Here is a 56717-nt window from a genome sequence, read left to right as displayed (position 1 = left end):
CTGACGATGCCCCCTTGGGGGAAGAGCGAGCCTAAAGGTTTAGAATGCGATGAGTTTAAGCTGGCTGGACTTTGAGTAGATGGTTTATTGCTGATGGGAAATCATTTTGTTTTACGATTTAAAAAGAGGAGAGTGAGGGTCTCATGGGCGTAAGTGAGACAAGAAAACTGTTAGCTTGGCAATGCGGAAACAGTTTGGAGAACGATGTTGTGGAACCCCTAGAGGTTGCTATGATGGCATGATGCTTTTGTCAAGCATTATTGATAGGGGTGGAACCGGTGTTTAAGGGTGTAACTGTGGTAACTGTACAACCCAGTAGCATTCCGTTTGAGTATTTAGGAGAGGCAGAATCCCTATAGGCTGCGCGTACAATATGTGAAGCATGCTTGTGGGATCAGTGTGTCATTATTGCGTTGTGCACGCAACCCTTTCGCGAGTACTTTATTGGTGAGGCTGTTTTTTGAAGCTGGTTGTCATGATCTGTGTGTTTTTAAAGAGAACGTTAGCGCCGATGGATCGCGTGCAGTGGCATTCTGATAGTAAAACTTCACTCTCATAACCCACAAAAACTCTTCTTACTGTTTTACGCAACATTTCTGTTGCAGCAATATTTCCCCCTACAGCGGTCTAAACACTCTACCCACTTTTTATGCTTTTCTCACGAGATCAAACAGACAAATCTATGCTCCATACTTCATGCCCTACACTGCGTGCTATAAAAAATACGCGCCTTTAAAAAGAAAAGGTTTGTGAAAGGGCAAAACCCACAGTACTGTTGAAAAAGCTTGTGGTCAGTGGAAAAAGAAGAGTGTTTGCCAACTTGTTGTTAGCGGACTTGTGAAGTACAGATTTTTTCATAGAATGAAATGAGCAAAAATTATCAGCAATTTGAGGCGTTTTTTGATTGCGAATGGTATTTTTGCTGGTGTTGTCGAGTTTTTCAACAATTTTGCAACTTATCAGATCGAAAAGTGAATTTTGAGGTCATAAGGGCTGAAAATTTTTGCAGAAAAGTGTCTCCTGTGGGGCGCTTAAAGCGCGTGCTTGAGACAGCTTTAGAAAGAGCGATGGAGACTGTTGACCTTCAAGAAAAGTTGCGTTCTCAATAGAGTACGTCCCCGTGGGAAAGGGACAGGTTATTTTTTCTCAAGGGTGAAGACAAATTGCTGTCTTATGATTTGCGGCATTTGGACATTCTTGCTTTGCTTGGAAATGTGGAAACTTTGCCCTTTTTCAGAAAAAGCTTTCCAGAAGGTGATCAACTTGCCCTGCAGGAAAAAACTTTTGATGCTTCGGTCAAAAAAATTCATCTTGAATCTGCTATGGTGTTAGCGCAAGAAGTGGCAAGGCTTAAGCAACTCAATGATAATTTACTTGAACAGGTCGCAGTAGAATTGTTTCTAGAAGAGACAGGGATCAGCTACCAATATTTTAAAGCTGGTGGTCCGCTGGTGTACAAGAAATAAGAAAGCTTAGCATCAAAAATTCGTTGACAAGAAATAAGAAAGCAGAGAAAAAACAACAACTAAGAGCGCAAGGCTTTATTGTCTGCGAAGAGGAAGCACTTTGTGAGGTCGATGGCAAAATTTATTGCTACGATATCCTTTATATCAAGGATGGGGAACTCAAATTTATGGATATAAACAGTGTTTAAAGCAATCTGTTGTTGAGAAAAACAGCAAGCTGCTTTATATAAAATGCAACAAGAGGGAATTTTAGAACAAAATGAACAAGACAGAGGAGAACGAGGTATTTGGGAAAAAAATACCCGCTTTTCAATTGAGAAAATGGAGCAGTTTTTCATGGCAAAAGAGGAAAATGCTCTCAGACAACTTTCTTATCATGTTTTGCACATTTTTTATTATGATGGCCCTAGAAGCTCCTGCATGTGCAAAGTCTTTGACAGAATTTTTGCAATGGGGAAAATGGGATGGTATGGGGCATGTGATTTTTCTGCTTCCCATTTTGATCTGGCTTTGTCTTCTCACGTCTTTACCTCTTCTTTGCGGGATCCACAGTATTAGAGAGCGTAAATTGAAAAAAACGCAGAAGTTAAAGCAAACAAATGAGTCACAAGATAAATCAGTGAAGACATAAAGCCTCATGGGCTCTAGCGCTCTTGCTCTTGTTATCCCTGCCTTTTTTCACAGTGCTTACAATTGTGGTATTGGCTATTTTACTCAATATGATTAGTGTCGCCCTTTATTATTCTGTTCTTAAACGTTTCAAGTTCTATGCACAGCTTAAACAATATAAAAGCATGATGAAAAAACAGCAGTGGCGTTTTGATGATCTGCAAAATAGTGAAATCAAAAAGCAAAATTTAGCGCTTTCTTCAGAAGAATGTTTCACTTTATACAAAAATGGCTCATCTTTTTACGAAAAGATTATCTTCGCATCTTCTTCATATCTCTCATCATTATGGTTTTCAAAGTGCATGTTTATAGAACCTTTGTATAGGAGATGGATTGTAACGCTCATCATCTTGTAAGCAGGAATTGTCCAGACATCATCTTCAATTTGATCTTCACAAATATGACGCAAAGGATGCGTACGAACCCCTGTAAGGATAAGCAAGCGCAATGCCAGTTTTGTGTTATAGCTGTTTTTTGACAAAGCGTTTTATAAAAAGCAGGGACCTCTTTCCAATCCATGGCTGGAAAATTTTGTGCTTTATGGCGTTGTTTTCCTAAGAGAGCACGCGCTTTTGTTGTTGCTTGTAAATCAACATCCAATCCTAAGGCAGCCGCATGTTTGAGACACATATTGAGACGAATAAGAGCCCTATTAGCTGTTGCAGCTTTTGAATGCCAAATAGAGGAAAGCGCGTTGCGTATCTCTGTTTGTGTAATCTCTGAAACAGGGAGGCAACCTAATTTAGGGAGAATATGAAGTTGTAAAGGCGAAAACCAACGCCCATCTTTACCATCACCTTTTAATTCAGCTTTACGGCTTTCAAAAGTCTCTAAAGCAATATCTTTTAAATAATGGAGATTGCTTATTGCTTCACGCTTTTGTTTCTCACGTTCTTTAATGGGGTCACGACCCTCACGTAAAACAGCACGCCATTGATTTGCACATTCGCGAGCTTGTTTTAAAGAAACATCTCTCAAGGCACCCAAGCCCATTTCGCGACGCCGACTGTGAATGGTATAGCGATAAAGCCATTGAGCACCCCCATCTTTACGCTTATGAAGAAGCAAGCCGGCACCATCATTATATTTGCCAGCCCCCAATGTTGCGACAGATCTTGCATTAAGACGGTTCATAAGGACCATTTTTACTCCTTTCCTATACAGTTTTTACCCACACGCCGGCCCCGCTTGTGACATGCAAAAAAGTGATTTTGATTGATGCAACATAAACAGATTTGAAATGAGAGAATCTTACGTTATTCGCTGTTCTCACTCAATATGAATAACGCTAGATTATCATTATAAATCAATTCTTTGTCAAACATGACAGGTTTAAAGCCTATACTATGCTGTTTATTTTGCTATGTGTTTGTCTTACAGACCCTGTTGTTTTGATATCGTGGGCAATATTACCTTCTTAGATGAAGAAAAAAGATCGATAAATTGGAAGAACTCACCAAGCAACAAGGTAATTCATAAAACAGGGCAATTCATAAAAAAAAGGGAAGAAAAAAATGCTTATAGAAATTGCAAAACTTATGCTTATGATGGGCAATGTATTATGGGGTTAAGTGCGAGATTATTCTTGCTGTTTTGTTCCGTATAGCGATGGTGGTGTTTTCTTATTCTCTCTTAAAGCGGCGATCTACTTTGAGGTTATAGAACAATGCAACAAAGCAATAAAAGAGCCGACGAAGTCGCTGTGTTATGGGAGATAAGATCCCTCAAAACAGGGATTTTTTTATCTGTATGTGTGTATGATCAATGTTATGGGCTGGGTGGCGTGTATGAAACAGCATGCGGCGTGCTTGGGGTATAGAGCAAGAGAGATAAGATCTCAAAGCAAAAGGTTTGTTTCGTGTTTCTTGATGTTTTAGAACAACCTTTATGCGTCTTTTGCATTTCTATAGCTGTAACGTTAGGTGCTGGGGTGGCGTGTGTGAAACAACATGGGGCGTGTTTGGAGTATGCTAGACTTGAAATATAAGCTCTCATGAGAATAGGGAGGACCAATGAAAAAAATGGAAGGCGTGATAAAGAGCTTGGTTCTTTTCCTTTTGAAGGGGCATTTCTTTCTGGGAAGGATTATAAAATCATCTTCTGCATCTGTATCACCATTGTGCTGGGTAAAATGGCTCTTTCTATACCAAACCTCGCCAAATGGCAGTTAACCGTGTGGGAGGATTATACTCTTTTTTCTGTCTTTATTGGACTGGAAGTCCTCATGGTGTGCGTTCTTGCCTTGATACCGGTTATTTTGATACTCTATGCGATTTTGGGGTATTTCTTAAAATAAAATATGCAAAAATTGGCAAAATTAACTAAACAACAAGAAGACAATTCATAAAGAGATGGTAGGGAGAAAAAACGCTTCGGGAAATTGCAATGTTTATATCCTACCTCTCTTAGTGAGGGGCACTTCTTGCTGTATTATTCAGTGTAGAAATTGTGGCGCTCTATCATTCTCTCTTCAAGCAGCTGTTTACTATAATGTTAAAGGAAAATGAAACAGGGGGCATAAAAGAATGCTGTGTTATGGGAGATAAGATCCCTCAAGGAAGCGCGATTTTTTATCTGTATGTGTGTGTGATCAATGTTATGTGTGGGATAGCGTGCATGAAAAAAAACATGGGGTGTGCTTAGAGCGTGGAGAAAGAGAGCCGGCTAGAGAGATAGAGATCCAAATTTGTGACATAAAAAAGTTTTTCATAGAAAAGTCGTTGAGACAAAAAATAAGAATTAACAGAACAAGAATGTCCTGTCAGTGATGAACCAATCATGTGTAAAGCTGCTAGAAGGAAACATTGCCCCCGACATTGTCTACATTAAAAATGGTGAAATCGCCATTATGGATATAAGCATTGATTAGGGCGCATAACTCCTTGGGGAGAAAAAAAGAGACCTCTGTTAAGCAATCGGCAATTTCTCAAAGTTTTTTCAGGAAAAAAAACAATCACTATAGGCTTTTAAAAAGCAAGCTTGATGGGTCTTGGAATATAAGCAAAATGCTTGATGCCAAGTGCACCTCTCTTTCTTCTTTGTGGTCTTTGCTGGGGGGGCTCTCAGATTGCCAACCGCATCTTGCTGTTGGTGAGGGCATTGATGCCGCTTTGTTGATTTGTTATAGGACGCACGTTTACTGCGTTTAGTTATGGGCATGTTCTTATAACCCGTAAAATGATGCTCATGAATTTCCGCCCCTCACAAATTCACTTTCGGGATGATGCGTGTAAAGAAGGCTTTATCCTCGCAGAGACTGCTGCTTTGCTGTTTTTAGGATGAAAACATCTTAAGATAAGAAATTGGAGTGATTTTTTATCACCAAAAACATAACATAAAAATATCTCTTTAAACGAGAATGCTTGGAGCCATTCCTTGGTGATCTGGCATGCCAAAAAATGGTTAGAGGAAAATAAAAAACAGCGGTCTTGATTTGTAACCGATCAAACTTTTCACCCTGTACAAGCTTCTTTAAGCTTAGGAAGCTTCTTCATGGTCAAATATCAACAATCTTCTCTCAATTTTACTGCTGTCACTCTCTCTTGTGGTTTGGTTGCTCTGATGGCAATGGGGGATGTATCGGGAATGCGTATTGCCTTAAAATGGCATGATAAGTGGAAAATTGTGCGTCATCTGTTGCGGTGACTGAAAAAACGAATCACTTTTTGTCAGTGGTATTAAAATATCGGCTTTGAGAACGATAAAACACATTTATGCCTAGAAGAGGTACCTCTGTCTCTCATCACTTTGTCTCTATCCCTTTCAGGGTAAAGGAGCAAAATTCGATGAAATCGTGAGAGCAGAAAAAGACACTCGTGTCCTTTTGTGCCGCCCCCGTAAAACTCTGCCAAGCTTTTGCTCCATCTTTGTCGAGCATTCCAAGCGAACCATACAACTCTATGAGCAAGCAGAATGCTCTCAAAAAAATCAATCCTATGGCAGATTGCCGGGAAGACAAAAATGATTGCTTTTGATGATAAAGTAGGAGATTTTTAAGAATAAAAATAGCATTAATTATAGATTAATATCATAATAATAAAGCAGCAGCATTTTTAATAAAATAAAAATAAAAAAAAGCTCCAATAAAAATGGAGCCTTTATACTCTTTTAATTTATAATATATAACAATTTATTATTACTATACTTTAGAAAAGTTTTATCTATACATTTATATATTTTTCAATCAAAAACATTTTTATCCGATAATCTATAATAGAGTTTATAAATGAAATAATTGCATGTAATAAATTTATACCTTGTTCATAAATATTTTCTATCGCTTTGTATTTTGATATCTTCTTACTTTCATTAAGAAGTATATTCGATGTATCCGATGTACTACTTACTTGTTCAAGAAGCTGTAAACGCGTTTTCTCAACAGTATAAGGAGCAACAATAGGAGAGGGTTTTGTATTTTCTGTACGATCAGATTGTTGAATTGCGAGAGCTAAACCACTTGTTACTGCGCTTGCTATGAAAAAATATCTGATACTCATAATTTTTCTCCTATATTTATTTGTTTATAAATAAATACAAAATGTATTATACATAAATTAATTTTAAATGAATACAGTAAAAATTCAATATTCATAAAAAAGAATAAAGTTTGCCCAGAAATTGACAAAATTTACCCTTAATTGCCTTAATCAATTCTTTCAAACTCTGTTTTATAAAGGAGGGTTTGAGGGTTTTAGGCCACGAACTCATATGATGAAGTGTCAAAAATAGCTGTTAGCAAATTTCTGTTTTGCATTATGGGAAAGAGGGAAGACCCATGAAAGCTAGACACATCCTATGAGGAGCAGAGTGCATCCCTATTGAGGGTTGTGGGGTACACTCTGCACGATTGGGTGCATTCTTTGAGGGTTGGATGCATCCTAAAAGGGGGGTGCATTCTTATTGAGGGTTGGGATGCACCCCTGTAGGATTTGGTGCATTCTTTGAGGGTTGGAATGCACCTTGAGGGGCGGGGTGCACCGTTATTGAGGGCAAGGTGCGCCCCGTGAGATTTGGATGCATTCTTTGAGGGTTGGAATGCATCTTGAGGGGCGGGGTGCATTCTTATTGAGGGTTGGGATGCACCCCTGTAGGATTTGGTGCATTCTTTGAGGGTTGGAATGCACCTTGAGGGGCGGGGTGCACCGTTTTGAGGGTTAGGTGCACCCCGTGAGATTTGGATGCATTCTTTGAGGTTTGGAATGCATCTTCAGATGTGGGGTCCATTCTTTGAGGTTTGAAATGCACCCCATAAGCCTTAAATATATTCGTGAGTAAATAAGATAGTCAAGACAATTTATGTTTTTGTATCTTATCTTGATTGGTTATTGTGTTTTCTATGGCCGTCGATTTTGCGTCTTTAATATTTAAAATAATGGGATAATAAGGTCCCTCTAATTGTAAAAGAAACATAAAAATCTATAGTTATAAGCCGGTTTTGGTAGATGAGGGGCATATTTTATTGCTATTTGATCTCTTCTTAATTTTGTTTCAAAAGCAGGTTTATATCTAACGACTGGCTTGTAAGGCGAAGCGTGCATAAAAGTAAACATAATGAAATATTGCACAGTATTAAAAGAGTTCATTAACTGTTATTTTGTTTCCATATTATGCAATACTATGTTTTTAAATATGGCCACTTTATTCAAAACGCAGTCTATAAATAGTGTTTTAAAGTGTTGTAGGTAATATACTCTTGTGATGGAAGAGGTCTTTTATTCTTTGTAAACAGAAAATTGCAACGAGAAGAATGGCTCTGAAAATGTGCTTATGCATGAGGCAAATGGTAAGAATAATGCAATGTCTTTGATAGATGAAACTCTAAATAGATCAAAGAATTAGATAAAGATCTTATCAAACGGCCAATTTTTATAACAGTGTAAACATTTCAACGAGGACTATTTCCAATGAAAGTTTTTTTATGAGGTGAATGTCAGTAAGGGGTGTTTTTTGCGCAATCGGCTATTGATTGTTGTTGTTTGTGTGTTGGTGAGAGTGCGGGGGTAGCCTGCCTATGAGTGGGGAGGTTGGGGGGTAAAAAGCTCTGCATAGAGTGGTGTGGGGCATTTTTCTTTGTTTGCTTGAAAGACATGTGGTTTTGCCAAAGTGATAAGCATAAGGTTTGTTATTGGTGGCGTGATGTTTGGTGAGAGTTGTGGTTGTTGAGAGCTATCGTTGGGGGAACTACCAGCGGGTGTTGCTGATGGTGTTGGTGGGAGGTGTTCGTACTGGTACGTGTCAGGAGAGGGTGTTTTTGTCGCTTTTGGCATGTTGATAACTGCGAAATTTCTTTTCTTGTTATCAGATTTGCTGTTCGCTCAAATCTTCTAAAATCATTGCACTAATGTCTGCTTATCAATTGCTCAGAATATGTTGCTCTTTAAATATCGTCACATGGCTTTGGCTGTGCGTTTCGGGGACGTGAGGTGTGGAAGAGGGTATGTCGGGTGGCTGCGCTCATAGGGTGGAGAGGAGTTCGTGGGATAGGGGGATGGTGTTTTGCCATTCTTATTGAAAGGGGAAGGTGTCTGAACATGTGCGATTTGCATATCCCCAATGAAATGCTAACAAGTCTAGACAATCTCGCAAATGGTCGGCAAGAGAGTTTTGTTTGCGTTTAGAGGCGCTTAACTCTTTAATCGCTTGACCATAACCTACAACGCGTTCGATAAGTGAGTAGCCCAAAATACCAAGCTTGACTTTGATGGTTTTTAGATGATTAGAGGCTTCTATTTGGCGTTCAATGGGATGTGTATAACCTTGGCTACAGGCTACTTTTTCACGTGTGTAGTCAAGGCTCATATGGTGGTCGCCCTGACTTTGGCGCCAATAAACATAAAAGCGTTCTGCTGCTTGATATTGTGCTTTGCTCAGATGCCCTTTCGCATATAAAAGGGCAATGGGATGGCTTCTTGCATTGGCAAGGGCTTTGATGGTGCGCGGATTGCTCGAGCTTTCCCGATGATGGGGCTGAAAATAAGGATTGTTCGTTTCAACCACGATTTCTTTTGTTTTTAAGTGACCAATGTGCGGTTGTTCTTCACTATGAGGGGCGGGAGCAAAAGTTGGTGTGTGGTTTTTTCTCTTATCTTGATGGTTCATGTCATCTCCTCAAAAATGATTTCTTTGCTTCTTTTATGTAAAGCAGTGGAATTGTGCTGCTGTATGCTTGTCGAGGGATCCGTTTCCGCTCTTTTGCCTGAGAGAATTTGCTAAGGGGGTGGCTGTGGTGCTGTCATAAGTTTATCCCAAGGGGGGTAAACGCAGGTTTGTGTGGGGGGCAGGGTGTATGTAGGAATGTGCACAGGCATATAGCGGTTGTGCGAAAGTGTGCGGGAGCAGTGCGCGTGTTCCGAGGGGTTTTTTTTTGCTTGAAGAGATGGGATTTCTGCTGCATTGTAAACTCTTTGGTTTGTTGCTGTGGGGGGGGGCTGTTATGGGAGAATATTGATGTCGCATTATTTGGGGTTTGGGGAGTGGGTGATGTTGTTCTGCTTTATGGGGATTGCGTTTGGTTCTCTTTATGAGAGATTTGGGGGCTAGAAGGAAAAGATTGTTGAAGATTGCGATGTTTTCTTCCATGAGTGTCGCTGTCTTTCAGTTTGTTTACGAGGGAGCCAAGTATTTCGGTTTAACTTGGCTTTGGTTTTCAAATCCGTGGCTGTTTAGTGTCCTTTTTGGCCTTGTCTGTGGTTCTGTTTATATAGGAATAAGGCGTCTTATTAAGGGGTGGCTTTAGATCTCGAGAGTGAAGTGCTTTTACTGCATTTGTGGATTGACCATTTTTCCTCTTTATGAAGGAGCAAGGTGCCTTCTTGTGGTGGGTGAGGCATTCTTGCGCTAGGCGGTGTTTTGCTCCATTGTCCGTGTTATCCTGTGGCTTATGGAGAGTGCTTTTCGCTTTGAGAGGTAGCTGCTGTCTGCGTTGATAGCACGGTGATTTTCTCCTTGAAGAGATGAGAATTTTTCTGCATGGTGAACGTTCTCTTGGATAATATTGCTGTGGGCGGCTTGATGCTACAGAGCTCGTGGTTTTTGCCGTTTTTGCTGCTCTTTTGCTTTTGGGGTGTTTGCCTGGCTTTTCTTTATAGGGTGGCTGCGCGGTGCAAAGTGTCAGCGTGGATGTTTTGATGGTGGATGATATCGTATGGCATTCTTGTTGCCTTCTTCGGTTTTCTTTTCGCTGGTGTGCAAAGAGAAGGTATGAGCGCAGAGTTGTTGTGGAAAGGGGGGCCTTTTCCTGCTTGTTTGGCATTGTCCTTGGTTTGCTGTATGCGGGTGTGAAGAGTATGCCTGCTCTCTGGGGAAGCTTCGTGAAAGCAGTGGTGTTTTGCTGCATGTTGGGCGTTTTCCTTCTGCTTGCTTTTGTGGGAGTCAGAAATATTGCTCTATTAGATGCAATATTCTGGAAGGGGTTGGTGTTTGCTCTCTTGTTGAAATTGCTTTTAGTTTTGCTGATACGGGAGAAAGGTAAGGGGCTCATGCAGAGCTTGTCTTGGCTTGCGGAGTTTGTGCTGTCGTTTTGCTGTTGTGGAACAAGCGTGCTGTTTTTTACTGTGAGCGCGAGGAATATGGGGGGCGTGGGGGGGTGAAGGCAATAGCCTTTCTTTGCATTACTGGAGTCATTTTAGGACTTGCTCTTGTGGGAGTGAAAAGTAAGGAGTTTATGTGGCGGAGGTATTTGAAGGCAATATCGCTTCTTGTCGTATCGGAGATGTCCTTGGCTTGGCTTATATGGAAGCTTGGTATGTGGAGGGGGGATGGTGTCTCTCTTTTGAAACTCTTGGCGTTTTGCAACATTGTTGGGGTCTTTTGGGGTTGTGCTGTTGTGGCAGCGAAGAGTAAGAGCTTCGCGTGGCTGTGGTTTTCAAAGGATTGGGTATTTTACTGCATTTGTGGATTTCTTTCCCTTTTTCTTTATGAGGGAGCACGGTGTTTTCTTGTGGTGTGTGTGGCATCCGTGCGCTAGGCGGTATTTTGCTCCATTGTCAGCGTTATCCTGTGGCTTATGGAGAGTGCTTTTCGCTTTGAGAGGTAGCAGCTGTCTGCGTTGATAGCACGGTGATTTTCTCCTTGAAGAGATGAGAATTTTGCTGCATGGTGAACGTTCTCTTTGATGATATTGCTATGGGGGGCTTGATGCTACAGAGTTCGTGGTTTTTGCCGTTTTTGCTGCTCTTTTGCCTTTTGGTTGTTTGCCTACCTGTTCTTTATAGGGTGGCTGCGCACCGCAAAGTGACAGGGTGGATGTTGTTTTGGCGGTGGGTAGTGATTTATGGCCTTTTTGCCACCTACTTTGGTTTTCTTTCCGCCGGCGTGGGCAGTGGAGATGTAAGCGCAGAGTTATTGTGGAAGGGGGCGACATTTTCCTGCTTGTTTGGCATTGTCCTTGGTTTGCTGCATCTTGGCATAAAGAGTCTGCCTGACCCTTGGGAGATGTTCGTAAAGGTGCTGGCATTGTGTTGCTTTTCCGGTGTTATCCTTCTGTTTGCTTTTGAAGGAGTCATGCATATTGGTATCATGAGGGGGATATTACTGACAGGATTGGTGTTTGCTCTTTTGTTGGAATTGCTCGTGGCTTTGCTGATGAGGGAGGGTGATGATTCCATCTTGCAGAGGTCGTTGTGGCTTTTGAATTGTCTGCTGGTTGGTTGCATTTGGGGATGTGCCTTGGTGTTTGTTGCTGCAGGAACCGAGCACTTTGGGTGGAGTTGGCTGTGGTGCTCGAATATGATGGTGTTGAGCAGTCTCAATGGATTTTTTTCTCCTTTTCTTTATCAGGGGGAAAGGTGTGTTCTTGTGATGGGCGAGGTGTTTTTTAAGAGAGTGGGAGGGCGCTCCAGATAACGCCGTGGCGTTGCAGGGTGTTCACAAGAACAGCGATAGCGATAGGTTTTTTTATCAAACCAGAGGCCTATTTTGCCTTCAAAGTCACCCGAACGTTGTTTGGCAATATTCATAATAACGCTAGGGCGTTTTTCTAAATCCGTTTTTTCTTGTGTGAGCGAGGAAGCAAAAATTTTGTCTTCTAAGGAGCGATTACGCCAAATGGTGATAATGTTAAAAGCATTGGCACCAATTTCTGAGGCGCCTTTGATATCTTCTGTGCCAGGGATCTCTTTATCGAGACCCCCTTTGCGGGCATGGGCAACCAGATGAATGTGTACATTGTTTAAAACAGCCCAATCAACCATTTTATAAACCGCTTGTTCTTGACCGGCATAGTCATCTGAGGCAATGCCAAGACGCATCAGACTGTCGATGATAAATTGATCACACCCATACCGCGCGCGGCAATAGTCAAAGACATCGAGCAAGGTGTCAACGCTCGATTTGCCCACATGTTCATAAAGAATAAGCCCATCATCCAAAAATTGAAGAATGCGTTCAATCATTTCTCTTGTGGGTTGTTCTAAGCCGCCGGTTTGTTTGGTTAAACGACGCAGAGATTGTGCGCCTTTCATTTCTAGAGAGGCTAAACAAAGACGGCTGTTTTGCGAAATCCAATGGGGAATACAGTCTGATAACAATTGGCTTTTTCCTGCTCCACTGGCACCACTCCAGAGCGTTAATTCCGCTGGGCGAAAATGCAATTTGCCATTCAGTTTCGGATAGGGAAGCGTATAGCCAATATGTTGTTCGGGCTCTGGCCAAAACAGCCCTATGACTTGCTCTTTATAGTCTGAGGCGTGCCGTAAACCTTCTGGCGCAAAGCTTTTTGCCGCGGCAAAGGCTGCTCTTATGGTGGCGGCATCAATCCCTGCGGTGAGACATTCATTGGCATCTTTGCCTGGTAAGCGTACACGGTAGCAGCGGTGACGTCCAAGCCTGCTGGCAATCTCATGGGCTGCTTCTTCACCAGGTTTATCCATATCGGTGGCTAAAAAAATCGTTTCAAAGGATTCTAAATGGTCAAATTCATTTTCAATCCAGTTTTGTTTGCCTCCACTTCCTCCTCCAAACGGTACCGAGACCGCCGGATATCCATAGGCGGCAAGCGAGAGTGCATCAATTTCTCCTTCCGTGATAACAAGAGTTCTATTGGTAGGGGGCCTATTGGCCGGAGTCTGATTGGCGGGGGGCTGATTGGTGCTCCAATGGCTGGAAGAAAAAGCTTGGTTTAGCGACAAGGGGTTAGAGGTGAGGACGTTGTCTGGGGCGCAGGTGGCGTCCCTAGTGGTGGAGATGTGCTTTGTGAGCGAAGAGCTTGTGGTGGTGTGGTTTGTGTCATCCTGTACACTTGTAGAGGTGTTGAAGCTTGTGGGAGAATGGTGAGAGCTTTGTGTGTCTGCTGGTGGGTTAGGATTTTGGCTGCCTGTGTGGAACGCGTGGTTTGTGGGAACAGTGTCGCCCGTGGTGGAAGAGAAAAGGTTTTGGCGATGGCTGCCCGTATTAGGAGTGTGGTTGGTGCGAGAGGCGTTGTCCGTGGTGGTGTGGCTCTCTGGCATGCCTGTGACATTGTTGAGGCTCGTGGCGGAGATGCTTGTATTCTCATGCACCCCTGTGGGGTTTTCGAGGTTTGTTGGTGGAGGGCTTTGCCTGTCTGCCTGTGGGTTAGGATCTTGGCTGTCTTTGTGGTGCGCGTTGTCTGTGGGAACCATGTCGCTCGTGGTGGTGGAGTTCTCCTGTAAGTGTGAGCTATCGCGGTTTGTTGGTGTGGGAGCGTTGCTTGTGATGACAGGGGCGGGGCTTCTCTTTGTTTGCATGCCTGTGACATTGTTGAGACTTGCTGGTGCGTGCTTAGAACTTTGCATGGTGGGCATGTGAGGTATTGTAGAAGGCATGTCCTTGGTGGAAGAGAAAAGGTTTTGGCGATGGCTGCCCGTATTAGGAGTGTGGTTGGTGCGAGAGGCGTTGTCCGTGGTGGTGTGGCTCTCTGGCATGCCTGTGACATTGTTGAGGCTCGTGGCGGAGATGCTTGTATTCTCATGCACCCCTGTGGGGTTTTCGAGGTTTGTTGGTGGAGGGCTTTGCCTGTCTGCCTGTGGGTTAGGATCTTGGCTGTCTTTGTGGTGCGCGTTGTCTGTGGGAACCATGTCGCTCGTGGTGGTGGAGTTCTCCTGTAAGTGTGAGCTATCGCGGTTTGTTGGTGTGGGAGCGTTGCTTGTGATGATAGGGGCGGGGCTTCTCTTTGTTTGCATGCCTGTGACATTGTTGAGACTTGCTGGTGCGTGCTTAGAACTTTGCATGGTGGGCATGTGAGGTATTGTAGAAGGCATGTCCTTGGTGGAAGAGAAAAGGTTTTGGCGATGGCTGCCCGTATTAGGAGTGTGATTGGTGACCGAGGCATGCGTGGTGGTGTGGCTCTCTGGCATGCCTGTGACATTGTTGAGACTTGCTGGTGGAGGGCTTTGCCTGTCTGTCTGTGGGATAGGATTTTGGCTGTCTTTATGGAGCGCCTGGTCTATGGGGTAAAGTGCTTGCCAGCCAAATAAAATCGGTTCACATTGGGCTGCTGTTGGTTTTGTTTTGGCGCCTGCTTGTGCTAGCCGTTCTTTTACCAAGGCAAGGGTGCCATCGGGCTTATAAAAGGGAAAAATGATTTTTTCGCCATCTTCTCCTATGCGGTAGCGCTTTAAAATCTCAAGGGGAATGCGGCGTTCTTTGTTGAGGTAAGTTTTGACTAAATTTTCTGGTGTGCTGCATCGAGGAACTGGTGGACGACGATAGGAACGATGAGGTGCCATAAAAGGTTTGGGACGCGTAAGATTGAGAAAGGCACGGGCTTCTTCTAATGCTTGCGAAAGGCTCATCCCTTTAACTTCACACCAAAGATCTAGCAGATCTCCTCCTCTGCCTTCTGCAAAATCATACCAAAGACCCGCTTTACTACCGCTCAAACACACCGATAAACTTTGACCAACCTCACCACGTGTGTTGCCTACAATCCAATCATTGCCTCGACTGCGCCCTTGTGGGAGAAGCATTTCGGCTACCACTCCTGCTTGTGTGTTAAGCTGCTGTTTGATGTCAAAAATTGTGCTCATATCGATGTCTGTGCTTGTTGATAGGTTTTAAGGCCGCCATTTCCCCTTGTTTTGTGGCTGATCCGTGAGAGGGAAAAATGACAGGGCTTCTTGATGTTCTTTTATCTGCCCGTTCTTTTGGCAAAAGCCGTTGCTCGATAGGGGGTAATCCACTTTTCAGCATGTCTTTGCCACTTTTGGCATGCCACGGGTTATGAATTTTTTCTCCTATGTGGTTGGCTTTAAAATCTAGGGATGTAGCAGCTCTTGGGGCTTGTTTTTATCCAATCCTTGTAAAATCGCCGCCACTGTTTGCTTGCTCATTGCAGAGAATACATTGTCCTTTGGGTATCACCGCGCGGCTTTGGGGTTGGAGGCGCGATTTGGTGATGTGGGGTGGCGTGGAGAGTGTATCGCTTATTGTGGTAGAGGTGTTGTCCTCCTGTCAGTGTGAGCTATCGCGGTTTGCTGCTGGAAGGATCTGCCACTCTGACGCTGGACTGCAATCTTGAATGCCCGTGTTGGTGGCTGGAATTGTGCAGAGGGGGCGTGGTGGTGGAAGAGCTAAGATTTTGGGTTTGGCTATCCGTATTAGAAATGTGGTGCGTGCGCAAGACGTTGTCCGTGGGGGCGTGGTGGTGGAGTTCTCCTTAACTGTGAGATATCGTGGTTTGCTACTGGAGGGCTTGGCATGTCTGCCCGTGGGGGAGGATTTTGCACTTGATTATATGGCTTGGGACTTGGCTGTGTGTGGTGGGCATGTGAGGTATTGTAAAAGGCATGTCGTTTGTGGGAAAGAGCATGCGACGTGGTGGAGGTGTGGTTTGTAGCAGTATAGAGGCTTGTTGGTGGAGGGCTTTGTTTGTTTATTGCTATGCTAAGGCTTTGGTTATGTATGTTAGGGGTATGGCTTATGAGAGAGAAGGTATTGCTCGTGGTGTGGGAGGTAAGGATTTTGGTTTGATTGTTCGCGTTGGGAAGGTGAAACATAGAAGTGCCAGTAGCGTCTGGGGTGGCTGTGGTGTGGTTTGTGTTTGTTCGCAAATTTGTGAGATTGTCGAGATTTACACTGGCGTGTCTAGAGCTTTGTGAGTGTGTCGGTGTGAGGCTTTGGATTTTACAGCTTGTATTATGGCTATGCGTTGGGGGGGAGAGTGCATTGCCTATGGTGGTGTGGTTTGTGGGGGTATTGAGGTTTTCTGCTGGAGGGCTTGGCCACTCTGACGCTGGGGTGGCAAAATTCTCTGTTGCATCTTGTTGCTTAAGGATGGAAGAGGTTTCATCAGATAGTGCCAAGAGATTGAGGCTTGCATATGGCCTCTCCTCTGCTCTCTTTTCTTCTGCTTTGATCAAAAAAAGTTTCTTAAAAATCATGCTTATGTTCGTTGGCCGAGTAGTTGATAAGACTGCGGTAAAGAGATTCATTTTCTTTTTCTTTGTTTGGTGGTGATAGGCGGTTATGAGAAGAAAAAATGGCAAGTCTTTCCTGATGTTCTTTTATCCGTTCAATCTCTCGGCGAAACCAATTGCGCCATGTGGCTTGCCAATCCACTTTAAGCGCGTCTTTGCCGCTTTTGGCTTGCCAATAGTCACGAAATTTCTTTTCTTGCCATCGCGCTTGCTCTTCACTCAAACCTTCTAAAATCGCTGCCTCAATGTCTGCTTGCCAGTCGCTGGGAAGACGGTGTCCTTTAGCTAGCACTGTGCGGCTTTTGGCTTGTTTGCCTGCATTGGAAGTATCGCCGGTGGGAGAGGATATGTGAGGTGGTGCGGAGGAGGCCTGGTCTTCCTCAAAATGTGAGATGTCGAGGCTCGTTGGTGGGTGGCTTTGCCTCTCTGTCGGTGGGGTATGATTGGGGCCGTCTGTGTTGCTCACTTGAATGGTGGAAGAGCAGGTGGAGTTCTTGGTGGTGCCTTTCTGCAAGCTTGTGGGAATGTCAAGGTTTGTTGCGAAAGACTGAGAGCTTTGTGGGCATGCCGTTGAGGCAAGATTTTGACTGCCTGTGTCGAGGATGATTGGGGTGGAGAAGGTATCGCCTGTTGTGGTGGAGGTGGGGGTGAACTTCTCCTGTAAGTGTGAGGTAGCGCGCTTTTCTACTGGAGGGCTTTGTTCGTCTACCGGTGGAGTAGAGTTTTGATGATGCATGTTTGGAGCCTGCTTCGTGGGAAAAGTGGTGCCTGTGGTGGTGCGCTCTTCTCGCATGTCTGTAGAGTTGTTGAAGCTTGTTGGGGATTGGCTTTGCCTCTCTGTCGGTGGGGGCGAATTCTCCATTGTATCTTGCTGCTTGAGGCAGAGAGAAGTTTTTCTGGATATCGGCGCATAATTGAGCGCTTTCTCCTCTTTTGGTCTGGTCAACAAAAACTTCTTTTCTAAAACACCGTAAGGTGTTTCCTTTTCTTCTCTGTTTTGAGCTTCTAAATTTTGTTCATCATCTCTTGTACAATTATTCCGCAGATGTTCAATCTCAGCATTGATTCTCCTGCGTTTTTTTGCCGAACAATGCCCCGCAAAAGATTTTTGTTCAAGCAATTTTTCTCGCTCTTGAAAAACAATTTCACAACGCTTGTTCCATAAACCATTCGCTAAATTTAAAATCTTTCCCTCTTCTATAAGCATTTCTAAAACATTGACAAAAGTTCGCTTGTCACAGCCGCAAAGACGCGCTAAACGTTCTACCGATAATTCTAGAGGACGACCGCGGGCATACATTTCGTTAAGAAGAATTGTATAAATTCCAATTTCGTGGGCTCGCATGCCACGTACCCCCCCTAGAAAATCATTCTGATACCAACAAACATAAGGAAGTCTAGACGATTCATAATGAGGAGTTTCTTGGTGATTGGCGTGTTTCATGCTTCAATCTGCCTTCTTCTTTTTTAATGTTTCTTTTCTCAATCAAACCGGAAATAGTGTGTTTATGCATGTAATGGCTCTTTATGCGTTTAGTGGAATTCGATTAAAATTTTTATGCTTGAGTCGAAGGAGTGCAGTCTTATTGCGGTTTGGTCCGTTAAATGGCACAGATTTAGGCGTTCCTTGATACAGTCTAAAGTGATAGTACATACTAAATCGCTTATAAATTGACCATTTGAGATTGCACAGATGGTAAAGGATAAATAAAGCAATATTGCTGAACATATACGAGCTGGCGGGGGGGCATTTTTACATCCTTTGGGGTGATAAAGTGTTCTTTCGACCCGAAAATGATTTTATCTCCCTTAAAAATAGAATTTTTTTCTTAATTTTATCCTTTTTGGAGGATAATGCAAGCTCGTTTTACAAAAAGGACGTGTTTTTTAATAAAGACGCGCTATATGGTGAGACTATGAATATCAATGGTTGGCGGCAAAGATTAAGTGCTGTACTCGAAAAAAGTGGACGCTCAAAAAGATCAATCTCCCTCGCTGCCGGTAAAGGGGCTGGATATCTCCACTCTATCCTCACGGAAGGAAAAGAACCAACAATCGAATCTCTCTCGCAAATTTGTCACGAAATTAATATCAGTATGAATTATATCCTCTATGGTCAGGACGCAAGTTCTGCAGATAAAGAATTTATCGAGCTTATTTCAAAGCTTTCTCCGGACGAGAGGCAGGCAATTTTGACTCTTTTGCGCCGATCAAATGCCGGAGCAGCAAAATAAGCTCTTTCCGTGTCTTTGAATCAAGACTACGCCAGTATTGTATCAATTCTAAATCACGCATTTTTGGCTCTCCTGTCTGTTGATGATTGTATTGGGTAAGAACAAATAGAGAACAATACAAGGACATCTGCTCGGACATCTGCTCGGACATCGGATGGGGCATCGGATGGGGCATCGGATGGGAAAAAGTGAATAAGTGGTGTTCGCGTATGTCCTTTGAACCTCGTAAAGATGAAAATATATCTTTTATTAAGGATAAAATAGTTTGACATATCCCCCATAGAGGATATAAGAGTAACGCTATATTCAGCCTTGTCAAGACAAAGCTGTCTTTTATCAACTATAGAAAGGGGGGAAATTATGAAAAATATGCCGTTCGTTAAAGAGGATGAAATACTCATTATTCTCTGTGAAGATGAAAAGGGGGATGCCTATGAAGGGCCATTCGAGCAAATCGAAGAAGTGCTCGAAATTCTTGAAGAATATGAAACGATTCACAGAATCCTGCGTCTCGATGTTATGACACTTCATGCCGAGGATGTGAGTGAACAACTCGCCGATATCTATGTCGAAAATCATGAAATCGACGAACAAAATAGTCAAATTCAGCCTTTTATCCTTAATAGTGAGGCCTATCATAGTTACCTTAGTGAAAATGCTGCGCGCGATTATGAAGATAATCTCTATGGTTCTTATGAAAAACAGCATCGCTTGCGTCCCTGTGATGTTTTAAACGATTACTGGTGGTAAGAAACTATGGCTAGTTATCTCAAGACTTTCTATCGGGGCATTCCACTTTACTATGCTGGAAATAGCCAAAATACCATCAGGCTTGAACCACAAAAACACAATGCTCTCCTTTTTATATCACAAAAGGCTGCAGAATGTGTGGCAAAAAATTTGGCAGAAAAATATTGCCGCGATGATTTTTGTATCGTGCGTCAGCATGATTAAGAGAGCTCTCCAATAAAAAAAGATACAGCCTTTAAGCGTTTTTCAACAAAAACTTTGCCCTGAAGCATCAAAATGCTTCAGGGCTGTACTGCTACTGTATGAATAATGTGAGAGCGATGGTTTAAGAAGAGTTTTAGGGGAATCGTATCGAGAGAAAGGCATCAGTGAGGTTTTCTACCGCTGTTTTAGAGTGAAAGCTTTGGAGGTATGTCTATGGGGTATATTTTTTATGGAGAGACGAGATTCCATCGTGGGCAGAAGGTTGTGGAAGCGCATAGACGTGAGGTCTGGAAAGTTGAGGCAGGGTCGAGGAAGGTAGAGGTGTGGAGCGTTAATAATTTTCAGCCTATTAATTTAAGATCATAAAACATGTCGCTTGTAGTTTTTTTTTATGGCACGTGCGGCTTCAATTGTCTTTCGCGGCTGTTGGGGCGGTGTTTTGTGCGGCCAATGGGTGCGGGTACACGGAGTTTGCGGGGGCGGTGTTTGCAGATATGAGGCAGAACAAACATGAAAGCTTTTGAAGGCAAGGGAGGGCAGGCGTTTTGCACGGTGATGCAGGCGAAATGTTTATTGGACAGTTTCATTGAGGAAGGGGGAATTGTACTGGCGAGAAAACAATAAGGGAAAACAATAAAAACAGTTGGCAGTTTTTGATAAGAGGGGTGGATGTATGCGCGGCATTATTTCGTTTCGCGGCTGTTGGGGCGGTGTTTTGTGCGGCCAATGGGTACGGGTACACGGAGTTTGCGGGGGCGGTGTTTGCAGATATGAGGCAGAACAAACATGAAAGCTTTTGAAGGCAAGGGAGGGCAGGCGTTTTGCACGGTGATGCAGGCGAAATGTTTATTGGACAGTTTCATTGAGGAAGGGGGAATTGTACTGGCGAGAAAACAATAAGGGAAAACAATAAAAACAGTTGGCAGTTTTTGATAAGAGGGGTGGATGTATGCGCGGCATTATTTCGTTTCGCGGCTGTTGGGGCGGTGTTTTGTGCGGCCAATGGGTACGGGTACACGGAGTTTGCGGGGGCGGTGTTTGCAGATATGAGGCAGAACAAACATGAAAGCTTTTGAAGGCAAGGGAGGGCAGGCGTTTTGCGCGGTGATGCAGGCGAAATGTTTATTGGACAGTTTCATTGAGGAAGGGGGAATTGTACTGGCGAGAAAACAATAAGGGAAAACAATAAAAGCAATTGGCAGTTTTTGATAAGGGGGGTGGATGTATGCGCGGCATTATTTCGTTTCGCGGTTGTTGGGGCGGTGTTTTAAGAGAAAGTCGGGAGAAGGAGAGATGAGTGTCTTGGGAGTGGTTGGCAGGCAGAAAATTTTTTCAAAAAGACCTGTTTCTTAAAAGAGAAAATGTTTTAAAGAATTGTGAGGATGCTTTATAAAAAATCATTTAAAAACAAAATGTTAAAGAAAAACGCTTAAAAATAAGCGGGATAGGGGGGACTATGCCAATAATTGTCGATTGTATTCAAGGAACAGAACAATGGCAACAAGCACGCAATGGGTTGATCACAGCTTCTTTGTTTGAAACCGTGATGGCACAAAAAAAACAGGGACAAAAAACTTCACGATATCAATCCATTATGATGAAACTCGCGGGAGAAAGAATTACTGGAAAAACCGTCGAGGAGGGAACAACCCTTGCTATGCGACGCGGAACAGAATTAGAACCAAATGCCCGAAGGCTTTATGCAACACTCACTCATTCAGAGCCGGAATGTGTGGGATTTGTCCTCGCCGATGACCGAATGAAAGGCTTTTCTCCCGATGCTTTTGTGGGAACAAACGGATTGTTGGAAATTAAAACAAAAAAACCTGAAATCCTTATTCCTCATTTCTATCAAAGGGGTTTTCCAGAAGAACATAAAGCACAATGTCAGGGAGGATTATGGATCGCTCAGCGGGAATGGGTGGATTTGATGCTCTATTGGCCCGATATGCCGCCTCTCATTAAGCGTGCTTATCGTGATGAAGTGTATATTCGCAGGCTTGAAAATGAAATTCGCCGTTTTAATGAGGCTTTGGAAATGATGGTCCAACACATTAAGTCTGCCGCTACAAGGGGTATCAGAATGGAAAATATCCGCATTACATAACTGTGAAGTAGGATGAGGGGTATTGTAAAGTGGGGTGAGAGCTGCGGACCCTCTAAGCGGGTTGGAGTTACTTGGGCAATGCTTGGATCTGTTTTTTCGTGGGAGAGGAGATTGTGTTGTGGGCTAAAGGTTGCAGGAGTGTATTGGCGAGCAAGAAGGGCTAGAGCTGCTTAAAAAAGTGTGTGGGGCGTCAGAAATTTTAGCCCATAAAGCATGCCACTTGCACGTTTTTGATGGGGCGCAGCATCAGTTTTGTACCGTGGCTGTTGGGCTGCAAGGATTGGGTGTGGAGGAGAGAGGACATATGAATTGGGTGCGGGGAAATATTGGATGGGAATTCCACAAATAGAAAAAAGGTTTGAAGGAGCGCTGGTGGAAAAATTTGTGAGGTGTTGATAGGAGACGCCTTCTTGGAAAGGGCTGTGAGGGGAAAATAATCAAGAGAAAGTGATGCAGCTTTTAAACGTTTTTTTTTACAAAAACTTTGCTTTGAAGCATCAAAATGCTTTTGGGTTGTGCTGTGGTTGTTGGAGAGAAAGGAGCTTTGGCGTTTTGTGCGGCAATGGATGCATCGAGTTTGTGGTGGAGATGTTTGCAAATCTGGGGCGGGATAAATATCAGTAAGCCTTGCTCTCAAGGCTTTTGTGCGGGCGTTTTGCGCGGTGATGTGGGCGAAATGTTTATTGGGCAGTTTCATTGGAGTGTGAGAAGATTTTACTGGCGAGAAAACAATAAAAAACTGTTGTCCGTTTTTATGGGGAGAGATGTATGCGCGGCATTATTTCGTTTCGCGGCTGTTAGAGTGGTGTTTTAAGAGGAAGTCGGGAGTAGGAGAAATGAGTGTGTCAGGAGAAAGCTAGTAGGGCGTTTTTTCTATAGCTGGTCTAGAGTGAAAGATTGGAGCTATGTCTATGGCAAATATCGGTTTTTTCGTGGGAGAGGAGGCTCCATTGTGATCAGAAGGTTCACCAGAGCCTATGAGAGTGGTGAATGCGCCGTGGGAAAAAACAGCAGCCGTTTAGCTTTGCAAATATGTAAAATTGCCGAAACAATAGAATCAGCAGATCTTGTGAAAATGCCTAAAGCACAAAAAATACACTGTTTATAACGCTGTTCTGGCAATAGAGAGAAGAATATTGTGTATAATGGTGCTGCGAGAGAGGATTGAACTCTCGACCTCTCCCTTACCAAGGGAGTGCTCTACCACTGAGCTACCGCAGCCCTTTGCAATCTTTGCGCTGTCTTGTGCCATATTGTCATAAAATAGGCAAGAGAACATTTCTATATTCTTGAAAGAAAACATCTCTTGTGTCATGACATATATTTCTTATACAAAAGTTATGAGTTGCTTGGAGAAGCTCAACACTGTTTAAAAGATTGCGCAATGACACAAATGCATCAAAAACAACAAGAAATTAATCATAAAGATGAAAAAGAAAAAAAACGCCAAGAAAGATTAGCTCAACAATTGCGTCAAAACCTAAAACGCCGAAAAGAGCAAAGTCGAAAAAGAGCACAAACAGAGCTGTAAAAAATGTCTCTTGACGCGCCTTTGCAACCAAACCTCTCAATGATTCGTTCTAACATTTGAGATGTCTGCTAAGATCATCGGTTTCGTTGTGAAATCACAATAATATAACTTCTCAAGGGGGTAAAACCTTTGGAAGGGGAAACACAAAGGGAAAAAGGGAAAACACTATGGACGCTATTCAAATTATTGGCGGGAAAAAACTTAAAGGCACTATTCCTATCTCAGGGGCTAAAAATGCTGCATTGCCCTTGATGATTGCTTCTCTGCTTACTGAACAAACACTTACTCTAGAAAATATTCCGCATCTGGCCGATGTCGAATTGCTTATTCGTATCCTTAATAATCATGGTGTTGGCTATGCCGTCGATGGACAAAATGCCGGGAATGATTCGATAGATTCAAGAACAATCCATTTTACCGCACAAAAAATAGCTACAACCCGTGCTCCATACGAGCTGGTAAAAAAAATGCGGGCAAGTTTTTGGGTGATCGGTCCTCTGCTGGCACGATGTAAAGAAGCCTACGTCTCCTTGCCTGGCGGATGCGCTATCGGCACAAGACCCGTCGATTTTATCCTCGAGGGACTCAAAGCTTTGGGAGCCAATATTGCTATCGAAAATGGCTATGTCCATGCCAAGGCGCAAAAAGGACTCAAAGGGGCTCACTACTGTTTTCCTAAAGTCACTGTCGGGGGAACCCATGTGATGCTTATGGCCGCAACCATGGCAAAGGGAAAAACCACCATTGAAAATGCTGCTTGTGAACCAGAAGTGGCAAACCTCATTCGTACCCTTAACGAAATGGGTGCAAAAATACTCGGTGAAGGAACTTCAACACTCACAGTCGAGGGGGTAAAAAAACTCCACGGGGCGAGAGTCCGTGTCATCGCTGATCGTATCGAAGCGGGAACATACGCTATGGCCGTGGCTATGATAGGGGGCGATGTGTTCCTTAAAAATGCCAATCCTAATCATCTTACCCAAGTGCTTGGCGTTCTCCAAAAAACCGGACTCGATATTCAAATAGAACCACAAGGAATTCACGTTAAACGAGATCCACAATACACAAAAATAACGCCCGTCGATATCAAAACAGGTCCTTATCCTGCTTTCCCAACTGATCTCCAAGCACAATTCATGGCTCTTATGACAAGAGCGCAGGGAATTGCTCATATTACCGAAACAATTTTCGAAAATCGTTTTATGCATGTTCAGGAACTCAATAGATTGGGGGCTCAGATAAAACTCAATGGGCAAACTGCAACCGTATATGGAACAGAAAATTTGCAAGGTGCACCTGTCATGGCCACCGATTTGCGCGCTTCTGTCTCTCTGGTTATTGCGGCTTTGGCAGCAAAGGGAGAAACAATTGTCAACCGCGTATACCATCTTGATCGCGGATTTGAAAGATTGGAAGAAAAATTAGCTCGATGTGGTGCTACCATTCAACGGGTGACAGTTTAACCCATCCTCTAGGTTCTTTTTTGGGAACGCATTTGCTTTGCTTTTTTTGCGGCCTTTAGGGAGAAAATCTTTTAAGTGCCTCCTGTCTTTTGAGGATATTGGGAGCTCTCTTTGGGGAGATATTTGAGATTTTGCTTAAGGATCATTTCCATGGCGGCTTGTTTTGCAAGAAAAGTTTCTTGATGCTGCATGTAGGTTGTGCCTAGGTTCCTTTCTTTCTGCTGTCTGACAAGCTGTTTAAAGAATATGTGATGGTAGGTTTTGCCTAGTCGTTTTGTTTAGCAACCTTCTTTTAGGATGTTGGGTGATCAAGAGATTTTGGATGTTTTCTTTTCAGAGAGGTATCGGGAGTGGCTTTTCTTGGAGAGCTATTTGCCGGCGACTCTTTTGGGAAGATATTTGAGATTATCGTGGAGAAGAAGTTTTTTGAGAGTGAGATTCCTTGAAACATGAAAAGAAAAAAAGCGTGAGAGCATACTGTGTAAAATGAGCAAACAGCGTTACCAAAAATCTGGAATCTCAGGTTTTAAATGTGGACCAATTCGTATGGCTGAAACCTTTTTTGCTAAACCGCTCTGGTCTGAAAGCTCAACGGCTAAACCACAAAGGGTAGCAGGGCCACTCGCTGGTTCAAAACGGTCTCGCTTTTGCTTGTAAAGAAAACGATGTAAAGGCTCTTCCTTATCCATCCCTATGGAGGAATTATAATCTCCGCACATTCCTGCATCCGATAAATAAGCACTGCCACCTTCTAATATCTGGGCGTCAGCCGTGGGAACATGGGTATGCGTTCCTACAATAACACTCACACGACCATCAAGAAAATGCCCAAAACACTGCTTTTCACTGGTGGTCTCGGCGTGAAAGTCAAAAATAATCGCATCTGCTTGGTCCATCAAAGAACAAGCAAATAGAATCTTTTCAGCTGTTTCAAAGGGATCATGCACCTTGCATGGCATAAAAATACTGCCCAAAAGATTGGCAACAAGTACACGTGCCCCATTCTTTGCGGTAAAAATACCAGCTCCTCTTCCAGGAGTTTCCTCTATAAAATTCGCAGGACGCAAAAAACGATCGCTCTCATGTGCATAGTGTAATGTCTCATGGCAGGAAAAAGCATGGTTGCCCGTTGTCACAACATCAACTCCTGCCATTAAAAGGTCTTGATAAGCCTCTTGCTTGATACCAAATCCATCAGAGGCATTCTCACCATTCACTACAACAAAATCAAGCCGCCATTTGGCGATAAGATCCGGAAGCTGTTCAAAAACAGCTTGACAGCCCGTTGTTCCAACAATGTCACCTAAAAATAAAAAACGCATAGGCGTTTTAATCACATTTTAGCCTTTTAATAAACCTTTTTCTGTAAAAATTCCATCCATAATAAGATCATGCTCTTCTGGGGGAATGAATTCAACTTCTTGGCATGAAAAGCCTAAACCTAACAGCCTAATCTGATGCCCTTGTTTTTTCAGGACTTCAACAGCGCGATCGTAATATCCCCCTCCATAGCCAAGACGGTGACATTGATTGTCAAACGCAGAAAGGGGAACAATAATAAGATTTGGCACAATAACGACATTTTCTTTCCTTGGACCCAAAGTGCCAAAGCGCATCGGCTCTAACATGGTATTGAGGGAGTAAGCACGAAAAACCATAGTGGTCGCATCAAGGACTGCCGGTAATGCTAAACATCCACCACGTAATACTATAGCATGAAGTAAAGGACGAGGATCAATTTCCGATTTTATCGGCCAATAGCCAGCCAAAATCAGGCGTGAAAAATCTTCCCCCTGTTCTTCAAGATGGCGAATCAAATGGGTGCAGGCTTGCTGTGAAAAAGTTGCGCGTTCTGGTGCACAAAGAGCAGCGCGCTTCGATAAACCAACTTTGCGTAATTGTGCGCGAATGAATGTAGAAGATTGCGAAGGATCGGTGTTTTGTGTCATTATGATGTCAATCATTCCGTGTATGGCGTCTTGTATCTGGTAAATGCAACAAAATAGAACCTTCTAATGCCAAAAATTCTCCATGGAGCTCCAAAAACATACCATAATAATTCGCTTCTTGCTTCATGGGAAAAGGCTAGAACAATTCGTTTTATGGATGCAAAAAAGGTGATCCACAACAGCCGATGGAAAAAGTTGACCCCAAGAACCTAAAAAATAGGTGGGCGCCATATGAAAAAGCCCACGGGCCTAATCAGGGACAGCTCCCTTGGAGATCAATAAGGTCTCAGGAATACGTTATTTCCTGTCGAGAAGTGCAGAACACCCCCTCCACTATAAAACAGTTTGAAATCTTCTGCTAGAGAGAAAATGATTTCTATGAAATCTTCTTAGAGAGTGTTGTTTGAAAGTGGTAGGGTGCTGGATGTGGCGTTTGTTACACATCATTGTGTTGTTCATTACGGGGAGAAAGTTTTGGTAGTGCCGGCTAAATAGGGCTGTGTTCAGTTATGCCGAGAAAGAGAAAGCCTGTTCATTTCTTTGCAACCACCATGAGGCTGTTTCGAGGCCTTTTCATGAAAAGAGTAAAGCGTCAAAGGCTTTGCGGTGTCTGTTCGTCTACAAGCGTTTCAACGCGATCTTGAAGCTTTTGCATTTGTGGATAATATTCAAGGGCTTTCTCATAAGCTTTAAGGGCAAGTTGGTGACGTTCTGTCGCTTCCATAGTCACGCCAAGTTCAAAAAGGGCTATGTAGTTGCGGGGTTCAATGTCTAGTGCATGCTGCAGGTCTAGCATGGCAAGCTTAAAATCGCTCAATTGGATATGAATCCATGCACGTCTTATCCAAGCTTCGGCATAGTTTGGTAAAAGCGCAAGCGCATTGTCAATATAATCAAGAGCAAGACCGTAATTATCGGCATTGATAGCATTCTCAGCCCATATCATTAAAAGATCAATCGTCTCACTTCCCGATTGCGACCATAAACGTTGAAGTTGACCACTGAGCTTCTTGCCTTCACCAACATTCGCACAAAATTTTAACTCTTTGAGAAGACGTAAAACTTCGGCTTCTTTGCGCTGCTTCTCTCTTTCTGTGCGAGAGGGAAGATTGGTATCAAAATCTTCAAGAAGAGTTGCCGATGAATCAGCATCCGCTACCGTTGGTGTTGAAGATGGTGCGTTCGGAATAATATCTTCCAGCGGTAAAAGCATTTGTGGAGAGGGAGATTCTTCAGAAAGGGAGGGAGGATTTTGTCCGTAGCCAACGGAAAGAAAATAAAAATTGACTATAAAAATTAAAAAAAATCGCTGGGAAATATCATAAATCCGCAAGCCTAGAGTTTTTAAAAAAAGCAAAAAAAACATCAAAACAAGTCCTCAAACGATACATTCTCAAATAATGGATCTGTAACATCAAACAATGGACTTGTAATCTAAATTTTCAAGAGAAAAAAGGCTTCATGCCCACAAAAAGCAGGCATAAAAACCATTAACCTTGGCGTGCTCTAAAACGTGGGTTTGTTTTATTGAGGATATAAACACGACCTTTGCGACGCACCAAACGATTGTTACGGTGGCGTTCTCTCAATGCTTTAAGTGAATTTTTAATTTTCATCGTACTCACCGTTTATTCTATTTATGTAACGCAATGTCATAATTCTCATATACAACATCAATATTACAGTATATGACCCTATACCCCAATACCGTGCTATAACCAACATTGTATTATCATGTTGTGAGTACAACATTGCATCCATTGTACACTCTTTCACTGCGATCACAAAAGAAAAACGCACCTTTAAAATAAAGGCACGCATTAACACATTTCATTCACACAACGAATAAGTGAAATTGCAAGAAAATATGAGACACTTCTAACAAGAAATCTTCTTCTTGTCAAGTGAGAATCATTTTTGGTGCGATGGGCCAAAAAGAGCAAAACCGTGAGAAAAGTTTAAAGCTTTTTATGTTTGCTTCAATAGGGGAAGATGAAGATACGCTTCTTTAATTATGGAAACAAAAGAGAATCTTTTGTAGCAGAACAAAATACAATTGTGGCTGATGCTGTTTGAGAATAATGTGTCCCATTTCGTGGAGTGGTTGAACAGGGCTTTTACTATAGTTAAGGCGTCGTAAAGAGTCCTGCTGTGGCTTTTATGGAAAAGTGTTGGGGGTAGTTTTGGAAGTTGCTGATGTCTTTGGCGGTATGTTGGCGGTATGGGAAAATGCTGTTCATTTGCTGTTTATGGCGGGGGCAGGGGCATGCTTTAAGAAAACTGTTATGCTCCTTTGAAGAGTGGTGGAGAATTTTGAAGATTGAGGGGCTTACAGGGTGTTTAAAGCGATAAGGAGAGAATGTGTGAGGTGTTCTGGCGAGGGGTGAAATTTGCTCTTTGCTTGCGCCGCCGCTTAAGGGAGATTGGTGGTTCAAGCACAGATTATTATGCCCACAGGAGGGGGGGTGAGAACTTACAGATTTACAACTTTGCGTATTTACCATTTTATGGGAGGATGCTTCTTAGATGATGTCAGGAATAGGGTATAAAGTGTTGTAATATATCGCTGCTTTTTACTGTTTTATGTAAATATTGAAAAGCGTAAATACGCTTATCTGTAAAAAAGAAAAGAATTTATAATACATTAGCCTTGCTTTTATAACCGCTCAGAGTGTGTGGTTGATGGATGGATAAAAATGAAGTGTTACATGAGGGCGTTTTGAGAAAGATTTACGACTTTGCGTATTTACCATTTTATGGGAGAGAATCTTCTCCAATGATGTGGGCGAGGAGTGAGAGTGTTTTGTTCGCCTTGTGTTAAGATTTGCTAGATGGTCCGGTTAATTGAATGATGTGACCCATTTTGCGGAGTAAATGAAGTCGTTGTGGGGGGGCAACCAGAGTCATGGCGAGATTGAGAGCAGATCTTCTTTTAAATCTAGGAGATACTGAGATGTGAAGCTGTGTTATGGATCAATTCTATAGGGACAAAATTATGTGAAAACAAAATAGTGAAAGTTTTCAGTACCGCTGTAGAACCTTCAGTAATAGCCCCAAATACTTTTACGAATGAAAAAAGAATGTAAAGTATTTTTGATGGTTTGAATGGAAGCCTTTTCAATGTTCCAACTATCCTTACCATTCTTTTAGCTCAGTAAGAAACAGCCGTCTTCATTGAAAAACAAGAAATTTTATCGCCTAGACAAAAGCTTGAGGGGCGAAAAGATTCAGAAAAAACTTTTTCACCAAAAAAAGTTACCCCTTGACTATATTTAGGTTAATATGTTGTCTGATATTATACCAGCTATAGCTGAGAAATGTGCCAATTAATCTTTTCTTCTAAGCTCTAAACCACTCAAAAAAGGCTATCTCTTTGTGAGAGGGCGCATCTCGTGCAACAAGATGCGCTGCCTTATAGTTAAGAGTCTCTCATTTTTTTACGAATTTGATCTAATTTCGCATGATACCCATTCGTAACTACCATCCTGCTTAGGGTCAACTTTCCAACATTTATTCTTCAATCCTATTTGACGAAGATATGGATAATATTCCTTCTTTGTCCGAAAGTAAGTATCGCTATTTCTAAAAAGATTTATTCTTTCAGGAATAATAATTGCGTTAAGAACTGCACTAAGAAATGTTCTCCGCACTATTTCCAAATTGTCTTTATTACCACTTCGCTCTATAATTTTAGTCACTACCTTTTGCCGTTCAATCCCCCAACCACCGCCTACTGGCAATGCACTCGCTGTTATTGGAGATAATACTGAAGAAAAAATAGAAAACAAAGCCACAGCTAAAATAATACGTCTCATGAGATAAACTCCTATAAGCATTTAAATTTACAAATATCTTTGCTACGAAATAAGGCAGTGCATATTTTGCTTACAAATGATTTTTGCTATGAAACAAAGCAATTGTACATTCTGTTGTAAATAACCTTGCTATGAAATAAGGCGGTACACATTTTGGTTATAATTGTCAATCAACGAATGGTTGTTTTTTGTGACTCAGATTCAGCCATAAGATCGCTATATTAACATCTGTTGTCGTAAGAAGTTTTTGATCAAAAAGGGTGTACTCAAAAGTTACATGAGCGATGCTGAACGTGTGAAGCATGAAAAACAGGTCGTTTATTGTAAAATATCTTTATATTTCTGAATCTGCCGCGGTCGATAAAACAAATGTCAGTCAAGAAGTATGGGAATGATACACAGTGTTAGAGCTACTAGCTCACATATTCTTGTTTCTTAAATAACATAATGGATTTTAATTTATTGGTAATATGGAGGTTCTTATCAAGAATGTCGGTAAATATATAATCTATATTGGTTAATATGCTTCCTTCTTGTATCTCAAATGACGTAGATTCCTACCCATATTGGTCTACCAACATTGGTTTGTAAAAAACGACCGCTCTTAGTCGGGGTTTTCCTCCTGACCCTTTTTGTGATTCATGTCATAGACTCTACAAGCAAGCCTTCAATATTTGCTACGGAATTTTAAAATATTTTATATGTCAATATGTTACATATCTTATATGATCGCCTGAACGGCGGTGTTTTACCGCATAATAGAGAAAAAGTGTTATGATAGGAGCATGTCATTTATACAGAATTTGAGAAGACAAATTATTTTGGGCGATATAAAAATCTTTTTATCTTTATGGCCAATTTCCTGAAATTATTTTACTCATGAAGCGATTTTGGTCGTTTACGCAGTGGCCAATAAGAATTCAAAAAAAACTAAGCTCTAGCGTAAAATTTACCTACTTTATGCGTATCTTAGGATTCTGGGAGTTTTTGTCATGTCTAGGTGCTTCCAAGTACTAAAAGCAAAAGGCTGACTGAACTCAGTGTTTTTAACTTCCGGAATACCAATGCGAGTGCGCTCGCAACAGGTGGAGGGGGAAAGCTAAGTGAAAATTCCACATGTTAATGATATTTCTGTAGGCAAAAAAATCCGTTACAGAAGAAGGATGATGAGATTTTCGCAAAAAGAATTAGGGCGCCATTTGGGAGACAGTTTCCAACAAATCCAAAAGTATGAAAAAGGAGGAAATCGTGTGGGCGCTGGACGTTTGCAGGAAATTGCTAACATACTGGATGTTCCAATTCACTTCTTTTATATGGATATTGCAACAAAAAAAGCGCTTTCATTGTAGAGCTATGCAGAAATCTTTGGCGAAAAAGAAACTTTGCTGTTGAAAACTTTTCGAGAGCTTAAGCCAAAAAAAACAAAAAGCCATTTTGTGGTTGATTGCTGATTAAAATAAAGACTCTTTCCTTTTGTATTATCACTATGTATTGCGGGGGGAAACGTGTAAAATATCAGCATATCTCTGGCATTTTATCAGACAGTGCTTATTTCTATTTCTCAGCCAGTTTTCGTATTCTTCGATCATTATCCGATTGGGTGAGAGAGTTAGAGGATTTTGTATTCTGGCATTTTACTCTCACATCAACATGATCCGCCTCTCGTGAGGCTGTTATTCTTCAAAAGATGTATGACATGCTACTACCTGATTGTGCCAATCAATTTTTTGTTTCTTATGTTTTGGTGCCTTTGTTGTTGTTTTTGAGAGCACAGATTATTATGCCCACAGGAGGGGTGGGGTGAGAACTTACAGATTTACAACTTTGCGTATTTACCATTTTATGGGAGGATGCTTCTTAGATGATGTCAGGAATAGGGTATAAAGTGTTGTAATATATCGCTGCTTTTTACTGTTTTATGTAAATATTGAAAAGCGTAAATACGCTTATCTGTAAAAAAGAAAAGAATTTATAATACATTAGCCTTGCTTTTATAACCGCTCAGAGTGTGTGGTTGATGGATGGATAAAAATGAAGTGTTACATGAGGGCGTTTTGAGAAAGATTTACGACTTTGTGTATTTACCATTTTATGGGAGAGAATCTTCTCAAATGATGTGGGCGAGGAGTGAGAGTGTTTTGTTCGCCTTGTGTTAAGATTTGCTAGATGGTCCGGTTAATTGAATGATGTGACCCATTTTGCGGAGTGGTTGAACAGAGCTTTTGCCATATAAATGGACCGATGTGTGGGCTTGTTTGAGAAAATATTTCAATTCGCTTAGATTGTTACCAAGAAGGTTGATCATTTGGCAATTGCTATGGCGCTTAGTGCTCCCTAAAGGAAGACCGCAAATGGCACGGATATGCTGTTCAAATTGTGACGTTATGCATGCCTTCTGTGTCCAATGACCAGAATTATGCACACGAGGTGCCAATTCATTCACTAAAAGGCGCCCATCTATGAGAACAAAAAATTCAATGCAAAGAACGCCAACATAATTTAAGGCATCCATCACTCGTACACTGATCTCTTGTGCCGACTTTTGCACTTCAAGCGGAACATGCGAGGGTACAAAGGATTTATGAAGAATGCCGTTTTTATGCTGGTTTTCAGGGCAATCATAAAAAATATGTTCTCCTTGTTTGGTGCGTGCCGAGAGTACCGAAATTTCCGATAAAAAAGGAACAATTTCTTCTAAAATTAAGGGCTGTCCTCGAAAAGTGCTTAAAGCCTCATCAACAGCTTGATCATGGGGATGATCCAGCATGATCTGGTTTTTGCCATCATAACCAAAACGGCGTGTCTTCAAAAGACCTCGCTCGCCTAATGCTGAGAGGCTGGAAAGAAGAGAAGAATAATCATCAACAGCATACCACAATGCCGTGCCAATGCCTTGATCACGCAAAAATTGCTTCTCAAAAAGCCGATCTTGCGTAATCTCTAGTGCTTGCGAGGAGGGATAAACATTTTTGGCTTGCTCTACATATTGAACCGTTGCAAGCGAAAGATTTTCAAACTCATAAGTCACAACATCACACAGAGAAATAAAACGATCTAATGCCGAACGATCATCATAAGAGGCAACAATATGTTCGTTTGCTGTTTGTGCCGCTGGGCAATTTGCTTCAGGGCAAAAAACCACCGTGCCAAACCCTAATTCTGCTGCTGCTATGGCAAGCATGCGCGCCAACTGTCCACCGCCTATGAGACCAATTGTGCTTCCAGAAGGGAACATAGCGGATCCCTCTTTACGTTTGGAAAATGTACTGAGGGGAGAGGACATGCCATTTGTGTTGAGTGTGCCAACTGGGGTAGTAGTGCTAGAGGAGGACATGCTAGCCCTGTTGGGTGTGCCGGACATGTTGGGTGTGCCGAAGGTGCTGGGTGTAGATGTGGTAGGTGTGTTGAGTGTGCCGGCTGGAGAAGTGCTAGGTGAAGACATGTCAGCTGTGAGGGAGGCGTGGGAAAGTTTTGTCATTTTAAGCCTCAGTTACCGGAGTTTGTGCAACACTTTCTGTTTGTTTTTGGCGCCAATCTTCTAATCTTTGTGCGAGATTATCATCATAAATTGCGAGCACCGCTGCTGCTAAAAGCGCGGCGTTAATAGCACCGGATTTGCCAATGGCTAATGTGCCAACCGGTATGCCTGCTGGCATTTGCACAATGGAAAGCAGGGAATCTTGACCAGATAAAGACTGCGAGTGCACCGGAACACCAAAAACAGGAAGTGGCGTGAGGGCTGCAAGCATTCCTGGAAGATGGGCTGCCCCTCCCGCGCCGGCAATCAATACTTTAAAACCCGCTGATTTTGCCCCTTTAGCAAAGTGATAAAGTCGTTCAGGGGTTCGGTGTGCTGAAACAATATGAGAACTATGAGAAATACCAAGGCATGTTAAAATATCCGCACTATGATGTATGGTTTGCCAATCCGATTGGCTACCCATTAAAATTGCTACATCACATGATTTTTGACTCATTTTACATCCTTTACACATGGTTAAGATGATTCTTTCCCTTTATTCTTGTAAGAGTTTTACTGGCTCTTTGCAAAGTTAATTGATGACAGAATAACAGTTTTTCAAGAAAGATTTAGGGAAGAATACAGATTTTACAGGAAAACTATTGACAGAAATTTTTGAAGAGAATGCTGCAGGTGTTTCCTTTTTAGGTACCAAAGCCCATTTCGCGATGGCCCCCGTGAAGGGTATAACAATAAAATCAATGTTGATTTTGATGATCCTATTTTAAACACTTTAAAAAATGAAGTGAAGCAACACAACAGAGATAACATTGATAATTTACTTCATGAGTGGGTAGAAGAGCGAAATAAATATACTGGAAATCTACCTCATGTTGTATGGAACGGTGAAGAATCCGTATTTAAGTATGTGGGGCGTAGAAAAATTAGAGAGAAGAATTTCCTTCTTTTTGAAGAAAATCAGAGAATTTTTGTCAAGGAAACTACAAAGAGAGGTTTTATTCAAGCTGGGTATTGGAAAAAAGGCACAAAAGTCAAGATTACAAAAAATAGTGTTAAAAATATTTCAGATAAAGAAAGAGAGACTTAAGGTGTGCTTTTTTAGTTTAAAGTTATATTTTTTTTGATTTTAGACAATTATTTTATGGATAAGTCGAAATTGTTTTCTTCACATTGAAAAAAAAATGCTTCATAAGAAAGTTAAATTATCTTTAAAGAGGACTGTTTAGTTTTATAACCTAAGGGGGGGACTGTGAAGACAAGCAAAGATTCTACAAATGACAAACCCTCCAATCCATATATTATAGCGCGTAAAGAATGGATGGAAAGGTATGGGGATTATATTAAGTCCGCTAATAATTGGCGTTTAGCAACTTTTGGAATGATTATTATTACTGCAATGTCAGTAGGAGCATTCATTTGGAAATCAAATGAAGAAACTGTTATTCCTTATATAGTGCAAACCAATTCGGTCGGTGAGGTAACTCATTTATCAAAGGCAAATGTTGCTACTAAACCAAATGCGACCCATATTCGGGCGGCATTACGTAATTGGCTTATTGGGGCACGTACTGTTTATGTTGATATGAGAGCAGAAGAAGATCTCATAAACCAGACATATTCAATGACCTTACCTCAATCACCTGCATATGCCATGCTTGTTGAATATCATAAACAAAATGATCCTTATTCACGTGCTGCAATGGAGACAGTAGAAATTCAAGTTAATGCAATTGTTCCTGTTTCTGATGATACTTGGCAAATTGAATGGACTGAAAAGAAAAGAGCACGATCAGGTGCTATTATTGATACTAAACTTTGGCAAGCTACCGCTACAGTTATTTTAGCAATACCAAAAACTGAAAAGCAAATAATGCTAAATCCTATTGGGTTATATGTTAAACAATTTGCATGGACGCCAAGACTTTAAAATCAATCATAGTAAATGCGTAAAGCGGGAATTTTATGTTAAAAAAAATTATTTTTATAAGTACAGTTATTTTTGCAACATCAAAAGCTCTGGCGACAGATGTATCACAAAACATTAATTTTATTTCTCCTAAAAGAGTAATGCTTTCTGATAAGGAAGCATGGGGAATTAAATTGGCAAATCAATGGAAGAATAATCCAAAAAGGCCTATATATTCCGGTGACGGCAGTATTAAATATCTTTATGGAGCTACTTTGCCTACATTGGTGTGTACACCATTAGAGGTTTGCACAATTCAGTTACAAGCAGGTGAGACTATAAATTCTCTTCATGCTGGTGATACTGTAAGGTGGAAGATTAGTCCTACCGTAAGTGGGAGTGGTACAGCATCAACAACTTATGTTGTTGTAAAGCCTATAGATGCTGGTTTAACAACAAATCTCTTTATTACGACGGATCGCCGTACTTATATGATCAAACTCACTAGTACGCAAAGTTCTTCAATTCCTCTTCTTTCTTTTGTTTATCCAGATGATACAGATCAAGATTGGGCAGCATATAAAGCGGCTACAGATAAAAGCCGTACTACATTACCAACAGGTCAAAATTTAGCTGCTCTTGATTTTAACTTTCGTATTACGATTAGTGATCGAAGGATTAAATGGTATCCAAGACGGGTTTATACAGACGGGTTTAAAACTTACATTGAATTACCTAGTGATGGAGTTAGGGGGACAGCACCAGCTTTAATTGCTATTGGTGATGATGGGGGGGGCTTAAAAAAACCTAGCGAAAGATTAATAAACTATCGCATGATAGGAAATCGATATGTTGTTGATGCAGTTATTAACAAAGTGGCTTTGATTTCTGGTGTAGGAAGTTCTCAGCAGAGAGTAACAATTATTAGGGGGCGTTAAGATGTTAAAATATCTATTGTTGTTGCTTCTTGTTTTGACGGCTGGTTGCACGTCTATAGGTCATCGTTCATCTTTGTTAGTCAATTATGTTGATCAAAATGTTACAGAGGATGATGCAAGTTTAATTACTAGTGATTTTGTTCGCTATCTTAGAGATCCTTTTCCTCCTGCAACTACAACATTTATTATGAAAATAAATGATACAGAGGACAAGTTTACACCTTTATTGGTCAATCTTCTACAAAAAAATGGCTATGGTGTAATTTATACAGACCAACCAGAAAAATATAAAAACAAGGGTATAAATTTAACCTACAAAGTGATGCCCTTGGATCAAGGTATAGTATTGGTGGCACAATATGATTTAACTGAAATAACGCGTTATTATGTTCGTTTAAAAAATGGAAATATTGTACCGGATGCTCCTTTTATTGCTCGTGTAGATGATGGGAGAAAAGGGTGAAAAACAATCAAAAAATTAGTCCTTCTGAATCTCCGGATTTTTTTTCTACAAAAACCAAAGGACGTGGTGTGCGGCGGTTAAACAAGATACCTTTGATAGGTGCTATAGGTATCATTACGTTTGCTCTGGTTGGTATTACATATACTTTTATGTTGCGGCAGCAATCTAATAATGTTGCCGTAGAAGACAAAAAAAAACTATTTATAGATGAAACACCTTTGCCAATTCGTCCAGAGGGTAATGATTATGTTCAAGCAAAAGAACCAAAGTTACCATTAGAGCCAATTAAATCAACCGAAACTAAACAGTCAGAAAAAGCAGATACAAATCCAGAACAAAAACAACTCGATAAAACAGTAGATGAAGAAGATGAAATACAAAAAAGATTATTAACACATATCGAAGAGAGGCGTTTGGCTAAAATAGAGGCTGCTTTAGATTCTGATCCTACGGTTTCCTTTACAATCAATTCAAAGGTAAAAAATCAATCTCCAATTCAAGATACATATCCGCAAAAAGCAACCCTTGAAAATTTATTTGGTCGATCTGGATTATCCGCTAACTCATCTTTATACAATGGTGATGGGGGGCATGATCCTAATATGCAAGCACAAAAAATTGCTTTTTTATCTCAATCTCCAGAAGCAGAAGTTTACTTAAAAAACACGCGTCAAGAAGCGACCAGGGCAAGTCTTGAGATTAAGGCTGGAACCATTATTCCTAGTATTATGATAAGTGGTATTAACAGTGATTTACCCGGACAAATCATAGCTCAAGTAAGAGAAAGTGTTTATGATTCCGCTACTGGCCAAAATGTTTTAATTCCTTTGGGATCGAGGCTAGTTGGAACATATGATAGTCGTGTATCTACTGGTCAAAAAAGAGCACTTATTGCTTGGTCGAGAGTTATTTATCCAGATGGTTCCTCTTTAACTCTTGGAAATATGCCGGGGACAGATCAGTCTGGTTATGCTGGATTTAAGGATAAGGTCAATAATCATTATTTAAAAATTTTGGGGAATGCTTTTCTGCTTTCTGTCATTTCAGGAGCTTCACAATTATCTCAAAAAACACATCATAAAGGTAATGATGATAGCACAATGGCAACAGCAAAAGAAACGTTAGCCGCAGAGCTTGGTAGACAATGGGGCGAAGTTGGAATTGAAATGACACGTAAAAATCTAGGTATTCAGCCAACAATTATTATTCGTCCTGGTTATAACTTCAACGTTATGGTGACGAAAGATATCATTTTGCCTCCTTGGCAAGGACATCCAATGGCAGCGCTTCCTTATTAAATTTAAAAAGACTGCTTTAGTCCTTTTCTAAAAAAAAATACTACAACGTAGAGTATTATACCGTACCTTATAGTACCGTATAATACTTAATATGTATATTAAAATAAAGGGGAGGTATGGAAAAAAGCATTTCTTTAAGAAATTCAGTATCATTTTCCTTAGAAAAACAAAGAGATCTTAGTAAAAAAACGATTATAAAATTTCCTCTTCGTTATCCGAGAGGAAAAAATCGTGCTGTTCCTATGATCATTGATAAATATATAAAGGAACAAAAAACTTTATGTTCTCCTTTCTTAGGAGGTGGATCAATAATAGTAATGGGCTTACGGTATGGGAAACAATAAGAAGTCAAATGAACTTTTAATTTTTAGTCAGGATTTTTTGGAAATTATATGAATCAAATGGAAAGCGGTAAAACCTTTGAACTGCTTTAATCATGTGCCTTAAAAAGGATTTCATACATTTTAGTACTTTATTATACTTTATAGTATAATACTATATAGTACCTTACCTTAAGGTATTATATTTTGTTTAGTGAGGAATTAAAAGCCTGTTATCTCATTTGCTAATTCCAAAGGAGGTAGTGGAAAGACAACTTCTGCTTTACTTCTTGCTTGTGAACTTGCCAATGCTAAGCCTGTTACTATTATTGATGCAGATCCACGCCACCCTATTACTACTTGGTCAGAGTTACCAAGTAAACCACACAATTTAACTGTTGTCACCAATGAATCTGAAAAGACTATTTTAGATGAAATAGAAATTGCGGCCGCTCGAGATCCATTCGTAATTGTTGATCTAGAAGGTACAGCATCTCGTTTAACTAGTTACGCAATTAGTCAATCTGATTTTGTTATTGTACCAATGAAGGAACAACAGCAAGATGCTATAGCAGCTATTGAGATCATTAAAGAAATCCATAGAGATATGAAAGCTGTAAGCCGTTGTATCTATTATGCGGTTTTGTTTACTCAATCCAAAGTCGTTGCAAAATCTAGAACAGCGCGTTTTGTATCAACCCAATTCAGAAAAAATCCAGAAATAGATGTTTTTGAAACAGAAATAAATGAACGTGATGCTTTTTCCGAAATTTTTGCCACTGGTGGTTCTCATCGTAATCTCAATCCAAAAGAAGTTAATAATTTAGAAACTGTGATTAGCAATGTTGAAGCATTCGTTGCAGAAGTCATCACAAAATTAAAGCTAACTCAACAGAAGGAAATTCAAAAATGAATGAAGAAAGAAAACCATTAGATTTTTCTGCTCTTGACGATTTTCAGCCTCGTAAAAGTGTATCTTCTTTACAAACTATCAACCGAAAAGAGATAGATAAAGCAGCTGCTTTTCCAAGCCGTGAGCAGTTAGATGAGACACAGATCAATATCAAAGCTAGCATGGTTATCATCGATCGTTTTCGTTCTATGGCTGAAAAAGAGCGCTATCGTCATGGTGAGTTTTTGGAAATTCTCATGGATACTTATGAGCAGAGAGTAGAGTAGATGCCCATTAATTGGGCATAGCCTTCTTAGGAGGCGTTTTGTCTCAAAAATTATAATTTTTGAGACACCCTAAAATATCGAAAAAATATGTATCATAAATCGTATATTTATATTACGATACTAATTTTGTATCAAAAACGATTTATGAGATTCTGAATGGCACTTTTAGGTTATGCGAGAGTATCAACTAATCAACAGAAGTTAGCACTTCAAATTACTGAACTTAAAAAGGCTGGAGTGAGGGAAGATCGTATTTTTACAGATATAAGAACAAGTTCTACAGATAAACGTGAAGGTTTACAGCGGCTTCTTTGGCGCGCAGAAAGAGATGATACTATTCTCTGTACAAAAATGGACCGGCTTGGCCGCAATATTGCTGATATGATCTCTATCGTTGATAGTTGTTATAAGAAGGGTGTGTTTATTCGTTTTCTGGAAAATGGTATTAGTACCGAAGGAACGATGGGGAAAATGGTTATTCAAATTTTAGCTGCTGTAGCAGAAGCTGAACATGCACGTATTTTGGAGCGTACAAATGAAGGACGAAATGCTGCTATGAAAGCAGGTATTGTGAAATTTGGACGAAAACCTCATCCAAAAACAGAATTGGTGAGATCACTGATTAAACAAGGAGTTTCGTTCAAAATAATCAAGGAAAAAACAGGTGTTTCTCGTTCTACTTATTTTAGGCTTAAAAGACAGCTCTCTTTAAAGAATTAGAAGAACTTTAATTGAACAGATTCAACTATTAAATTAAATATGAATAAGTATTACAAAAAGGAGTTTTCTATGGAAAAGAAATTACCCAGAAGTTATATGACTGATGCTGAACGCGAGGAATTACGAGCAGGTGGTTTAGATCAAGATGGTATTTATACAGCCGAGTCAGAAGCGGCAGATTATGCCGGTGATGGCAACGCAGCATGGGAATGGTTAGCAATGACTGAGCCTCCAGCACATACACTTTTGTTTCTTAGATCGGAACGTGGAGCACAATTTATTCGTGATATGGGATTTTCTACAAAAAAAGCTGATGAGAAATATGGTCCAGATTGGTTAGACAAAGGCGTTATGATAGGAGGCGATTATTTCTAAAGAAGATGACAAGATAGAAAAGATTTTTTTCCGTGAAAATAACTATATGGAAAGTCGAGCTCAAACATTAGCGTCTAAGAAGCTATGTAGTGTGTGGAATGAATTGTATGATCATGTTTGTGATGTTGGACGTAGTAATAACTTGTCATTACTTATTAGTACAGAACAAAAAATTGTAAAAAATGACTTGTTTAGATATACCAATAGTAAATCTATGGCAGGGAGTCTCAGAACGGCTTTAGCGGAAATAGATGTTATTAAAGATCATGTAATGATTGTTTCTGATCCTAAGCAATATGACATAATTAATAGGGGACATAATCTACCAAAGCTTCGTAAAAGTGGATTGCCTTATGATGGAGCTCGACGAGCAATGGCATCACATTATACACGGTTGGGAAATCTCGATAAAGGGCGTTTAACAGATATTGAAAAGTCTATCCTTGATATGCGGATGAATAATATGAAGGTAATGCGGAAGCTCTACGAAAAAATGCAAGCTAAAGCTATTGGTATAGATCTTTCACGCGATAAAAGTCATTCTCTTTAAGAAAACAAGCGTAAGATTCTTATATATTTGTTTTTTTTGTATTATACATAGGTGTATAGCAAATGCTGGAATTAAATGGGGGGGAAATTGGGAAATCAATCTACTCATATACCTAAAAGAAAATCTCGATTGATATTTATCTTTTTCTTCATTTTATATTTTATTGTCCTTAATCAATTTTGTACACAATATTTAGCGCGTCTTTTTCATTATAGTGTTGCTTTTGCTCCCAATTTTAAAGGCGTGTATTCACCCTTTTCTTGACTCTTTTGGATTTTTAAATTTTATGATTTTTATCCTAATGAGTGTAAAATAATATTTATTGTTTTTTGTAGTTTTTTTTAATGGGTATGGTTGGTTTTTCTGTTTCGGCTGGTCTTTCTTCGAGAAGCAATAAAAGTACAGATGATCTTTATGGTACAGCCCATTTTGCAACTTTTAATGAAATTCAAGAAATGGGGCTTATTCCACATAAGCAAAAGGGTAAGGGCGTATATTGTGGAGCTTTTGCTGATCCAAAAACAGGAATGTTGCATTATTTACGCCATGATGGACCAGAACATATAGCCGCTTTAGCCCCCACGCGTTCTGGTAAAAGTGTCGGTTTAGTTGTTCCTACTCTTTTAAGTTGGCCGCATAGTCTTTTTGTCCTTGATACAAAAGGTGAAAATTATGCTATGACAGCAGGATGGCGAAAACAATGTGCAGGGAATAAGATTTTAAGGTTTGATCCAGCCGAACCCAATGTTGGGTGTTCATGGAATCCGTTAGGGGAAATTCGTTTCAGGACACGTTATCAAGTAGCGGATGCACAAAACATAGCTTTAATGGTTATAGACGACGATGGAAAGGGAATTGCAGGTGATCATTTTAGATCCGCTGCTTTTGAACTTTTAAATGGTCTCATTCTTCATGCTCTTTACAAAGCAGAAAAAACTGGACGTATACCTTGTTTGCAAGATTGTGCACACATGCTAACGGGAGTAGGAGATTTTGCTGCTGTTACTGAAGATAATGATGATTTTGATGATGATGGAGATCCAAAAGCGCTTTCTAGTTTATTTCATGAAATGGAACACCTTGATATAAAAAGTAATAATCCTTCTTTTAAAGAGGCAGATAGAGAAGCAAAACTTGTTATAAATGGTGTTGGCCGCCGTATGGCTGGAACACCAGAACGTGAATTAGGCTCTATCATTTCAACGGCAAATAATGCTTTATCTCTTTATAGAGATCCCATTGTTGGTGAGAATACAAAATATTGTGATTTTTATATCAGCGATTTGATGGATACAGAAACATCGGTTTCACTGTATTTTATTACAACGCCACGCAATTTGGATAGGATGAGACCTTTAGCGCGTTTATTGTTAACACAAAGGGTGCTTTCTCTTTCAGATCGCATGGAATTTTATGATGGGAGATCAAAAACAAATCATAAACATCGTTTGCTTTTAATGCTTGATGAATTTCCAACTTTAGGAAAATTAGATATTTTTGAAAAGGCGCTTGCCTATATTGCTGGATATGGGCTTAAAGCTTACATTATTACTCAAGATGTACAACAATTGTACAAGGCTTATACAACGAATGAAAGCATTATTTCGAATTGTCATATTCGTATTGCTTATGCTCCTAATAAAGTCGAAACAGCTGAATGGATGAGTAAAATGGCGGGGGAGACAACGGTTGCACGTGAAAAGATTTCTACTTCTGGAAAACGCTTTGGTATGGCACTTGAGCAGGTTTCAACCTCTTATGAAGAAACAAAGCGGCCATTAATGACACCCGATGAGATTATGCGTTTGCCTAGGGCAAAAAAAGATAGTTCAGGGAATATTGTTGAACCTAGTGAAAGGCTTATTTTTGTAGCTGGAAACAGTGTCATTAAAGGTACACAGATCCTTTATTTTTTAGATCCTATTTTTTCAGAAAGGTCAAAAATATCTCCTCCTGTTACTGATCGCTTGCATCAGAGAAATGAAATCAAAAAAAATCAAGAAGGCTTTGTTCTCTCATGAAACGAGTTATGTCCATAATTACTTTATGTTCTCTTACTATTGGTTGTTTGATTTTATTTGCACTCTCTCAAGGATTTAGAATTAATTATTCGCATTCCGCTCCTATAGGAATTTGGAAAGTAAATTACTTTAAAAAAGAAATGCGAAGAGGAAAATTTATGGAGGTTTGTCCTCCAGATGTACCTATTGTCAAAGTGTTTGTTGAGAAAGGGTATCTTCAATCAGGAGCTTGTTCTAGTGGATCTATACCTTTTTTGAAACCATTGGTAGCTGTTTCTGGCGATGTGGTTCAAGTAACTGAAAGAGGTATTAGTATTAATGGTCATTTATTAAAAAATAGCCAAAGAAATGGAGGGGTTTCTGGTATACCGAATGGAGAATATCACGTTGCAGAAGGGTATGCTTGGTTTATTTCAAGTTTTGATCCTGTAAGTTTTGATAGCCGCTATTTTGGGGCTGTTCCTATTACGAATATAATGGGTTCTGCAAAACCCATTTTAACTTTTCAGAATTGAGGTTTTAATAATGAAAAAAACAAGAATAAAAGTATTTCCTATACTTTCTTCAGCTGTAGATGATGCTTTTATACTTGGGGTACAGGTTCCATTGAGTTTAGAAGAAGCAGAAAGTTATGGAATTTTTTTAGAAACAGCGCTTTCAGAAGAAGATGCTTGGGATTCGTGCGCTACAGATTTTTCTTAAATTGAAAATTCTAATAACGTATAGGGGGGAATAATGAGTTTTGAATATACTAAAACGGTAACAAATCATTTTATTACACAACTTCAACAAGGAATAGCACCATGGCAACAGCCGTTGCCTCCTGAGTGTGTAAGATCTCCTTATAATCCACAAACAGGTAAAAAATATAGCGGTATTAATAGTCTTTGGCTTTCAAGCCCAAAATATACTGATCCACGTTGGATTACATATCATCAAGCAAATGAAATGGGCTGTAGAATTAAAAAAGGTATGAAAAGCACCAACATTATTTATTGGAAACGGGATGAAACGGTTCCTTTTTATGATAAAGATGGAAAAGAATACGAGAAATTAAAACTGCTTTCTGAGCCGCGTCTTTTTCTAGCTAAAGTTTTAAATGGTGAACAAATTGATGGATTACCTCAATTGGAACCACGTCCTATTTTATCAGAGGAAATAAGATATGCATGAGCAGAAGCAATTTTAGCTACATCAGGTGCAAAAATTGATGTTAGCGATAAAAAGTATGCTTTTTATCGTGGTGGTGATGTTGATACTATTTTTTTACCAGAACAACATCAATTTGATTCAAAAGACTCCTTTTATGCTACAGCATTACATGAACTGGGACATTGGACTAGACATTCTTCAAGACTTACTCGTGACACGATGTATCCTGTAGGCTCTCTTGGATATGCTGAAGAAAAGCTTAGAACAACTATCGCCTCTTTTTTGATTGGGGAAGAATTAAGCATAGGTTATGAGCCAGTCAATAACGATTCATATGCTTCTTTATGGATTGAGGCTATGCAAACTAATCCAAAAGAAATTTTTAGAGCTGCTATTGAAGCAGAAAAAATCAAAAATTTTATAATGGATTTAGATAATGTTAAAGTTATTGATGTTAAGAAAGTATCATCTGTATCTATTAACAACGATCACAAAGAGGATAATACAAAAAAGATTTTCTTGAATGTTCCTTATTCCCAAAAAGAAGAAGTTAAAAAAAATTGGGAGCTAAGTGGGATAAAGATGTAAAATCTTGGTATGTTCCTGTTGGTACAAATTTAATTGAAAAAGGTTTGGATCGTTTTTCTCACGATAATGTAAAAACCAATACAGTTTTATCGCTTGAACAACAATTTAAGGAGGCTCTTCATTCTGCTGGTTTAATTGTTGAAAATCCACTGATGGATGGGAAATTGCACCGTGTTTCCGTTGAAAATGACAAAAAAATCAAAGAAGTGGTGCTTATATTGGTTATACCTCACCTAGTGGAGGTTATATTCAAAATTTTCGTCGTGGTGAAAAAATTTACTGGAAACCAGAAAAAGTTGCTTCTTCTTTATCTTTAGAAGAAAAAAAACGGTTATCCATAGAAGTTAGAGAAAGGCAGAAAATCTTAGAAAAAGAGATTGCTGAAAAACAAAATAATACAGAAACATTGGCTTCTCAAATATGGCAGGCTAGCAAAATAGCAACTCAAGATAATGCATATTGTAAGCTTAAAGGTATAAATCAGACGAATGATTTAAGAGAGGTTCCAGATGATTTTCCAGAGAACATAAAAAAAACAAGGTGTGATGGTTGCAAAATCCGCTGAAGAAGTAAAAATAATAAGAAAAAACAATCCTAATATGCGTATATTTTTAGCAGGAGATTTAATTATTACACTATGGGATAAAGATAATAATTTAAGTACACTTCAGATGATTAATCCTACCTTCAAGTCTTTTATGAAAGATGGTAAAAAACATGAGTGTTTTACGATTGTAGGTTCTAATAATGTAGGAATATCCGCTCTTAATAATGATTTAATAATGATTTAGAAAATCCTATCCTTATCGCAGAAGGATATGCAACAGCTTCTGCTGTAGCACAAATTACTCATATACCAGTTGTAGCGGCTTTTGATTCTGGAAATTTAAAAAATGTAGGTAGAGTAATACGTGATAAATATCCGGATCGTGTAATTTTGTTTGTTGCAGATAATGATCATGCTACACAAGAAAAATTGCTTTCTAATGGAAAAAAAGGAGATAATGTTGGAATTACCGCAGCTTATAGTGCAGCGGCAGATATTGGAGGAGGGGTAGTTTATCCAGAATTTCAGACAGAAGAGAAAGACTTTTCTGATTGGGACGATTACAGGAGAATACATGGTAGTGATAAAGCCAGAAACGATTTTACATCTAAAATGAAAATCGCTGAAATAGAAGCAAGAGTGATGGCTGAGAGACTCCAAACACTTGCTAATATGCAAGACCAATTTGCTATTGATGATCCGACAACTGCACTTGATGATCAATATGTTTATGAAGAGCGTGATGCAGCTAATCAACTTCGCCAAAGAGCAGCTATCCTCAATGGTCGTAATATTAATTCAAGTGATAAAGCTATGATTTCTCGTGTAAGGTCTCATATTTTTCAAGATAGAGAACAAAAACTTTCTCAAAATCCTAATACAGCTTCATATAGAGAAAGAAAAAACCAAGAAATTGAGATATAGGAGGATGTGCATTTTTATATTGTTTATATTGCTCAAATTCAGCCTTAAAATTTAGTATATAAACACACATTAAGATAAGGAGTTTTCTATGGAAAAGAAATTACCAAAAAGTTATCTTACGGATGCTGAACGTGAAGAATTGCGGGTAGGTGGTCTTTCTCAAAACAGTATTTACATGGTTGAAGCAGAAGCAGCTTCCAAGGCGAATGATAACAAAGAAACTTGGGAATGGTTAGCGATGGCTGAATATCCAGCACATGCACTTTTACTTCTTAGACATCAACGTGGAGCGCAATTTATACGAGATATGGGATTTTCTACCAAAAGTGCTGATGAAAAATATGGTCCGGACTGGTTAGATAAAGGTGTTGTAATAGGAGGTTATCATTTCTAATAAATTAGAAGAGCTTTTTTTACAACAAAGTATACTAGTACAAGATCTTGAAAAAACATTAGTATCTCAAAAGTTACACAATGTGCGAAGTAATCTATGTGATCATATTCGTAACGTTGGAAAAAGTGGGGATTTATCATCACTTCTTGATACGGAGAGTGACCTTATAAAGGATGTTTTGCTTCGGTATGCTAATAGTAAAGCTATGGCCAGTAGCCTTGAAACAGCATTAATGGAAATAGATGTTGTTAAAGATCACATAAAATTGGTTTCTAATCCTGAGAAATATGATGCGGTAAATAGAGGACATAGTCTACCAAAGCATCGTAAAGGAGGATTGCCTTATGATGAAGCGCGGAAAGCAATGTCATCTCATTATACACGATTAGGAAATCTCGACAAAGCTCGTTTAACATCAGTTGAAAAATCAATCATTGATGTGCGAAGAGATAATATGAAGGTGATGCGAAAACTCTATGAAAAAATGCAAGCTAAAGCTATTGGTATAGATCTTATCGCGTGATAAAGGTCATTCTCTTTAAATAAAGAACTTTAGAATTTGAGTAACAGGAATGTGGATATTTTATACTACGGTAGATATTTTTATTGTTCAAATTCAATTTTTAAATTAAAACGTGGACACTGTTGAAAAAAGCTTTAAGTTTTACATTCTTCTCATTGTTTAGAGTGAATGGGGGTATGTTCTTAAGGGTGGGGATGGGAGAATGGCTGTTACAGCATTTAAAGGCGGGCGAAGTTCAGAGCAAAATAGACGTCTTATTGAAAAGATGCGTTTTGAATTTGGACAGCAGGTATGGGATTACCTAGATGATCCTACAGTCATAGAAATTATGTTAAATCCCGATGGCACCTTATGGGTTGAGCATTTGGGAGAACCTAAAAAAGCCGTTGGCGTGATGGAGGCACATAGGGCAGAAGCTGCTATGGGAACAGTAGCTACGGCTCTTGGAACTCAAATTACCAAAGAAAATCCTATTCTCGAATGTGAATTACCAATGAATGGAAACCGTTTTGAAGCGGTTATTCCACCTATTGTTTCTGCACCTGCATTTACAATTCGGAAAAAAGCAACCCAAATTTTTACTTTGGATGATTATGTTGCAAAAAACATCATCACTCCACATCAAAAGTCACTCTTAAGTGAAGCTGTGAAAAATCACAAAAATATTCTCGTTGTTGGTGGAACGGGGACAGGAAAAACCACCTTAACGAATGCAATCTTAAAAGAAATGACAGATACATGTCCAGAGGAGCGCTTTGTAATTATTGAAGATACAGCTGAACTTCAATGTGCTGCTCCTAATACTGTGACATTTCGAGCTGTTGAATATATTGATATGACGCGGTTGTTAAAGGTGACTATGCGTATGGCACCAGATCGCATTATTGTTGGCGAAGTAAGAGATGGCGCAGCTTTAGCTTTGTTAAAAAGTTGGAATACGGGACATCCGGGTGGAATAGCAACTGTTCACGCCAATGATGCAACAGCAGGGTTAACAAGAATCCAACAGTTAATCTCAGAAGCAACTATTGCTCCTATGCAATCACTGATAGCGGAAACAATAGATGTCGTTCTGAGTATTGAAAAGACTTCCTTAGGTCGCAAAGTCAAAGAAATTATTGAAGTTAGCGGATACGATTACGCAATCAATAAGTATATAACAAATCTCATTCATTAAGGGAGCAAATATGCAACTATATTCAATGCAAACAAAAAATAATTCTCGTAATCATATTATGATGTTTTTTCTTATTATCGGAATGGCAGTTCTTCTCTGCCTTATCTTAGGAGATATTGCATATGCATCTGATGCAACATCGGGTGGTGGTGCATCTCTTCCATGGGAGGGACCTCTTCAAAAGTTAAAAAAATCAATTTCTGGCCCTGTTGCTTTTATTCTTTCTTTATTGGGGCTTATTGCTGGTGGAGGTGCACTGATTTTTGGTGGTGAAATTAGCGAATTTACAAAGCGGATTTTTTATCTTGTTTTGGTTATTAGTGTCATTGTTTTTGCAAACACTCTTCTTACAGGTGCCCTCTTTTCTGGGGCCGTTGTACCTTCTAATGTTTTGGTTGGAGGATTTTAATGGGAGAAAAACGGTATACACAATTGTTTCGCTCTCTTCATAGACCTCAACAAATTATGGGTGGAGAGCGAGATCTTATGCTGCTATCAATGCTTTTGACTGGTATTCTTATTGTTTCATCGATGAACATTGTAGCAGCAACAATTGGTATTTGTATCTGGTTTGTTTCTCTTTATGTTCTACGAAGAATGGCAAAATTTGATCCCATTTTATCTCGAATTTACATTCGTCAATTAAAATATCGTAGTTATTACGCCCCCTTTTCGCGTCCCTTTCGTGTTGCAAAATCAACAAGGACGTATTGATGCTTAAATTAAAACCTTTTCGCTCTACTATTGCTGGTCTTCCTGATCTTTTAAATTTTGCAGCTTTAATTGATGAAGGCATTATTTTGGGAAAAGATGGTTCTTTGTTGGCTGGATTTTTCATTCGTGGTGATGATCCTATGTCGGCAACAGATGCAGAACGAAACTATATAACGGGCTTGGTTAACACATATCTTTCTCGTTTTCATTCGGGATGGGCAATATGGGTAGATGCCATACGCATAGAGTCACCAAGTTATTCAGATCCAGAATTATCTCATTTTCCTGATCCTATTACAGCATTGATTGATGCAGAAAGACGGTTTTATTTTAAGAAAAGTGAAGTGCATTATGAGACGGAATATGCTTTGTTAATGCAATATCTACCGCCTACTCGAAAATCATCAAAGTTAGGGGAAATTGTATATGAAGACGATACAGTTGAGTCAACAACACCTGCTGAACGTTTACTTGATGAATTTAAAAAGAAAATAGATGATTTTTATATTGGGATTGGTGATCTGCTTAAAATGCAGAGGATGAAAACAATCACTATTAAGAATGGTGATGATGTCTACGACAGTGATCAACTTGTTAATTATTTACATTATGCGATTAATGGTGAAGCGATTGCTCTTCGAATACCAGACTGTCCAATGTATTTAGATTCATGGCTTGGTTATACTGATTTGTGGCCTGGAGATATTCCACGACTTGGGGATAAATTTATTTCCTGTATTTCAATTGACGGTTTTCCAACAGCTAGTTATCCTGGAATATTAGACATTCTTGATGGTTTTCCTTTACATTATAGATGGTCAAGTCGTTTTATATTTATGGACCAGCATGAAGCTGTTGCTGCATTAAATAAATATAGATTAAAATGGCAACAAAAAGTGAGGGGATTTTTTTCGCAGGTTTTTAAAACCAATAAAGGAACTATCAATACTGATGCTTTGTTGATGGCACAACAAGCTGAAACAGCAATGAACGAAGCTCGTTCGGGGATTGTTGCTTACGGTTATTATTCACCAACAATTGTTTTAATGCATGAAGACCGTGAGGTTTTAGCAGAAAATGCTAGGTTAATTAAACGCGAAATTGAACATAAAGGTTTTGCTGCTCGTATTGAAACAGTTAATACAATGGAAGCGTGGTTAGGGACAATTGCTGGCCAAACTTATCCAAATATTAGACGTCCATTGATTAATACTCAAAATCTTGCCGATATGTTACCTCTTTCAAGTGTATGGCCAGGTTTACAAATTAATCCTTGTCCTCTCTATCCTGATAATTCTCCTGCTTTATCTCAAGTAGTAACAACAGGTGCAACGCCATTTCGGGTTAACTTACATGTTGATGACGTTGGCCACACACTTGTATTTGGTCCAACCGGAGCTGGAAAATCAACACTTTTAGCGTTTCTATTAGCGCAAGCGCGTAGATATTGGTCAAGGGCAACAGATAAAGATGGTAAGCATTTACCTGCTAATATTACTGCTTTTGATAAAGGTCGTTCATTATATGCATTGTGTTATGCTGTAGATGGACGTCATTATGATATTGGTGATAGTGATAGTGCTGTCGGTGCTCTTATGCCTCTTGCAGACATTGATACAGAAGCCGATAATCTTTGGGCGCAAGAATGGATTGCTGTTTGCTATGAATTGCAGACGGGGCAAGCGCCGTCTCCTCAGCAAAAAATGGAAATTCATCGTGCAATGAAGCAGATGAGTAAAACCCCTAGGAATATGCGTTCACTCAGTAATTTTGTTACGACGATTCAGAACCAGGGAATTCGTGATGCACTCGCACATTATACGATTTCCGGTGCTATGGGACATTTGTTAGATGGTCAAGAACAGTTTGAAGACCATAATGATTTTATTGTCTACGAAATTGATGAACTCATGAAGCTAGGTGATAAAAATGGTTTACCTGTTTTATTATATCTATTTAGACGTTTTGAAAGAAGCTTGAAAGGACAACCATCTATTCTTTCGCTTGATGAGGCATGGATTATGCTTGGACATCCTGTTTTTCGTGAGAAAATTCGTGAATGGTTAAAAGAACTAAGAAAAAAGAATTGCCTTGTAATAATGGCAACACAAAGTCTTTCTGATGCGGTTCGTTCCGGTATTCTTGATGTTTTATTGGAACAGTGTCCTACCAAGATATTACTTCCTAATGAAGAAGCAGAAACAAAGGGTGCTGAGGGAGCCCCGGGAGCAGTTGATCTATATAGAATGATTGGTTTGAATGATAAAGAAATTCAAATTATCAAAACAGCCAAAAAGAAAAGGCAATATTATTACAAATCAATTCTTGGATGCCGTCTCTTTGAGCTAGGCTTAGGTGAAATTGCTCTTTCTTTTGTAGCTATTTCTAGCAAAGAAGATCTTGCCGAAGTAAAAAAACTTATAAATGAGGACACACAAAACTGGCCTTTAAAATGGCTTAAAATGAGGGGAGTTAATTATGAAAAATACCTTGAAAAAACTTAAGTTTCTTTTTTTGTTCAGTACATTTTGTTTAGTAAATTTCTGCTCTATGTTTTATTCAACGAATGCTTTTGCATTTTTTTGTGCAAATTGTGCAACTGTTTGGAACCAAATGAACCAATATATTGAAGCTGTTAATACACAAATCAATACAGCTAAACAACTTCAAACGCAGCTTCAACAATATAAAGATATGATAAAACAGGGACTTTCATTTTCGAGTCCACAATTTGACGGTTTGCAGAATACTTTGCAAAAATTGAAACAAGTGTATCAAGATAGTCAAAGCATTTCTTATAATATGGATAATTTAAATAGCAGGTTTGAACAAATGTTTCCTGGTTATGAAAGTTACTTAGAAAATTCTGGAAAAATTAGTTCATATAAAACCTATAGAAAATGGGCTGAAAGAGGTCTTTCTAATTCACGTGTTGCTATTGAAGCAGCAGGAATTAACACTAGCAGTTTTGATAATGAAGATAAACTTATGCAAAAACTTGTTGATCGTTCAGCAAGCGCGGAAGGGCGTATGCAAGCTATTCAAGCTGGAAATGAAATTGCCGCACAACAAGTAAAACAATTGCAGTTGCTTCGTGATCTTGTTGCTAATAATACTACTTTGCAAGCAAATTATACAGCCAATGAAGTGGAGCGTAACGCAAAAAATGAAGCAGATCTTGAAAAATTTTTTTCAGAAAGACCTGTTAATTCACGACCTGGTGCAGAATTTTAAAATGAGTAAGTTAAGAATAAGAGAAAATATAAATTTTGTTACGCTAGCGTTTCTTTCTATCAGTATATATTTGATTTTTTTTTCTAATATTACTTATGCGAAGCCTTTAGATAGCGGCACAACATTTGTTGGCTTATTGGATCTAGTAGAAAAACAATCAAATACGTGGTATTCTAAATTACATGAGTATGGCTTTAGACTTTTTTGGTTATTGGCCGGTATTCAACTTATTTGGACTTTTATGCCTCTTTTGTTTAAGCAATCTGATATTGCTGAATTTTTAGGGGAATTAGTCAGATTTATCCTTATTATAGGTTTTTTTGCTGCTCTTTTAGAATACTCCAGAGAGTGGTCTACAGCTATTGTTGATAGTTTCCGTACAGCAGCAGCTCAGGCAAGTGGTAGAACTAAAGCATTACTACCAGGTGATGTTTTTCATGAATCTGTTGTTTTGGCCGATATTGTTGTAGATGTATGGAATATAAATCCGCTAGCTATTGTATTTAAGTATATTGCAGCATTAATTATTCTTTTGTGCTTTGCATTCATTTCGGCTTTGATGGCTATTACACTTATAGAGTCATATATTGTGATTAATGCATCTGTGCTATTTATGGGTTTTGGTGGTTCCCAATGGACGCGAGAGATTACCATAACAGTATTTCGTTATGCTGTGTCTGTTGGTGTAAAACTATTTATTCTTACTCTCATAGTGACAGTAGTTGCAGATTCTGCAAAGGTATGGGAAAAAAGCTATGAGGGCTCTTCTGCTTCAATGTGGACATTATTAGGTCTTTCTTTGGTGTGTGCTTACCTGTGTAAAACTATACCAGATATGATTAGTAGTTTAATTACTGGTTCGAGCAGCGCTGGTGGGGAAGCTATTGGAGCAATGGGTAGTGCTGCTGTAGGAGCAGCTGTGGGTGCAATTGCCACAGTAGCAACTGGTGGAGAAGCAGCACCATTTGCTGCTGGTGGAGCATCTGCTGCCGGTGGAGCAAGTAGTGGAATGGGTGCCGGAATGAGCGGAGGCGGTATAAATGCTTCTCAAATGACAGGAAATTCTTTGAAAGGGAGTGGTAATAGTCCTCAATTTTGTGGGAATCCACGCGTAGCTGGAGGTGGCGGATCTCATCCGGAAACTAGTCAATCCAAAAGTCGACTTTCTGCTGCTAAAATAGCAAAAGTTGCTGCTGATATAGCTGTAAAAACTGTAGGAACTGCTGCTGCTATTTCAATACCTGGAATGGAATCTTCTGCAAATCTTAGCCTTAATGCACCGCCGACACTACCAAATGATGACATGCAGTTCTTTAGTGATAATTATCAACCAAATAATACTGAAAAAAATGACACTACTATAAATACAATTTCTGGAGTGTCAAACGAAAAAGGTAAGTTATGAAATACTTTTTAAGTTTTGCAATTGTATCTGTATTAATAGGATTTTTCTTCTTATATATGGGATTTTTTTTAAGAAAAACGCGTATTAGGATTTATTTGAACAAGATAAAGAACAAATGGATTGAAGAACCACTAATTCTATTTTTCTTTAGGTTATGTAAAAAATTGTATCATTTATCGTACAAAAGAAGAGATGATAACTCCTTCTGAGAATTTTTAAAATTCTGCACCAGGTCGTGAATTAATAGGTTTTTGAGAGCGAAATATTTCATCCTCTGCTTGTAGTAAATTTTGACAATTCTCAGTTGGCTTAATAGAGAAACCAAGTAAACATTTTTTTTCCCACTCTTTCCTTAATTTCTCATCCTTCTTAAATTCCTCTACACTATATGTTTTTTCACAACCAGATACGAGTAATGTGGCTATACATACTAAAATAATTTTTTTCATTTTCCCCCCTCTTTCAAGAACTTAAGAGTTTATAAGATAATATTTTTTCCCCTAAATATGGGGTTTTAATTTTATAATGTATCAGGATATAGCTTTGCCTATTGTTATTTATTTGATGTTACGAAAGATATCGTAAAAGTTTGTCATAGTATGTAATTATAAGGAAAGAGCTAAAATTGAATACAAGTAATGAAATCGTAAGGTGTATAGCTTCTTTTGTCCATCCAAGGGGTGAGAGCGACACCGAAATAAGAATTATTACTAGTCCAAAAAAACTTAAGAGGATCGCGAAGCTTAATATAAATCTTAATAGACCACGAAACCGCGAAAGCAAAAGGAACAATGCACTTCTGCCTATCTGTAGTTTTGACATTATTTCCCCCTCACGCGCTTAAATCAAGGTGTCCCATAATATATAAATAAGATAAATGATACAAGTCATATTTTTGTAAAGTCTTCGAGATCTGTTTGATATTCATTAGATGAAATATCTGATTTTGTAGAGGATGGTTCTATTTGATATTCTTTCATAAAAGCGATTTTTTCTCCTTTGAAAAATAGAATGGGATTAACCCAATATTGATTAGGTAGTCTTGGCTTCAAAATCCCTTTGTTTGTAAGTTCTTTTAAACCACTGTAAAATGTCCTATCTGTCATATCCAATTTTTGTCCATTCACTCCTCCGTCATACCAAATAAGAGTGATGCTTCCGTCATGACTACTTTTGTTATCATGATATGCTTGCAATGCTAAAATAAGCGACCGATATCCAGTGCGAGATAGGGAAAAAATTGCTTGAATTCCAGCAGCAAATACTTTTATGAAATTTTTTTCGTTTTCTTTCTCAATAACATGAACTGTAGATATATCTACTTCCTCGCCAGTACTAGGATCTACTAGCTTTCTTTGTGTGATGTGTGTTTTGATAATCTGATTATCGGTATAGACTTCAGATTCATTAAGAAAAGGATTTTCATATGGGGAATATCGCTCTTGTCGCAACTTAATTTCTTTCATTTGAATATCCGTATTTGCACCGAATTTTTTTCAAAAATAAAAATAAAATTTGACAATTACTGAAGAATCATTTCCTAATATGTTTTCAAGTATTTCAAATATGATAATTATATTACCACTATGATAGTATAGCAGCCAAGCAAAGAAAGCAAACCATTAGGTATGATTTATGTCCTTTTGCCAATGATATCATAGTCTCTATTAAAGATTTAGAACAACAGATTACTGTTAATGCTGCTTTGATGTTTGATCTTAAAGTTGCTGGAATAAAAGTGTTTTTTGTTTTGGCTTGGATACTCCAAAATAAATTAATTCGTACTAATGCAGTTATTTTAGACAAAGCTGTTTTGAAAACATTTCTTGCTGCTCAAGACAAAAAGTTAGCATTATCAGCTACCACCTTTTTTCGTGGTATATCAGAGTTAGAAAAAGCGGGTATCATTGCTAAACAAAACCACAGAGGTTGGTATTTTATCAATCCTGATTTTGTGTTGAATGGTAAATTGGTTGTTTTTTAAAATGATATTGATTTCAAAGAATAGGAAAACGGGGACCTTAATTTTTTACTATATTGAAAAGATTTTACTTTTCAATATAGTGGAAAATCCTGTGTATAGTACAAGTGTTTGAGTCGTTTTAAATAAAGGAAAATACGATGGCAAAAAATTAAAAACCCAACTGCGGAAACAGAAGGGTTTCTAACATCTATACGATAATTAAAATAAATTTAAATATCAAAACCGTTCCCCAATTTAATTTATCGTAGCGGTTTCTGCAAGAGA

Annotated in this window: 63 protein-coding genes, 1 tRNA gene, 1 other RNA gene and 1 pseudogene; 48 read left to right on the top strand and 18 right to left on the bottom strand. The window is 39.5% G+C overall.

What is annotated here, in order from left to right:
- Nucleotides 1-1163 precede the first annotated feature (1163 nt).
- A complete protein-coding gene (locus ABD917_RS06015) occupies nucleotides 1164-1466 on the top strand; it encodes a hypothetical protein (RefSeq protein ID WP_345119203.1) in 303 nt (100 codons plus the stop codon).
- A 231-nt stretch (nucleotides 1467-1697) separates the two neighbouring features.
- Nucleotides 1698-2024, top strand: a complete 327-nt coding sequence (locus ABD917_RS06010) for a hypothetical protein (protein WP_345119202.1) — start codon at nucleotides 1698-1700, stop codon at nucleotides 2022-2024.
- A 457-nt stretch (nucleotides 2025-2481) separates the two neighbouring features.
- Here ABD917_RS06010 and ABD917_RS06005 read toward each other — a convergent pair.
- Nucleotides 2482-3278: pseudogene (locus ABD917_RS06005) on the bottom strand (tyrosine-type recombinase/integrase); the annotation flags it as partial.
- 850 nt (nucleotides 3279-4128) lie between these two features.
- Between ABD917_RS06005 and ABD917_RS06000 the strand changes: the two are divergent.
- Together ABD917_RS06000 and ABD917_RS05995 are read left to right on the top strand one after the other, a co-directional pair.
- Nucleotides 4129-4431, top strand: coding sequence for a hypothetical protein (locus ABD917_RS06000; protein ID WP_345119201.1), 303 nt, complete (start codon nucleotides 4129-4131; stop codon nucleotides 4429-4431).
- A 1196-nt stretch (nucleotides 4432-5627) separates the two neighbouring features.
- Nucleotides 5628-5780 carry a hypothetical protein gene (locus ABD917_RS05995; RefSeq protein ID WP_345119200.1) on the top strand — a complete coding sequence of 51 codons (153 nt, stop codon included), beginning with the start codon at nucleotides 5628-5630 and terminating at the stop codon, nucleotides 5778-5780.
- 515 nt (nucleotides 5781-6295) lie between these two features.
- Here the strand turns inward: ABD917_RS05995 and ABD917_RS05990 are convergent.
- The 3 genes from ABD917_RS05990 to ABD917_RS05980 all read right to left on the bottom strand — a co-directional run bounded on the left by ABD917_RS05990 (nucleotide 6296) and on the right by ABD917_RS05980 (nucleotide 9233).
- Nucleotides 6296-6631 carry a hypothetical protein gene (locus ABD917_RS05990; RefSeq protein ID WP_345119199.1) on the bottom strand — a complete coding sequence of 112 codons (336 nt, stop codon included), beginning with the start codon at nucleotides 6629-6631 and terminating at the stop codon, nucleotides 6296-6298.
- A 1512-nt stretch (nucleotides 6632-8143) separates the two neighbouring features.
- Nucleotides 8144-8401, bottom strand: a complete 258-nt coding sequence (locus ABD917_RS05985) for a hypothetical protein (RefSeq protein ID WP_345119198.1) — start codon at nucleotides 8399-8401, stop codon at nucleotides 8144-8146.
- Between the two features lie 238 nt (nucleotides 8402-8639).
- Nucleotides 8640-9233, bottom strand: a complete 594-nt coding sequence (locus tag ABD917_RS05980; protein ID WP_345119197.1) for a hypothetical protein — start codon at nucleotides 9231-9233, stop codon at nucleotides 8640-8642.
- Between the two features lie 454 nt (nucleotides 9234-9687).
- Between ABD917_RS05980 and ABD917_RS05975 the strand changes: the two genes are divergently transcribed.
- The 3 genes from ABD917_RS05975 (at nucleotide 9688) to ABD917_RS05965 (ending at nucleotide 11978) form a co-directional block, all read left to right on the top strand.
- Nucleotides 9688-9870 carry a hypothetical protein gene (locus ABD917_RS05975; protein WP_345119196.1) on the top strand — a complete coding sequence of 61 codons (183 nt, stop codon included), beginning with the start codon at nucleotides 9688-9690 and terminating at the stop codon, nucleotides 9868-9870.
- Between the two features lie 756 nt (nucleotides 9871-10626).
- Complete coding sequence (locus tag ABD917_RS05970) at nucleotides 10627-11100, top strand: hypothetical protein (RefSeq protein ID WP_345119195.1); 474 nt, start codon at nucleotides 10627-10629, stop codon at nucleotides 11098-11100.
- 128 nt (nucleotides 11101-11228) lie between these two features.
- The gene (locus ABD917_RS05965; RefSeq protein ID WP_345119194.1) at nucleotides 11229-11978 is read left to right on the top strand and encodes a hypothetical protein; all 750 of its coding nucleotides are present in this window, start codon (nucleotides 11229-11231) and stop codon (nucleotides 11976-11978) included.
- On the opposite strand, the gene ABD917_RS05960 is transcribed toward ABD917_RS05965, so the two are convergent.
- On the bottom strand, nucleotides 11909-15118 hold the full coding sequence (locus tag ABD917_RS05960; RefSeq protein ID WP_345119193.1) for a toprim domain-containing protein: 3210 nt from the start codon (nucleotides 15116-15118) through the stop codon (nucleotides 11909-11911). The genes ABD917_RS05965 and ABD917_RS05960 overlap by 70 nt on opposite strands.
- A gap of 253 nt (nucleotides 15119-15371) precedes the next feature.
- On the opposite strand from ABD917_RS05960, the gene ABD917_RS05955 reads away from it, so the two are divergent.
- From ABD917_RS05955 to ABD917_RS05945, 3 genes are read left to right on the top strand one after another with little or no spacing between them, the layout of a single operon-like run.
- On the top strand, nucleotides 15372-15551 hold the full coding sequence (locus ABD917_RS05955; RefSeq protein WP_345119192.1) for a hypothetical protein: 180 nt from the start codon (nucleotides 15372-15374) through the stop codon (nucleotides 15549-15551).
- A gap of 58 nt (nucleotides 15552-15609) precedes the next feature.
- On the top strand, nucleotides 15610-15927 hold the full coding sequence (locus tag ABD917_RS05950) for a hypothetical protein (RefSeq protein ID WP_345119191.1): 318 nt from the start codon (nucleotides 15610-15612) through the stop codon (nucleotides 15925-15927).
- The gene (locus ABD917_RS05945; RefSeq protein ID WP_345119190.1) at nucleotides 15899-16189 is read left to right on the top strand and encodes a hypothetical protein; all 291 of its coding nucleotides are present in this window, start codon (nucleotides 15899-15901) and stop codon (nucleotides 16187-16189) included. Before ABD917_RS05950 ends, ABD917_RS05945 begins: the two co-directional genes overlap by 29 nt.
- Before the next feature lie 271 nt (nucleotides 16190-16460).
- On the opposite strand, the gene ABD917_RS05940 is transcribed toward ABD917_RS05945, so the two are convergent.
- Entirely contained in the window at nucleotides 16461-17951 is a 1491-nt protein-coding gene (locus tag ABD917_RS05940; RefSeq protein ID WP_345119188.1) for a YdaU family protein, read from the bottom strand.
- A gap of 472 nt (nucleotides 17952-18423) precedes the next feature.
- Between ABD917_RS05940 and ABD917_RS05935 the strand changes: the two genes are divergently transcribed.
- From ABD917_RS05935 to ABD917_RS05915, 5 genes are all read left to right on the top strand, one after another.
- Complete coding sequence (locus ABD917_RS05935; protein ID WP_345119187.1) at nucleotides 18424-18741, top strand: XRE family transcriptional regulator; 318 nt, start codon at nucleotides 18424-18426, stop codon at nucleotides 18739-18741.
- 360 nt (nucleotides 18742-19101) lie between these two features.
- Complete coding sequence (locus tag ABD917_RS05930; protein WP_345119186.1) at nucleotides 19102-19491, top strand: hypothetical protein; 390 nt, start codon at nucleotides 19102-19104, stop codon at nucleotides 19489-19491.
- 6 nt (nucleotides 19492-19497) lie between these two features.
- Complete coding sequence (locus ABD917_RS05925; protein WP_345119185.1) at nucleotides 19498-19695, top strand: hypothetical protein; 198 nt, start codon at nucleotides 19498-19500, stop codon at nucleotides 19693-19695.
- Between the two features lie 213 nt (nucleotides 19696-19908).
- Nucleotides 19909-20061 carry a hypothetical protein gene (locus tag ABD917_RS05920; protein WP_345119183.1) on the top strand — a complete coding sequence of 51 codons (153 nt, stop codon included), beginning with the start codon at nucleotides 19909-19911 and terminating at the stop codon, nucleotides 20059-20061.
- 1090 nt (nucleotides 20062-21151) lie between these two features.
- Nucleotides 21152-21802, top strand: coding sequence for a lambda exonuclease family protein (locus ABD917_RS05915; RefSeq protein ID WP_345119182.1), 651 nt, complete (start codon nucleotides 21152-21154; stop codon nucleotides 21800-21802).
- Nucleotides 21803-22001: 199 nt separating this feature from the next.
- On the opposite strand, the gene ABD917_RS05910 is transcribed toward ABD917_RS05915, so the two are convergent.
- A complete protein-coding gene (locus tag ABD917_RS05910; RefSeq protein WP_345119181.1) occupies nucleotides 22002-22499 on the bottom strand; it encodes a hypothetical protein in 498 nt (165 codons plus the stop codon).
- A 255-nt stretch (nucleotides 22500-22754) separates the two neighbouring features.
- Between ABD917_RS05910 and ABD917_RS05905 the strand changes: the two genes are divergently transcribed.
- Nucleotides 22755-22910, top strand: coding sequence for a hypothetical protein (locus ABD917_RS05905; RefSeq protein WP_345119180.1), 156 nt, complete (start codon nucleotides 22755-22757; stop codon nucleotides 22908-22910).
- A 38-nt stretch (nucleotides 22911-22948) separates the two neighbouring features.
- Here ABD917_RS05905 and ABD917_RS05900 read toward each other — a convergent pair.
- Nucleotides 22949-23023, bottom strand: a tRNA-Thr gene (locus ABD917_RS05900).
- Between the two features lie 163 nt (nucleotides 23024-23186).
- On the opposite strand from ABD917_RS05900, the gene ABD917_RS05895 reads away from it, so the two are divergent.
- Nucleotides 23187-23333: a hypothetical protein gene (locus ABD917_RS05895; RefSeq protein WP_345119179.1), complete on the top strand. Its 147-nt coding sequence runs from the start codon at nucleotides 23187-23189 to the stop codon at nucleotides 23331-23333.
- Between the two features lie 167 nt (nucleotides 23334-23500).
- Nucleotides 23501-24796 (top strand): UDP-N-acetylglucosamine 1-carboxyvinyltransferase, encoded by a 1296-nt coding sequence (gene murA, locus ABD917_RS05890; RefSeq protein ID WP_345119178.1) that lies wholly within the window; start codon nucleotides 23501-23503, stop codon nucleotides 24794-24796.
- 500 nt (nucleotides 24797-25296) lie between these two features.
- On the opposite strand, the gene ABD917_RS05885 is transcribed toward murA, so the two are convergent.
- The 5 genes from ABD917_RS05885 to ykgO all read right to left on the bottom strand — a co-directional run bounded on the left by ABD917_RS05885 (nucleotide 25297) and on the right by ykgO (nucleotide 28361).
- Entirely contained in the window at nucleotides 25297-26118 is an 822-nt protein-coding gene (locus ABD917_RS05885) for a TIGR00282 family metallophosphoesterase (RefSeq protein WP_345119223.1), read from the bottom strand.
- Nucleotides 26119-26136: 18 nt separating this feature from the next.
- Nucleotides 26137-26745, bottom strand: coding sequence for a 5-formyltetrahydrofolate cyclo-ligase (locus ABD917_RS05880; RefSeq protein WP_345119176.1), 609 nt, complete (start codon nucleotides 26743-26745; stop codon nucleotides 26137-26139).
- 166 nt (nucleotides 26746-26911) lie between these two features.
- Nucleotides 26912-27071, bottom strand: a non-coding RNA gene (gene ssrS / locus ABD917_RS05875) — 6S RNA.
- Between the two features lie 266 nt (nucleotides 27072-27337).
- Nucleotides 27338-28111: a tetratricopeptide repeat protein gene (locus tag ABD917_RS05870; protein ID WP_345119175.1), complete on the bottom strand. Its 774-nt coding sequence runs from the start codon at nucleotides 28109-28111 to the stop codon at nucleotides 27338-27340.
- A gap of 124 nt (nucleotides 28112-28235) precedes the next feature.
- Entirely contained in the window at nucleotides 28236-28361 is a 126-nt protein-coding gene (gene ykgO, locus ABD917_RS05865) for a type B 50S ribosomal protein L36 (RefSeq protein ID WP_011181208.1), read from the bottom strand.
- A gap of 555 nt (nucleotides 28362-28916) precedes the next feature.
- Between ykgO and ABD917_RS05860 the strand changes: the two genes are divergently transcribed.
- A complete protein-coding gene (locus ABD917_RS05860) occupies nucleotides 28917-29042 on the top strand; it encodes a hypothetical protein (RefSeq protein WP_345119174.1) in 126 nt (41 codons plus the stop codon).
- Nucleotides 29043-30182: 1140 nt separating this feature from the next.
- Here the strand turns inward: ABD917_RS05860 and ABD917_RS05855 are convergent.
- On the bottom strand, nucleotides 30183-30560 hold the full coding sequence (locus ABD917_RS05855) for a hypothetical protein (protein WP_345119173.1): 378 nt from the start codon (nucleotides 30558-30560) through the stop codon (nucleotides 30183-30185).
- A gap of 1103 nt (nucleotides 30561-31663) precedes the next feature.
- Between ABD917_RS05855 and ABD917_RS05850 the strand changes: the two genes are divergently transcribed.
- Nucleotides 31664-31909 carry a helix-turn-helix domain-containing protein gene (locus tag ABD917_RS05850; RefSeq protein WP_425548551.1) on the top strand — a complete coding sequence of 82 codons (246 nt, stop codon included), beginning with the start codon at nucleotides 31664-31666 and terminating at the stop codon, nucleotides 31907-31909.
- Nucleotides 31910-32712: 803 nt separating this feature from the next.
- Here the strand turns inward: ABD917_RS05850 and ABD917_RS05845 are convergent.
- Together ABD917_RS05845 and purE are read right to left on the bottom strand one after the other, a co-directional pair.
- Complete coding sequence (locus ABD917_RS05845) at nucleotides 32713-33843, bottom strand: 5-(carboxyamino)imidazole ribonucleotide synthase (protein ID WP_425548552.1); 1131 nt, start codon at nucleotides 33841-33843, stop codon at nucleotides 32713-32715.
- A 196-nt stretch (nucleotides 33844-34039) separates the two neighbouring features.
- Nucleotides 34040-34537, bottom strand: a complete 498-nt coding sequence (gene purE / locus ABD917_RS05840) for a 5-(carboxyamino)imidazole ribonucleotide mutase (protein ID WP_345119172.1) — start codon at nucleotides 34535-34537, stop codon at nucleotides 34040-34042.
- Between the two features lie 288 nt (nucleotides 34538-34825).
- Here purE and ABD917_RS05835 point away from each other — a divergent pair, with 288 nt between their 5' ends.
- From ABD917_RS05835 to trbL, 27 genes are all read left to right on the top strand, one after another.
- Complete coding sequence (locus ABD917_RS05835; protein ID WP_345119171.1) at nucleotides 34826-35128, top strand: hypothetical protein; 303 nt, start codon at nucleotides 34826-34828, stop codon at nucleotides 35126-35128.
- 162 nt (nucleotides 35129-35290) lie between these two features.
- Entirely contained in the window at nucleotides 35291-35968 is a 678-nt protein-coding gene (locus ABD917_RS05830; protein ID WP_345119170.1) for a VirB8/TrbF family protein, read from the top strand.
- A gap of 35 nt (nucleotides 35969-36003) precedes the next feature.
- The gene (gene trbG / locus ABD917_RS05825; RefSeq protein ID WP_345119168.1) at nucleotides 36004-36885 is read left to right on the top strand and encodes a P-type conjugative transfer protein TrbG; all 882 of its coding nucleotides are present in this window, start codon (nucleotides 36004-36006) and stop codon (nucleotides 36883-36885) included.
- A gap of 1 nt (nucleotide 36886) precedes the next feature.
- A complete protein-coding gene (locus ABD917_RS05820; protein WP_345119167.1) occupies nucleotides 36887-37348 on the top strand; it encodes a hypothetical protein in 462 nt (153 codons plus the stop codon).
- Complete coding sequence (locus ABD917_RS05815) at nucleotides 37345-38646, top strand: TrbI/VirB10 family protein (RefSeq protein ID WP_345119165.1); 1302 nt, start codon at nucleotides 37345-37347, stop codon at nucleotides 38644-38646. Before ABD917_RS05820 ends, ABD917_RS05815 begins: the two co-directional genes overlap by 4 nt.
- A gap of 116 nt (nucleotides 38647-38762) precedes the next feature.
- A complete protein-coding gene (locus tag ABD917_RS05810; protein ID WP_345119164.1) occupies nucleotides 38763-38990 on the top strand; it encodes a hypothetical protein in 228 nt (75 codons plus the stop codon).
- A 211-nt stretch (nucleotides 38991-39201) separates the two neighbouring features.
- A complete protein-coding gene (locus ABD917_RS05805) occupies nucleotides 39202-39879 on the top strand; it encodes an AAA family ATPase (protein ID WP_345119221.1) in 678 nt (225 codons plus the stop codon).
- On the top strand, nucleotides 39876-40145 hold the full coding sequence (locus ABD917_RS05800; RefSeq protein ID WP_345119163.1) for a hypothetical protein: 270 nt from the start codon (nucleotides 39876-39878) through the stop codon (nucleotides 40143-40145). The genes ABD917_RS05805 and ABD917_RS05800 overlap by 4 nt, the downstream gene beginning before the upstream one ends.
- A gap of 156 nt (nucleotides 40146-40301) precedes the next feature.
- Nucleotides 40302-40865, top strand: coding sequence for a recombinase family protein (locus ABD917_RS05795; RefSeq protein WP_345119162.1), 564 nt, complete (start codon nucleotides 40302-40304; stop codon nucleotides 40863-40865).
- Between the two features lie 69 nt (nucleotides 40866-40934).
- Nucleotides 40935-41240, top strand: a complete 306-nt coding sequence (locus ABD917_RS05790) for a hypothetical protein (RefSeq protein WP_144755212.1) — start codon at nucleotides 40935-40937, stop codon at nucleotides 41238-41240.
- 91 nt (nucleotides 41241-41331) lie between these two features.
- Complete coding sequence (locus ABD917_RS05785; protein ID WP_345119161.1) at nucleotides 41332-41790, top strand: hypothetical protein; 459 nt, start codon at nucleotides 41332-41334, stop codon at nucleotides 41788-41790.
- 350 nt (nucleotides 41791-42140) lie between these two features.
- Complete coding sequence (locus ABD917_RS05780; RefSeq protein ID WP_345119160.1) at nucleotides 42141-43811, top strand: type IV secretory system conjugative DNA transfer family protein; 1671 nt, start codon at nucleotides 42141-42143, stop codon at nucleotides 43809-43811.
- Nucleotides 43808-44326: a conjugative transfer signal peptidase TraF gene (gene traF, locus ABD917_RS05775; RefSeq protein WP_345119159.1), complete on the top strand. Its 519-nt coding sequence runs from the start codon at nucleotides 43808-43810 to the stop codon at nucleotides 44324-44326. Before ABD917_RS05780 ends, traF begins: the two co-directional genes overlap by 4 nt.
- 10 nt (nucleotides 44327-44336) lie before the next feature.
- Nucleotides 44337-44513 carry a conjugal transfer protein TraD gene (locus tag ABD917_RS05770; RefSeq protein ID WP_345119158.1) on the top strand — a complete coding sequence of 59 codons (177 nt, stop codon included), beginning with the start codon at nucleotides 44337-44339 and terminating at the stop codon, nucleotides 44511-44513.
- A 33-nt stretch (nucleotides 44514-44546) separates the two neighbouring features.
- Nucleotides 44547-44984 (top strand): ArdC-like ssDNA-binding domain-containing protein, encoded by a 438-nt coding sequence (locus ABD917_RS05765; protein ID WP_345119157.1) that lies wholly within the window; start codon nucleotides 44547-44549, stop codon nucleotides 44982-44984.
- 9 nt (nucleotides 44985-44993) lie between these two features.
- Nucleotides 44994-45551 carry a zincin-like metallopeptidase domain-containing protein gene (locus ABD917_RS05760; RefSeq protein ID WP_345119220.1) on the top strand — a complete coding sequence of 186 codons (558 nt, stop codon included), beginning with the start codon at nucleotides 44994-44996 and terminating at the stop codon, nucleotides 45549-45551.
- Nucleotides 45524-45868, top strand: coding sequence for a hypothetical protein (locus ABD917_RS05755; protein ID WP_345119156.1), 345 nt, complete (start codon nucleotides 45524-45526; stop codon nucleotides 45866-45868). Before ABD917_RS05760 ends, ABD917_RS05755 begins: the two co-directional genes overlap by 28 nt.
- A gap of 228 nt (nucleotides 45869-46096) precedes the next feature.
- A complete protein-coding gene (locus ABD917_RS05750) occupies nucleotides 46097-46342 on the top strand; it encodes a hypothetical protein (RefSeq protein WP_345119155.1) in 246 nt (81 codons plus the stop codon).
- An 8-nt stretch (nucleotides 46343-46350) separates the two neighbouring features.
- Entirely contained in the window at nucleotides 46351-47022 is a 672-nt protein-coding gene (locus tag ABD917_RS05745) for a toprim domain-containing protein (RefSeq protein ID WP_345119219.1), read from the top strand.
- Nucleotides 47023-47110: 88 nt separating this feature from the next.
- A complete protein-coding gene (locus ABD917_RS05740; protein WP_345119154.1) occupies nucleotides 47111-47416 on the top strand; it encodes a hypothetical protein in 306 nt (101 codons plus the stop codon).
- Nucleotides 47417-47498: 82 nt separating this feature from the next.
- Nucleotides 47499-47939, top strand: coding sequence for a hypothetical protein (locus tag ABD917_RS05735; protein WP_345119153.1), 441 nt, complete (start codon nucleotides 47499-47501; stop codon nucleotides 47937-47939).
- A 202-nt stretch (nucleotides 47940-48141) separates the two neighbouring features.
- Entirely contained in the window at nucleotides 48142-49116 is a 975-nt protein-coding gene (gene trbB, locus ABD917_RS05730) for a P-type conjugative transfer ATPase TrbB (protein ID WP_345119152.1), read from the top strand.
- A gap of 10 nt (nucleotides 49117-49126) precedes the next feature.
- Nucleotides 49127-49525 (top strand): TrbC/VirB2 family protein, encoded by a 399-nt coding sequence (locus ABD917_RS05725; protein WP_345119151.1) that lies wholly within the window; start codon nucleotides 49127-49129, stop codon nucleotides 49523-49525.
- Nucleotides 49525-49830, top strand: coding sequence for a conjugal transfer protein TrbD (gene trbD / locus ABD917_RS05720; protein WP_345119150.1), 306 nt, complete (start codon nucleotides 49525-49527; stop codon nucleotides 49828-49830). The genes ABD917_RS05725 and trbD overlap by 1 nt, the downstream gene beginning before the upstream one ends.
- Entirely contained in the window at nucleotides 49830-52334 is a 2505-nt protein-coding gene (locus tag ABD917_RS05715; protein ID WP_345119149.1) for a VirB4 family type IV secretion/conjugal transfer ATPase, read from the top strand. The genes trbD and ABD917_RS05715 overlap by 1 nt, the downstream gene beginning before the upstream one ends.
- Nucleotides 52309-53064 carry a P-type conjugative transfer protein TrbJ gene (gene trbJ / locus ABD917_RS05710; protein ID WP_345119148.1) on the top strand — a complete coding sequence of 252 codons (756 nt, stop codon included), beginning with the start codon at nucleotides 52309-52311 and terminating at the stop codon, nucleotides 53062-53064. The genes ABD917_RS05715 and trbJ overlap by 26 nt, the downstream gene beginning before the upstream one ends.
- 1 nt (nucleotide 53065) lies before the next feature.
- Nucleotides 53066-54469 (top strand): P-type conjugative transfer protein TrbL, encoded by a 1404-nt coding sequence (gene trbL / locus ABD917_RS05705; protein WP_345119147.1) that lies wholly within the window; start codon nucleotides 53066-53068, stop codon nucleotides 54467-54469.
- A gap of 215 nt (nucleotides 54470-54684) precedes the next feature.
- Here the strand turns inward: trbL and ABD917_RS05700 are convergent, their stop codons facing one another.
- Nucleotides 54685-54918, bottom strand: coding sequence for an EexN family lipoprotein (locus ABD917_RS05700; protein WP_345119146.1), 234 nt, complete (start codon nucleotides 54916-54918; stop codon nucleotides 54685-54687).
- 438 nt (nucleotides 54919-55356) lie between these two features.
- Nucleotides 55357-55935 carry a hypothetical protein gene (locus ABD917_RS05695; protein WP_345119145.1) on the bottom strand — a complete coding sequence of 193 codons (579 nt, stop codon included), beginning with the start codon at nucleotides 55933-55935 and terminating at the stop codon, nucleotides 55357-55359.
- A gap of 242 nt (nucleotides 55936-56177) precedes the next feature.
- Here ABD917_RS05695 and ABD917_RS05690 point away from each other — a divergent pair, with 242 nt between their 5' ends.
- Nucleotides 56178-56453 (top strand): hypothetical protein, encoded by a 276-nt coding sequence (locus tag ABD917_RS05690; protein ID WP_345119144.1) that lies wholly within the window; start codon nucleotides 56178-56180, stop codon nucleotides 56451-56453.
- The last annotated feature ends 264 nt before the right edge of the window (nucleotides 56454-56717 follow it).

This window comes from Bartonella pachyuromydis (genome assembly GCF_039543065.1).
Lineage (GTDB): Bacteria > Pseudomonadota > Alphaproteobacteria > Rhizobiales > Rhizobiaceae > Bartonella > Bartonella pachyuromydis.
The sequence above is the reverse complement of the archived record's forward strand: the minus strand, read 5'-3'. Positions and strand labels throughout refer to the sequence as shown.

Excerpts from the sequence above, each read along its gene's own strand:
- ABD917_RS06010 (WP_345119202.1), top strand. The coding sequence starts at position 1,698 with ATGCAACAAGAGGGAATTTTAGAACAAAATGAACAAGACAGAGGAGAA.
- ABD917_RS06000 (WP_345119201.1), top strand. The coding sequence starts at position 4,129 with ATGAGAATAGGGAGGACCAATGAAAAAAATGGAAGGCGTGATAAAGAG.
- ABD917_RS05995 (WP_345119200.1), top strand. The coding sequence starts at position 5,628 with ATGGTCAAATATCAACAATCTTCTCTCAATTTTACTGCTGTCACTCTC.
- ABD917_RS05990 (WP_345119199.1), bottom strand. The coding sequence starts at position 6,631 with ATGAGTATCAGATATTTTTTCATAGCAAGCGCAGTAACAAGTGGTTTA.
- ABD917_RS05985 (WP_345119198.1), bottom strand. The coding sequence starts at position 8,401 with ATGCCAAAAGCGACAAAAACACCCTCTCCTGACACGTACCAGTACGAA.
- ABD917_RS05980 (WP_345119197.1), bottom strand. The coding sequence starts at position 9,233 with ATGAACCATCAAGATAAGAGAAAAAACCACACACCAACTTTTGCTCCC.
- ABD917_RS05965 (WP_345119194.1), top strand. The coding sequence starts at position 11,229 with ATGGTGAACGTTCTCTTTGATGATATTGCTATGGGGGGCTTGATGCTA.
- ABD917_RS05960 (WP_345119193.1), bottom strand. The coding sequence starts at position 15,118 with ATGAGCACAATTTTTGACATCAAACAGCAGCTTAACACACAAGCAGGA.
- ABD917_RS05950 (WP_345119191.1), top strand. The coding sequence starts at position 15,610 with ATGCCCGTGTTGGTGGCTGGAATTGTGCAGAGGGGGCGTGGTGGTGGA.
- ABD917_RS05945 (WP_345119190.1), top strand. The coding sequence starts at position 15,899 with ATGCGACGTGGTGGAGGTGTGGTTTGTAGCAGTATAGAGGCTTGTTGG.
- ABD917_RS05940 (WP_345119188.1), bottom strand. The coding sequence starts at position 17,951 with ATGAAACACGCCAATCACCAAGAAACTCCTCATTATGAATCGTCTAGA.
- ABD917_RS05935 (WP_345119187.1), top strand. The coding sequence starts at position 18,424 with ATGAATATCAATGGTTGGCGGCAAAGATTAAGTGCTGTACTCGAAAAA.
- ABD917_RS05930 (WP_345119186.1), top strand. The coding sequence starts at position 19,102 with ATGAAAAATATGCCGTTCGTTAAAGAGGATGAAATACTCATTATTCTC.
- ABD917_RS05925 (WP_345119185.1), top strand. The coding sequence starts at position 19,498 with ATGGCTAGTTATCTCAAGACTTTCTATCGGGGCATTCCACTTTACTAT.
- ABD917_RS05920 (WP_345119183.1), top strand. The coding sequence starts at position 19,909 with ATGGGGTATATTTTTTATGGAGAGACGAGATTCCATCGTGGGCAGAAG.
- ABD917_RS05915 (WP_345119182.1), top strand. The coding sequence starts at position 21,152 with ATGCCAATAATTGTCGATTGTATTCAAGGAACAGAACAATGGCAACAA.
- ABD917_RS05910 (WP_345119181.1), bottom strand. The coding sequence starts at position 22,499 with ATGAAACTGCCCAATAAACATTTCGCCCACATCACCGCGCAAAACGCC.
- ABD917_RS05895 (WP_345119179.1), top strand. The coding sequence starts at position 23,187 with ATGACACAAATGCATCAAAAACAACAAGAAATTAATCATAAAGATGAA.
- murA (WP_345119178.1), top strand. The coding sequence starts at position 23,501 with ATGGACGCTATTCAAATTATTGGCGGGAAAAAACTTAAAGGCACTATT.
- ABD917_RS05885 (WP_345119223.1), bottom strand. The coding sequence starts at position 26,118 with ATGCGTTTTTTATTTTTAGGTGACATTGTTGGAACAACGGGCTGTCAA.
- ABD917_RS05880 (WP_345119176.1), bottom strand. The coding sequence starts at position 26,745 with ATGACACAAAACACCGATCCTTCGCAATCTTCTACATTCATTCGCGCA.
- ABD917_RS05870 (WP_345119175.1), bottom strand. The coding sequence starts at position 28,111 with ATGTTTTTTTTGCTTTTTTTAAAAACTCTAGGCTTGCGGATTTATGAT.
- ykgO (WP_011181208.1), bottom strand. The coding sequence starts at position 28,361 with ATGAAAATTAAAAATTCACTTAAAGCATTGAGAGAACGCCACCGTAAC.
- ABD917_RS05855 (WP_345119173.1), bottom strand. The coding sequence starts at position 30,560 with ATGAGACGTATTATTTTAGCTGTGGCTTTGTTTTCTATTTTTTCTTCA.
- ABD917_RS05845 (WP_425548552.1), bottom strand. The coding sequence starts at position 33,843 with ATGTCCTCTCCCCTCAGTACATTTTCCAAACGTAAAGAGGGATCCGCT.
- purE (WP_345119172.1), bottom strand. The coding sequence starts at position 34,537 with ATGAGTCAAAAATCATGTGATGTAGCAATTTTAATGGGTAGCCAATCG.
- trbG (WP_345119168.1), top strand. The coding sequence starts at position 36,004 with ATGTTAAAAAAAATTATTTTTATAAGTACAGTTATTTTTGCAACATCA.
- ABD917_RS05820 (WP_345119167.1), top strand. The coding sequence starts at position 36,887 with ATGTTAAAATATCTATTGTTGTTGCTTCTTGTTTTGACGGCTGGTTGC.
- ABD917_RS05810 (WP_345119164.1), top strand. The coding sequence starts at position 38,763 with ATGGAAAAAAGCATTTCTTTAAGAAATTCAGTATCATTTTCCTTAGAA.
- ABD917_RS05800 (WP_345119163.1), top strand. The coding sequence starts at position 39,876 with ATGAATGAAGAAAGAAAACCATTAGATTTTTCTGCTCTTGACGATTTT.
- ABD917_RS05795 (WP_345119162.1), top strand. The coding sequence starts at position 40,302 with ATGGCACTTTTAGGTTATGCGAGAGTATCAACTAATCAACAGAAGTTA.
- ABD917_RS05790 (WP_144755212.1), top strand. The coding sequence starts at position 40,935 with ATGGAAAAGAAATTACCCAGAAGTTATATGACTGATGCTGAACGCGAG.
- ABD917_RS05780 (WP_345119160.1), top strand. The coding sequence starts at position 42,141 with ATGGTTGGTTTTTCTGTTTCGGCTGGTCTTTCTTCGAGAAGCAATAAA.
- traF (WP_345119159.1), top strand. The coding sequence starts at position 43,808 with ATGAAACGAGTTATGTCCATAATTACTTTATGTTCTCTTACTATTGGT.
- ABD917_RS05770 (WP_345119158.1), top strand. The coding sequence starts at position 44,337 with ATGAAAAAAACAAGAATAAAAGTATTTCCTATACTTTCTTCAGCTGTA.
- ABD917_RS05765 (WP_345119157.1), top strand. The coding sequence starts at position 44,547 with ATGAGTTTTGAATATACTAAAACGGTAACAAATCATTTTATTACACAA.
- ABD917_RS05750 (WP_345119155.1), top strand. The coding sequence starts at position 46,097 with ATGGTTGCAAAATCCGCTGAAGAAGTAAAAATAATAAGAAAAAACAAT.
- ABD917_RS05740 (WP_345119154.1), top strand. The coding sequence starts at position 47,111 with ATGGAAAAGAAATTACCAAAAAGTTATCTTACGGATGCTGAACGTGAA.
- trbB (WP_345119152.1), top strand. The coding sequence starts at position 48,142 with ATGGCTGTTACAGCATTTAAAGGCGGGCGAAGTTCAGAGCAAAATAGA.
- ABD917_RS05725 (WP_345119151.1), top strand. The coding sequence starts at position 49,127 with ATGCAACTATATTCAATGCAAACAAAAAATAATTCTCGTAATCATATT.
- trbD (WP_345119150.1), top strand. The coding sequence starts at position 49,525 with ATGGGAGAAAAACGGTATACACAATTGTTTCGCTCTCTTCATAGACCT.
- ABD917_RS05715 (WP_345119149.1), top strand. The coding sequence starts at position 49,830 with ATGCTTAAATTAAAACCTTTTCGCTCTACTATTGCTGGTCTTCCTGAT.
- trbJ (WP_345119148.1), top strand. The coding sequence starts at position 52,309 with ATGAAAAATACCTTGAAAAAACTTAAGTTTCTTTTTTTGTTCAGTACA.
- trbL (WP_345119147.1), top strand. The coding sequence starts at position 53,066 with ATGAGTAAGTTAAGAATAAGAGAAAATATAAATTTTGTTACGCTAGCG.
- ABD917_RS05700 (WP_345119146.1), bottom strand. The coding sequence starts at position 54,918 with ATGAAAAAAATTATTTTAGTATGTATAGCCACATTACTCGTATCTGGT.
- ABD917_RS05695 (WP_345119145.1), bottom strand. The coding sequence starts at position 55,935 with ATGAAAGAAATTAAGTTGCGACAAGAGCGATATTCCCCATATGAAAAT.
- ABD917_RS05690 (WP_345119144.1), top strand. The coding sequence starts at position 56,178 with ATGTTTGATCTTAAAGTTGCTGGAATAAAAGTGTTTTTTGTTTTGGCT.